Origin of the sequence: Saccharopolyspora karakumensis (assembly GCF_004349225.1) — a bacterium.
GTDB classification, from domain to species: Bacteria; Actinomycetota; Actinomycetes; order Mycobacteriales; family Pseudonocardiaceae; genus Saccharopolyspora; species Saccharopolyspora endophytica.
The window spans coordinates 114,720-168,382 of the sequence record NZ_SMLA01000007.1 but is presented as its reverse complement, the minus strand read 5'-3'; the positions used below and the strand labels follow the sequence as shown (position 1 = coordinate 168,382).

General features: G+C 71.0%; 62 protein-coding genes and 1 pseudogene (2 of these 63 cut by a window edge). 31 read left to right on the top strand and 32 right to left on the bottom strand.

All coding sequences use genetic code 11. The features are described 5' to 3' along the window. A protein-coding gene (locus E1202_RS07630; protein WP_132681850.1) for a DUF4185 domain-containing protein crosses the window boundary here: on the bottom strand, nt 1-883 show its 5' portion. 194 nt of this gene lie to the left of the window's left edge; only the first 883 of its 1,077 coding nucleotides appear in the window; the start codon lies at nt 881-883; its stop codon lies beyond the left edge, outside the window. A gap of 28 nt (nt 884-911) precedes the next feature. After that, entirely contained in the window at nt 912-1,838 is a 927-nt protein-coding gene (locus tag E1202_RS07625; RefSeq protein WP_132681849.1) for a LysR family transcriptional regulator, read from the bottom strand. Nucleotides 1,839-1,911: 73 nt separating this feature from the next. On the opposite strand from E1202_RS07625, the gene E1202_RS07620 reads away from it, so the two are divergent. Beyond that, nucleotides 1,912-2,265, top strand: coding sequence for a hypothetical protein (locus tag E1202_RS07620; protein ID WP_132681848.1), 354 nt, complete (start codon nt 1,912-1,914; stop codon nt 2,263-2,265). A gap of 59 nt (nt 2,266-2,324) precedes the next feature. Here E1202_RS07620 and E1202_RS07615 read toward each other — a convergent pair whose 3' ends face one another. Continuing rightward, the gene (locus tag E1202_RS07615; protein WP_132681847.1) at nt 2,325-3,125 is read right to left on the bottom strand and encodes a carbon-nitrogen hydrolase family protein; all 801 of its coding nucleotides are present in this window, start codon (nt 3,123-3,125) and stop codon (nt 2,325-2,327) included. Continuing rightward, complete coding sequence (locus E1202_RS07610) at nt 3,125-4,495, bottom strand: amino acid permease (RefSeq protein WP_132681881.1); 1,371 nt, start codon at nt 4,493-4,495, stop codon at nt 3,125-3,127. The genes E1202_RS07615 and E1202_RS07610 overlap by 1 nt, the downstream gene beginning before the upstream one ends. 311 nt (nt 4,496-4,806) lie before the next feature. Here E1202_RS07610 and E1202_RS07605 point away from each other — a divergent pair, with 311 nt between their 5' ends. Together E1202_RS07605 and argS are read left to right on the top strand one after the other, a co-directional pair. Further along, nucleotides 4,807-5,514, top strand: a complete 708-nt coding sequence (locus E1202_RS07605) for a polyamine aminopropyltransferase (RefSeq protein ID WP_132681846.1) — start codon at nt 4,807-4,809, stop codon at nt 5,512-5,514. A 145-nt stretch (nt 5,515-5,659) separates the two neighbouring features. Continuing rightward, entirely contained in the window at nt 5,660-7,483 is a 1,824-nt protein-coding gene (gene argS / locus E1202_RS07600; protein WP_132681845.1) for an arginine--tRNA ligase, read from the top strand. 282 nt (nt 7,484-7,765) lie between these two features. Here argS and E1202_RS07595 read toward each other — a convergent pair whose 3' ends face one another. The 8 genes from E1202_RS07595 to E1202_RS07560 all read right to left on the bottom strand — a co-directional run bounded on the left by E1202_RS07595 (nt 7,766) and on the right by E1202_RS07560 (nt 13,641). Then, a complete protein-coding gene (locus tag E1202_RS07595) occupies nt 7,766-8,230 on the bottom strand; it encodes an SRPBCC family protein (protein WP_132681844.1) in 465 nt (154 codons plus the stop codon). Nucleotides 8,231-8,305: 75 nt separating this feature from the next. Further along, a complete protein-coding gene (locus E1202_RS07590) occupies nt 8,306-8,887 on the bottom strand; it encodes a class F sortase (protein WP_132681843.1) in 582 nt (193 codons plus the stop codon). Continuing rightward, nucleotides 8,884-9,459 carry a hypothetical protein gene (locus E1202_RS07585; RefSeq protein WP_132681842.1) on the bottom strand — a complete coding sequence of 192 codons (576 nt, stop codon included), beginning with the start codon at nt 9,457-9,459 and terminating at the stop codon, nt 8,884-8,886. The genes E1202_RS07590 and E1202_RS07585 overlap by 4 nt, the downstream gene beginning before the upstream one ends. 117 nt (nt 9,460-9,576) lie before the next feature. Beyond that, nucleotides 9,577-10,311, bottom strand: coding sequence for an SDR family NAD(P)-dependent oxidoreductase (locus E1202_RS07580; RefSeq protein ID WP_132681841.1), 735 nt, complete (start codon nt 10,309-10,311; stop codon nt 9,577-9,579). Continuing rightward, nucleotides 10,308-10,817, bottom strand: a complete 510-nt coding sequence (locus E1202_RS07575; RefSeq protein WP_132681840.1) for an aromatic-ring-hydroxylating dioxygenase subunit beta — start codon at nt 10,815-10,817, stop codon at nt 10,308-10,310. The genes E1202_RS07580 and E1202_RS07575 overlap by 4 nt, the downstream gene beginning before the upstream one ends. Then, entirely contained in the window at nt 10,810-12,108 is a 1,299-nt protein-coding gene (locus E1202_RS07570) for an aromatic ring-hydroxylating oxygenase subunit alpha (protein ID WP_132681839.1), read from the bottom strand. The genes E1202_RS07575 and E1202_RS07570 overlap by 8 nt, the downstream gene beginning before the upstream one ends. Before the next feature lie 9 nt (nt 12,109-12,117). Beyond that, nucleotides 12,118-12,483, bottom strand: a complete 366-nt coding sequence (locus E1202_RS07565; protein ID WP_132672846.1) for a hypothetical protein — start codon at nt 12,481-12,483, stop codon at nt 12,118-12,120. Between the two features lie 24 nt (nt 12,484-12,507). After that, nucleotides 12,508-13,641, bottom strand: coding sequence for an acyl-CoA dehydrogenase family protein (locus E1202_RS07560; protein WP_132681838.1), 1,134 nt, complete (start codon nt 13,639-13,641; stop codon nt 12,508-12,510). A 155-nt stretch (nt 13,642-13,796) separates the two neighbouring features. On the opposite strand from E1202_RS07560, the gene E1202_RS07555 reads away from it, so the two are divergent. From E1202_RS07555 to E1202_RS07540, 4 genes are all read left to right on the top strand, one after another. Next, entirely contained in the window at nt 13,797-15,308 is a 1,512-nt protein-coding gene (locus tag E1202_RS07555) for a PAS domain-containing sensor histidine kinase (protein WP_132681837.1), read from the top strand. Nucleotides 15,309-15,435: 127 nt separating this feature from the next. Further along, nucleotides 15,436-15,939, top strand: a complete 504-nt coding sequence (locus tag E1202_RS07550) for a flavin reductase (RefSeq protein ID WP_132681836.1) — start codon at nt 15,436-15,438, stop codon at nt 15,937-15,939. After that, a complete protein-coding gene (locus E1202_RS07545) occupies nt 15,932-16,195 on the top strand; it encodes a hypothetical protein (protein ID WP_235877833.1) in 264 nt (87 codons plus the stop codon). The genes E1202_RS07550 and E1202_RS07545 overlap by 8 nt, the downstream gene beginning before the upstream one ends. Then, nucleotides 16,192-17,424 (top strand): amidase, encoded by a 1,233-nt coding sequence (locus tag E1202_RS07540; RefSeq protein ID WP_207918498.1) that lies wholly within the window; start codon nt 16,192-16,194, stop codon nt 17,422-17,424. Before E1202_RS07545 ends, E1202_RS07540 begins: the two co-directional genes overlap by 4 nt. Here the strand turns inward: E1202_RS07540 and E1202_RS07535 are convergent. The 4 genes from E1202_RS07535 to E1202_RS07520 all read right to left on the bottom strand — a co-directional run bounded on the left by E1202_RS07535 (nt 17,421) and on the right by E1202_RS07520 (nt 21,430). After that, nucleotides 17,421-18,041 carry a response regulator transcription factor gene (locus tag E1202_RS07535; protein WP_132681834.1) on the bottom strand — a complete coding sequence of 207 codons (621 nt, stop codon included), beginning with the start codon at nt 18,039-18,041 and terminating at the stop codon, nt 17,421-17,423. The two genes, E1202_RS07540 and E1202_RS07535, sit on opposite strands and share 4 nt — an antisense overlap. A 266-nt stretch (nt 18,042-18,307) precedes the next feature. Further along, entirely contained in the window at nt 18,308-18,862 is a 555-nt protein-coding gene (locus E1202_RS07530) for a nuclear transport factor 2 family protein (RefSeq protein WP_132681833.1), read from the bottom strand. After that, complete coding sequence (locus E1202_RS07525; RefSeq protein ID WP_132681832.1) at nt 18,859-20,163, bottom strand: MFS transporter; 1,305 nt, start codon at nt 20,161-20,163, stop codon at nt 18,859-18,861. The genes E1202_RS07530 and E1202_RS07525 overlap by 4 nt, the downstream gene beginning before the upstream one ends. Before the next feature lie 112 nt (nt 20,164-20,275). Further along, nucleotides 20,276-21,430 (bottom strand): hypothetical protein, encoded by a 1,155-nt coding sequence (locus E1202_RS07520; RefSeq protein ID WP_132681831.1) that lies wholly within the window; start codon nt 21,428-21,430, stop codon nt 20,276-20,278. A gap of 209 nt (nt 21,431-21,639) precedes the next feature. On the opposite strand from E1202_RS07520, the gene E1202_RS07515 reads away from it, so the two are divergent. Both E1202_RS07515 and E1202_RS07510 read left to right on the top strand, forming a co-directional pair. Then, nucleotides 21,640-22,437, top strand: a complete 798-nt coding sequence (locus tag E1202_RS07515; protein WP_132681830.1) for a helix-turn-helix domain-containing protein — start codon at nt 21,640-21,642, stop codon at nt 22,435-22,437. Between the two features lie 37 nt (nt 22,438-22,474). Further along, nucleotides 22,475-23,590 carry a WD40/YVTN/BNR-like repeat-containing protein gene (locus tag E1202_RS07510; RefSeq protein WP_132681829.1) on the top strand — a complete coding sequence of 372 codons (1,116 nt, stop codon included), beginning with the start codon at nt 22,475-22,477 and terminating at the stop codon, nt 23,588-23,590. On the opposite strand, the gene E1202_RS07505 is transcribed toward E1202_RS07510, so the two are convergent. Further along, complete coding sequence (locus E1202_RS07505) at nt 23,500-23,979, bottom strand: RNA-guided endonuclease InsQ/TnpB family protein (protein ID WP_235877839.1); 480 nt, start codon at nt 23,977-23,979, stop codon at nt 23,500-23,502. The two genes, E1202_RS07510 and E1202_RS07505, sit on opposite strands and share 91 nt — an antisense overlap. A gap of 44 nt (nt 23,980-24,023) precedes the next feature. Then, a complete protein-coding gene (locus E1202_RS32920; RefSeq protein WP_207918497.1) occupies nt 24,024-24,224 on the bottom strand; it encodes a helix-turn-helix domain-containing protein in 201 nt (66 codons plus the stop codon). A gap of 123 nt (nt 24,225-24,347) precedes the next feature. Here E1202_RS32920 and E1202_RS07495 point away from each other — a divergent pair, with 123 nt between their 5' ends. Further along, nucleotides 24,348-24,647, top strand: a complete 300-nt coding sequence (locus E1202_RS07495; RefSeq protein WP_132681827.1) for a MoaD/ThiS family protein — start codon at nt 24,348-24,350, stop codon at nt 24,645-24,647. 16 nt (nt 24,648-24,663) lie between these two features. After that, nucleotides 24,664-25,467 (top strand): MBL fold metallo-hydrolase, encoded by an 804-nt coding sequence (locus tag E1202_RS07490; protein WP_132681826.1) that lies wholly within the window; start codon nt 24,664-24,666, stop codon nt 25,465-25,467. Nucleotides 25,468-25,503: 36 nt separating this feature from the next. Here the strand turns inward: E1202_RS07490 and E1202_RS07485 are convergent, their stop codons facing one another. Continuing rightward, nucleotides 25,504-26,658, bottom strand: a complete 1,155-nt coding sequence (locus E1202_RS07485; RefSeq protein WP_132681825.1) for an epoxide hydrolase family protein — start codon at nt 26,656-26,658, stop codon at nt 25,504-25,506. Between the two features lie 130 nt (nt 26,659-26,788). Here E1202_RS07485 and E1202_RS07480 point away from each other — a divergent pair, with 130 nt between their 5' ends. Further along, entirely contained in the window at nt 26,789-27,373 is a 585-nt protein-coding gene (locus tag E1202_RS07480) for a CGNR zinc finger domain-containing protein (RefSeq protein WP_132681824.1), read from the top strand. 115 nt (nt 27,374-27,488) lie between these two features. Then, a complete protein-coding gene (locus tag E1202_RS07475; protein ID WP_235877831.1) occupies nt 27,489-28,682 on the top strand; it encodes an MFS transporter in 1,194 nt (397 codons plus the stop codon). On the opposite strand, the gene gndA is transcribed toward E1202_RS07475, so the two are convergent. The 3 genes from gndA to E1202_RS07460 are packed head-to-tail and all read right to left on the bottom strand — an operon-like array spanning nt 28,679 to nt 32,302. Further along, the gene (gene gndA / locus E1202_RS07470; RefSeq protein WP_132681823.1) at nt 28,679-30,118 is read right to left on the bottom strand and encodes an NADP-dependent phosphogluconate dehydrogenase; all 1,440 of its coding nucleotides are present in this window, start codon (nt 30,116-30,118) and stop codon (nt 28,679-28,681) included. The two genes, E1202_RS07475 and gndA, sit on opposite strands and share 4 nt — an antisense overlap. 40 nt (nt 30,119-30,158) lie before the next feature. After that, nucleotides 30,159-31,163, bottom strand: coding sequence for an iron-containing redox enzyme family protein (locus tag E1202_RS07465; protein ID WP_132681822.1), 1,005 nt, complete (start codon nt 31,161-31,163; stop codon nt 30,159-30,161). After that, complete coding sequence (locus E1202_RS07460) at nt 31,160-32,302, bottom strand: carboxylate-amine ligase (protein ID WP_132681821.1); 1,143 nt, start codon at nt 32,300-32,302, stop codon at nt 31,160-31,162. Before E1202_RS07460 ends, E1202_RS07465 begins: the two co-directional genes overlap by 4 nt. 120 nt (nt 32,303-32,422) lie before the next feature. Here E1202_RS07460 and E1202_RS07455 point away from each other — a divergent pair, with 120 nt between their 5' ends. From E1202_RS07455 to E1202_RS07440, 4 genes are all read left to right on the top strand, one after another. Further along, nucleotides 32,423-33,076 (top strand): HemK2/MTQ2 family protein methyltransferase, encoded by a 654-nt coding sequence (locus tag E1202_RS07455; RefSeq protein WP_132681820.1) that lies wholly within the window; start codon nt 32,423-32,425, stop codon nt 33,074-33,076. Beyond that, nucleotides 33,057-33,266 (top strand): CDGSH iron-sulfur domain-containing protein, encoded by a 210-nt coding sequence (locus E1202_RS07450; protein WP_132681819.1) that lies wholly within the window; start codon nt 33,057-33,059, stop codon nt 33,264-33,266. Before E1202_RS07455 ends, E1202_RS07450 begins: the two co-directional genes overlap by 20 nt. A gap of 82 nt (nt 33,267-33,348) precedes the next feature. Next, entirely contained in the window at nt 33,349-33,528 is a 180-nt protein-coding gene (locus E1202_RS07445) for a CsbD family protein (RefSeq protein WP_132681818.1), read from the top strand. Nucleotides 33,529-33,636: 108 nt separating this feature from the next. After that, nucleotides 33,637-33,963, top strand: a complete 327-nt coding sequence (locus tag E1202_RS07440) for a hypothetical protein (RefSeq protein ID WP_132681817.1) — start codon at nt 33,637-33,639, stop codon at nt 33,961-33,963. A 160-nt stretch (nt 33,964-34,123) separates the two neighbouring features. On the opposite strand, the gene E1202_RS07435 is transcribed toward E1202_RS07440, so the two are convergent. Next, nucleotides 34,124-34,570 (bottom strand): Lrp/AsnC family transcriptional regulator, encoded by a 447-nt coding sequence (locus E1202_RS07435; RefSeq protein WP_132681816.1) that lies wholly within the window; start codon nt 34,568-34,570, stop codon nt 34,124-34,126. A 75-nt stretch (nt 34,571-34,645) separates the two neighbouring features. Between E1202_RS07435 and E1202_RS07430 the strand changes: the two genes are divergently transcribed. Continuing rightward, nucleotides 34,646-35,365 (top strand): AzlC family ABC transporter permease, encoded by a 720-nt coding sequence (locus E1202_RS07430; protein WP_132681815.1) that lies wholly within the window; start codon nt 34,646-34,648, stop codon nt 35,363-35,365. Next, nucleotides 35,358-35,684, top strand: coding sequence for a branched-chain amino acid transporter permease (locus tag E1202_RS07425; RefSeq protein WP_132681814.1), 327 nt, complete (start codon nt 35,358-35,360; stop codon nt 35,682-35,684). The genes E1202_RS07430 and E1202_RS07425 overlap by 8 nt, the downstream gene beginning before the upstream one ends. On the opposite strand, the gene E1202_RS07420 is transcribed toward E1202_RS07425, so the two are convergent. Beyond that, nucleotides 35,675-36,367 (bottom strand): GntR family transcriptional regulator, encoded by a 693-nt coding sequence (locus tag E1202_RS07420; RefSeq protein WP_132681813.1) that lies wholly within the window; start codon nt 36,365-36,367, stop codon nt 35,675-35,677. The genes E1202_RS07425 and E1202_RS07420 overlap by 10 nt on opposite strands. A 129-nt stretch (nt 36,368-36,496) precedes the next feature. Here E1202_RS07420 and E1202_RS07415 point away from each other — a divergent pair, with 129 nt between their 5' ends. The 6 genes from E1202_RS07415 to E1202_RS07390 all read left to right on the top strand — a co-directional run bounded on the left by E1202_RS07415 (nt 36,497) and on the right by E1202_RS07390 (nt 41,240). Then, nucleotides 36,497-37,717 carry an NRAMP family divalent metal transporter gene (locus E1202_RS07415; RefSeq protein WP_132681812.1) on the top strand — a complete coding sequence of 407 codons (1,221 nt, stop codon included), beginning with the start codon at nt 36,497-36,499 and terminating at the stop codon, nt 37,715-37,717. An 8-nt stretch (nt 37,718-37,725) separates the two neighbouring features. Then, nucleotides 37,726-38,487 (top strand): LamB/YcsF family protein, encoded by a 762-nt coding sequence (locus tag E1202_RS07410; protein ID WP_132681811.1) that lies wholly within the window; start codon nt 37,726-37,728, stop codon nt 38,485-38,487. After that, on the top strand, nt 38,487-39,098 hold the full coding sequence (pxpB, locus tag E1202_RS07405; RefSeq protein WP_132681810.1) for a 5-oxoprolinase subunit PxpB: 612 nt from the start codon (nt 38,487-38,489) through the stop codon (nt 39,096-39,098). The genes E1202_RS07410 and pxpB overlap by 1 nt, the downstream gene beginning before the upstream one ends. Continuing rightward, the gene (locus E1202_RS07400; protein WP_132681809.1) at nt 39,095-39,946 is read left to right on the top strand and encodes a 5-oxoprolinase subunit C family protein; all 852 of its coding nucleotides are present in this window, start codon (nt 39,095-39,097) and stop codon (nt 39,944-39,946) included. The genes pxpB and E1202_RS07400 overlap by 4 nt, the downstream gene beginning before the upstream one ends. Before the next feature lie 10 nt (nt 39,947-39,956). Continuing rightward, complete coding sequence (locus tag E1202_RS07395; RefSeq protein WP_132681808.1) at nt 39,957-40,733, top strand: putative hydro-lyase; 777 nt, start codon at nt 39,957-39,959, stop codon at nt 40,731-40,733. Nucleotides 40,734-40,817: 84 nt separating this feature from the next. Continuing rightward, nucleotides 40,818-41,240: an acyl-CoA thioesterase gene (locus tag E1202_RS07390; protein ID WP_132681807.1), complete on the top strand. Its 423-nt coding sequence runs from the start codon at nt 40,818-40,820 to the stop codon at nt 41,238-41,240. A gap of 5 nt (nt 41,241-41,245) precedes the next feature. Here E1202_RS07390 and E1202_RS31310 read toward each other — a convergent pair whose 3' ends face one another. Beyond that, the gene (locus E1202_RS31310; protein WP_165943767.1) at nt 41,246-41,419 is read right to left on the bottom strand and encodes a hypothetical protein; all 174 of its coding nucleotides are present in this window, start codon (nt 41,417-41,419) and stop codon (nt 41,246-41,248) included. A gap of 96 nt (nt 41,420-41,515) precedes the next feature. Next, the gene (locus E1202_RS07385) at nt 41,516-42,940 is read right to left on the bottom strand and encodes a cytochrome P450 (RefSeq protein WP_132681806.1); all 1,425 of its coding nucleotides are present in this window, start codon (nt 42,938-42,940) and stop codon (nt 41,516-41,518) included. Between the two features lie 121 nt (nt 42,941-43,061). Between E1202_RS07385 and E1202_RS07380 the strand changes: the two genes are divergently transcribed. Continuing rightward, a complete protein-coding gene (locus E1202_RS07380) occupies nt 43,062-44,249 on the top strand; it encodes a sensor histidine kinase (RefSeq protein ID WP_165943766.1) in 1,188 nt (395 codons plus the stop codon). Further along, complete coding sequence (locus E1202_RS07375; RefSeq protein WP_132681804.1) at nt 44,246-44,890, top strand: response regulator; 645 nt, start codon at nt 44,246-44,248, stop codon at nt 44,888-44,890. Before E1202_RS07380 ends, E1202_RS07375 begins: the two co-directional genes overlap by 4 nt. Before the next feature lie 112 nt (nt 44,891-45,002). On the opposite strand, the gene bioD is transcribed toward E1202_RS07375, so the two are convergent. From bioD to bioB, 4 genes are read right to left on the bottom strand one after another with little or no spacing between them, the layout of a single operon-like run. Then, nucleotides 45,003-45,659, bottom strand: a complete 657-nt coding sequence (bioD, locus tag E1202_RS07370; protein ID WP_132681803.1) for a dethiobiotin synthase — start codon at nt 45,657-45,659, stop codon at nt 45,003-45,005. Continuing rightward, entirely contained in the window at nt 45,656-46,786 is a 1,131-nt protein-coding gene (locus E1202_RS07365; protein WP_132681802.1) for an 8-amino-7-oxononanoate synthase, read from the bottom strand. The genes bioD and E1202_RS07365 overlap by 4 nt, the downstream gene beginning before the upstream one ends. Further along, nucleotides 46,783-48,042: an adenosylmethionine--8-amino-7-oxononanoate transaminase gene (locus tag E1202_RS07360; protein ID WP_132681801.1), complete on the bottom strand. Its 1,260-nt coding sequence runs from the start codon at nt 48,040-48,042 to the stop codon at nt 46,783-46,785. Before E1202_RS07360 ends, E1202_RS07365 begins: the two co-directional genes overlap by 4 nt. Then, complete coding sequence (gene bioB / locus E1202_RS07355) at nt 48,042-49,100, bottom strand: biotin synthase BioB (protein WP_132681800.1); 1,059 nt, start codon at nt 49,098-49,100, stop codon at nt 48,042-48,044. The genes E1202_RS07360 and bioB overlap by 1 nt, the downstream gene beginning before the upstream one ends. Before the next feature lie 93 nt (nt 49,101-49,193). Between bioB and E1202_RS07350 the strand changes: the two genes are divergently transcribed. Continuing rightward, nucleotides 49,194-49,751 (top strand): TetR family transcriptional regulator, encoded by a 558-nt coding sequence (locus tag E1202_RS07350; protein ID WP_132681799.1) that lies wholly within the window; start codon nt 49,194-49,196, stop codon nt 49,749-49,751. A gap of 32 nt (nt 49,752-49,783) precedes the next feature. Next, nucleotides 49,784-50,119: pseudogene (locus E1202_RS07345) on the top strand (maleylpyruvate isomerase N-terminal domain-containing protein); the annotation flags it as partial. Nucleotides 50,120-50,146: 27 nt separating this feature from the next. On the opposite strand, the gene E1202_RS07340 reads toward E1202_RS07345, so the two are convergent. Both E1202_RS07340 and E1202_RS07335 read right to left on the bottom strand, forming a co-directional pair. Further along, nucleotides 50,147-50,758: a dihydrofolate reductase family protein gene (locus tag E1202_RS07340; RefSeq protein WP_132681798.1), complete on the bottom strand. Its 612-nt coding sequence runs from the start codon at nt 50,756-50,758 to the stop codon at nt 50,147-50,149. A 67-nt stretch (nt 50,759-50,825) separates the two neighbouring features. Further along, nucleotides 50,826-51,701, bottom strand: coding sequence for a MurR/RpiR family transcriptional regulator (locus tag E1202_RS07335; protein WP_132681797.1), 876 nt, complete (start codon nt 51,699-51,701; stop codon nt 50,826-50,828). A 142-nt stretch (nt 51,702-51,843) separates the two neighbouring features. Between E1202_RS07335 and E1202_RS07330 the strand changes: the two genes are divergently transcribed. After that, on the top strand, nt 51,844-53,223 hold the full coding sequence (locus E1202_RS07330) for an MFS transporter (protein WP_132681796.1): 1,380 nt from the start codon (nt 51,844-51,846) through the stop codon (nt 53,221-53,223). Next, nucleotides 53,220-53,663, top strand: the 5' portion of a protein-coding gene (locus tag E1202_RS07325) for a GAF domain-containing protein (protein WP_235877829.1). The gene runs 15 nt beyond the window's last position; 444 of the gene's 459 nt are visible here — the first part of the coding sequence; it begins with the start codon at nt 53,220-53,222; its stop codon lies off the right edge, out of view. Before E1202_RS07330 ends, E1202_RS07325 begins: the two co-directional genes overlap by 4 nt.

Below are 53,663 nucleotides of genomic sequence, written 5' to 3'. Positions count from 1 at the left end.
CGGGGACGATGTAGCCGCCGTAGAGCTGGGCGACGTGACCGGCTCCGTGGTCCTCGCAACCCCACGCGCAACCGTGCAGGACCGTGCCGCGGACCGCCTCGTAGAGGTTCGACGTCGGCTCGTCGATGTTGAGCACGTCCACCCGGTAGTCACCGGCGTTGAAAAGCGCCAGGAGCCAGCGGTTCTCGACCTTGCGCAGGCACAGCTCGCCGTAGGAGCCGGTGAGCGCCACCGTCGGCGGGTTGTGCCACGCCCACTGGCCGTCCCGGAAACCCCAGCCCTGCCACGCGCCGGGATCGGTGATCCGCTCGGCGGGCACGCGCTGCAGGATCAGGCCCTTGTCGCGCTGGAAACCGGTGGAGAAGGCGTAGACGAAACCGTCGTCGCCGAGCTCCCAGGTCAGCATCTGGAACAGGCCGCCGTGCGCGTCGCCGGGCCAGGTGGCCCCGGTGTGCTCCCAGGTCTCGCCGTTGTCGGTCGAGCGGTGGATCTCCGTCCAGTGCACGTTGCCGAGCCCCTGGCACACCATCACGTGCAGGAACATCTCGCGGCCGATGGTGATGAGGTCGGTGGGCAGCACGGTGCTGACCGGGCGTCCGTGGATCATCGAGTCGTGCTCGTAGGGCAGGGCCTGGTCGGCGTAGTCGCTGCGCGGTCCGTACGAGCCCGTCCAGCGGATGCCGCTCAGCGCGCTGGCGGCGTCGCCGAAGACCACGACCGGCGAGCGCCAGCCCGGCCCGCCGACGCCGGCGCGGTCGAAGGTGTCGCCGAACACCGCCACCAGCCGGCCGTCCGGTGCGACCGCGGTGACCCCCAGATCGGTGCCGCCGATGCCCAGGTGGTCGGTGATTCCCGGTCCGGTGAGGTCCTTGACCTTGCGCAAGCCGTTGCCCTTCGTCCGCTTTCGTCCTTCATCCCGACGGTACGTGCTGCAGCTCGGTGGCGGCGTGGTGGCGGAGCTCGTTGATCAAGTGGTGCACGATCGCGGGCGCGTTCTCCCGGTGCAGGCAGGTGAGCACGCGGGAACCGGGATCGGCGATGGCGCTGCTGATCCGCACCTTCGGCGACGGGTTCTGGCGCAGCGTCAGCGACGGGATGATCGTCGCGCCCAACCCGTGCGCCACCAGCCCGAGCAGCGTGGGCGCCGTGCCGGTGCCGATGTCGTAGGAGTCCAGTTCGAGCCCGTGCTCGCGGCACATCCGCTCCAGGTGGCGGCGGGTCGCGGGGCCGAACGACGTGGTGATCCACCGCCGCGCCAGCAGCGTCGCCGGTTCGGCGTCCGACGGCCACGTGGCGGGCACGACGACGCGGAACGGATCGCGCATCAGGTCCACCTCGACCACGCCGGGAGGGCGTTCCGGCCCGTCGGCGCCGGGGCGCTCGCTGAGGATCAGGTCCAGCTCACCGGTGGCGAGGGCGTGCAGCCGCTCGGACTCGGAGATCTCGTAGACGTGCGGGTCCAGCGCCGGGTTCGCCGCCGCCATCCGCATGGCCACCGGCGCCCCCAGCTCGCTGATCGCCACCGAGAAACCCCCGATCCGCAACGGGCCCGCCGGTCCCTCGCGGAACTGCTCCATGTCCCGCTCCGCCTCGGCCAGCGCTTCGGCGACCCGGCCGGCGTGATCGGCGAGCGCGTTGCCCGCCGGGGTGAACCGGATGGTCCTGCCGCCGCCGCGCTGCTCCCGGTCCACCAGGTCGATGCCCAGCTCGTTCTCCAGCTTGGTGAGGTGCTGGGACACCCCGGAGGGCGTCAGGTGCAGCAGCCGGGCGGCCGCCAGCACGCTCCCGGTCCGGCGAACGGTGCGCAGGAGCAGGAGGCGTCGCGGGTCCACGGGCATTCAGCGAGGCTAACCCAGTGCTCCAGAACAAGTAACTTTCGCTGATGTCGAATCCGGTGAACACTGGGTCCTCGTGAAGCCACAACAGCCCGACCAGGCCTACCGAGCGGCTCGGGACACCGTGCTCATCGCGGCGCGGCAGACCGGCGCCGACGCCCTGGGCGACGACGTCTACTGGACGCTCGGGTCGCTGCGCCAGCTCCTGACCTCGCTCGACGCCGCGCTCGGCAGCTTCGGGGACGGACTCGTGGACCGCGCGTGCGCGGGTGAGCTCAACAACGTCGAAGGCCCCTTCACCGGCGATCCCGTCGAATCCGCCCTCACCGCGAACCACTGGCTGGACCGCGCCCGGACCCACCTCGCCGAAGCCCGCGACGCCGCCGACAACGCCCACATCGCCATCGCGGGCATGGCCCGGTCGCGCTGACGCGGAGCGGGCGAGGCCCGATTCCAGTGGAAATCCGGGTCCCGATTTCCACTGAGATGTCAGGGTGCCTCGGTCAGACCCGCGTAGAGGTCGGGACGGCGTTCGGCGAGCTGGGTGTTGACCCGCCTGGCAGCGCGGGTGGCCGCGGGGTCGACGCGGGCGAAGAGCAGCTCCTCGCCGCTGCCCGCGCGGGCGAGCTCGGTGCCGTCGGGAGCGATCAGGCACGTCTTGCCGATGTAGCTGAGCTCGTCCTCGCGCCCGCAGCGGTCGACGTAGGCGACGTGCATCTGGTTCTCGTAAGCCCGTGCCGGGACCAGGGTTTCGGCCACGATGTCCTCCGGCGGCAGCAGCGCGGTCGGCACGACCAGGAACTCGGTGCCCGCCAGTGCGTGGGCGCGCGCCGGTTCGGGGAACTCGATGTCGTAGCAGATCAGCAGGCCGATGCGGACGCCGTCGAAGTCGGCCTGCACGACCGGCACGTCACCGGGCTGGAAGTGCTTCTGCTCCATCGGGCCGTACAGGTGGGTCTTGCGGTAGGCCGCGAGGAGTTCACCGGTGGTCGAGATCAGGAACGACGTGTTGTGGACGGCACCGCCGACGCGCTCGGGATTGCCGTAGACGATCCCGATCCCGTGCTCGTCGGCGATGCGGCGGACGCGCCTGCCAACGGGTCCGTCGGCGGGCTCGGCGAGCCGTTCGATGTCGGCGCCGATGTTGTAGCCGGTCACCGACATCTCCGGGCACACCAGCAGCCGGGCGCCTCCGGCTGCGGCGCGGCGCGCGACCTCGTCGAGGCGCGACAGCGCCGCCTGCGGAGTGTGGCGTTCGAGCGGACCCTGGTCCAGTGCGACGGTGAGCATCAATCCGACAGACTAGAGCGCCGCCGCCCGTAAGCGAAGTAGATGAGCAGTCCGGCCAGCATCCAGGCGCCGAAGGCCACCCACGTCGCCGCGCCCAGGCTCAGCATCAGGTAGCAGCAGGACAGCACGCCCAGCAGCGGGACCAGCGGGACCAGCGGTGCCCGGAACGAGCGCGGCAGCTCCGGGTTGCGCCGTCGCAGGACCACGACCGCCAGGTTGACCAGCGCGAACGCGAACAGGGTGCCGATGCTGGTGGCATCGGCGAGCTCACCGAGCGGCACCACCGCCGAGAGGACCGCGATGAAGCCAGACACCAGCAGGGTGTTCGCGCGCGGGACCCCGGTCCGCTCGTCGACCCGGGAGAACAGGGGAGGGGCCAGCCCGTCCCGCGACATCGAGAACAGGATCCTGGTCTGCCCGTACAGGACGGTGAGGACCACGCTGGCCACCGCCACGATCGCGCCCGCCGACAGCAGGATCGACCCGGTCGTGCCGCCGAGCACCTTGCTCAGCGCAGCCTCGGTGCCCTCGAAGAGCGTCCAGTGCATCGCGCCCACCGCGGCCAGCGCGACCAGGCAGTACAGCACCGTGACCAGCACCAGCGACAGCATGATCGCGCGCGGCAGGTCGCGCTGCGGGTCGCGGGCCTCCGAACCGGCGGTGGAGGCGGCGTCGAAACCGATGTAGGAGAAGAACAGCTTGCCGGCCGCCGCGCTCACCCCGCCCATGCCCAGCGGCAGCAGCGGCGAGTAGTTGCCGTCCTGCACGGCGGTGAACGCCAGCGCGCAGAACAGCACCAGCGTCGCCGTCTTGATCAGCACCATCGCGGTGTTGATCCGCGCGCTCTCCCGGGCCCCGCCCAGCAGCGCCACCATCGCCAGGACCACCACGACGGCGGCCGGCACGTTGAGGATTCCGCCGTCGCCCGGCGGCGAGCTCAGCGATTCGGGCAGCGACACGCCCGCGACCAGGTGCAGGAGCTCGTTGACGTACTGCCCCCAGCCGACCGCGACCGCGGCCACCGAGACGCCGTACTCCAGCATCAGGCACCAGCCGCACACCCAGGCGGCCAGCTCGCCCATGGTCGCGTAGGCGTAGGAGTAGGACGATCCGGCGACCGGGATCATGCCCGCGAGCTCGGCGTAGGACAGCGCCGAGAGCAGTGCGGTGACACCGGCGATGACGAACGCCAGCGCCACACCCGGTCCGGCCAGCGGCACGGCTTCGCCCAGGACCACGAAGATCCCGGTGCCCAGCGTGGCGCCGACGCTGAGCATGGTCAGCTGCCACAGCCCCAGCGAACGCCGCAGCGAGCCGCCCTGGCCCTGCCCGCTGTCGGCGACGAGGTCCGCGATGGGTTTGCGACGCATGAGCTGCGCCCCCACGCCGTTCCTCGGTCCGCGCGACGGCGCGAGAGCGTCCTCCACCACGAATTCCTCCACTGTGGACGCCACGATGCGCCCGGTTCGATGTGAACTGCCACACCACGCTGGCGGGCAACGTTAGCGAGGCAACCGTGTACAGAGAAGCCGCAATCGTTGCGGAGGGAGCCGCCTGGCGTTCGAACGTTGCGGCATCCGGAAACACCGGTGAGAACGCCGCCTCGGGTCCCGAGGGGACGGGTTGCGGGGCGTTGGGCCAGGTGGCGGGTAGGGTCGGCGTTTTCGGGAGAGGTGGCGCTGTGGGAGTGCGGTTCGAGGAGCTCGATTGGCGGGAGACGCCGATCGGTGCGATCAGCCTGCGGAGGCGCCGGGACCCGGTGCTCGACGTGGACGTCTTCGAGGTCAAGCTCGACGACGAGTACCTGATGTCGAGCCTGTTCACCGTCGCCGAGGTCGAACTCGCGCGGCTCGGCCTGGCCGAGTCGTCCGGTTCGGAGCTCGACGTCGTGGTCGGCGGACTCGGACTGGGCTACACCGCGCGGGCCGCGCTGGAGGACCGGCGCGTGCGGTCGATGCTGGTCGTGGAAGGGCTCGGCGAGGTCATCGAGTGGCACGAGCGCGGACTGCTCCCGCTCGCACCCGAGCTCACCGGTGATCCGCGAAACCGGTTCGTGCACGGGGACTTCTTCGCGCTCGCCGAATCACCCGAGGGCTTCGACGGCGGTCGGCGGTTCGACGCGATCCTGCTCGACATCGACCACTCCCCGCAGAACGTCCTCGACAGCGGTCACGCCGGTTTCTACGCCCCCGACGGCCTGCGGAAGATGGCCGCGCACCTGCGCCCGGGCGGCGTCTTCGCGCTGTGGTCCGACGATCCGCCCGAGGACGGCTTCACCCGCGACCTCGCCGAGGTCTTCGACGACGTCACCGCCCACGTGGTCAGCTTCGACAACCACTACACCGGAGGCACGTCGGCCAACACCGTCTACGTCGGCGTGTCCACTTAGACCCATCGCTTCGTGCGGCGGTGCGAGTGGTGGAACTTGAGCGGATTCGTGCACTCCGTGCGCCATCAGCACCGAGGGCGTCCGCGGAGTCGTCAGGTGGGTTGCCGGAGGCCCTGAACTGCTGGTGCAGGGGGTTCGGCACACTATGAGCAGGGCTGACGAACGTCCTCAAGATTGCGCGAACGGTTGCGACGTGGGAGAGCAAGTGCGCTCATTGGCATCTGAGGTGGAGCAGGCGGTGTCTGAGGCCATGGCCGCCGCGTTGCCGACAGAACTCGCCGATCAGGACCCCCTGGTGCGCCGATCGGGCCATGCCGACTTTCAGTCGAACATCGCGCTTTCCATCGCCAGAAAAGCAGGTCAGAAGCCGCATGATCTCGCTGGGCAGTTGCGGTCAAGACTAGCCGAAGTGCCCTGGATGAAAAGCGTGGAGCTGTCGGGGCCTGGCTTTCTCAACATCACCTTGGCCGATACGGCGATCGTGAATCAGCTCGTGCAGCGCTCTGAGCAAGCGAAGCTGGGCGTCCAAGAAGGTCAACGCGACCAGGTCGTCACGGTCGATTACTCGGCGCCCAATATCGCCAAGGAGATGCACGTCGGGCATCTCCGGTCGACGCTGATCGGGGATGCTCTCGTTCGTGTCCTCGGCTTTCTCGGGGCAGAGGTCATCCGGCAGAACCATGTCGGCGACTGGGGCACGCAGTTCGGAATGCTGATCCAGTACATCTTCGAGCACCCCGAGGAGGGCTGGCGCAACACCGAGGTCGACCAGGACGGTCATGAAGACGCGACGTCGGCGCCGGATGCGCTCTACCGAGCCGCGCGGGCGGAGTTCGATGCTGACGAGGCGTTCAAGGAGCGCGCGCAGCGTCGGGTGGTAGCGCTGCAGAGCGGTGATGAGGAGACCGTCACTGCGTGGCACGACATCGTCGAGGAGTCGGCGGCTGCGTTCCAGAAGATCTACGACCGACTCGGAGTGCTCCTCGACGAAAACGATCTGGCGGGAGAATCCCGGTACAACCCGCTGCTCGATGATGTCGTTGAGGAGTTGCAGAGGAAGGGCATCGTCGAGGAGAGCGATGGTGCTCTGGTGGTCTTCTTCGACGACATCCTCGGGCCGAGTGGCGACCGGGTTCCGCTGCTGGTCCGCAAGCGAGACGGTGGCTACGGCTACGGCGCGACGGACTTGGCGACGATCCGGTACCGCCTGCAGGACCTGAAGGCGACCCGAGCGTTGTACGTCGTGGATGCCCGCCAGGCGCAGCACTTCGACATGATCTTCCGAGTCGCGCGGCGAGCCGGTTGGCTGACCGGTCAGGACGTGGAGCACGTGCAGTTCGGCACGGTGCTGGGCAGCGACGGCAAGCCGTTCAAGACCCGTTCAGGTGGCACGGTCAAGCTCGCCGACCTCCTCGACGATGCCCTGCGCAGGGCACGGGAGATCGTCACGGAGAAAGAGCCTGACATCAGCGCTGCGGATCTCGAAGACATCGCCGAGACGGCGAGCGTGGGCGCGGTGAAGTACGCGGAGCTGTCGACCGTGCGGACCAAGGACTACGCCTTCGATGTCGACCGCATGGTCTCGTTCAACGGGGCGACCGGCGTCTACCTGCAGTACATGCACACCCGCATCAAGTCGATCCAGCGCAAGGCCGTCGAGACCGGCGTTGGTGAAGCCAGGTTCGATGCGGGCCTTGCCTTGGAACCGCAGGAGCGGGCGCTGTCACTGCTGATCGATGAGTTCGCCGACACCCTCGAGGTCGTCGCGAAGACGCTCGAACCACACCGACTCGCGGGGTACCTGTACGGGCTCGCCCGGGCGTTCTCCGAATTCTACGAAGCATGCCCGGTCCTGAAGGCCGACAGCGACGAGGTTCGCGCCAGTCGGCTCGCGTTGTGCGAACTGACCGCGCGAACGCTCGCGCAGGGGCTTGACCTACTGGGGACCACAGCACCAGAGCGGATGTGAACGACGCTCCGTTACCTGTCGTCTCGCACTTCAGGAGATACCCGCCATGACAAGCAGTCCGCGACTTGCTTCGGGTTGCACGGATCACCTGCCCATCAGCGGGCGGATGATGAAGAGAGGCCCAGCGCAGTTCTCGTGATCTTCACCAAGCGCTGTGCCTGATCCGGACTCAACTCCCGCACGAACACCCCAGGTTGGCGCGCCGCACCACCTCCAGCAGCAAACCTGCGCAGCCACCATCAGCCGACACGCTTACGACATCAACATTCCCTGGCGAGGCGCCTAGGCCTCGGCTGCCGCCTTGATGCGGCGGAGCGTTTCCCGCATTCCGGCTTCGAGCTCGTCCGCGTGCTCGGGTACGCCGCCGAGCACGAGGGTGGCGAACGCGGTGCTGGTCTTCGGCAGCTCACGGGTGAGGACGCGGTGCTGGACCAGCCGGGTTCCCGAGTCGGTGGGTTCCAGCTCGAAGGTCCAGCGGGCACCGCTGGTCGTGGTGTCCCACGCCAGCCGCCGCTGAGGCTCGAAGACCGTCACGACGTTGCGGGTCGGCCACACCGCCGCCTTGCGCCGGTTCACGCCGAGGAACCACTGCCCGCGCCGGAACCCGCCGGGCTTGAGCGGCAGCATCGCCACGAGCTCCGGACTGGCGTCCGCGTGGGTCCTGGTCCGCGTCAGCAGTTGCCAGACGTGCTCCGGGCGAGCGTCGATGAGCACTTCCGCCCGCATGTCCCGATCCGCTGCACCCACGTGGCTCCTCCCTCGCGCCCGGTTCGGCCGGTGGAACGCTAAGCGACGCCGGGCGCGGGGGACAAGAGCCCGCGATCACGCACCCGCGTTCAGCGTGGCGTAGGCGATGACGTTGTCGCGGTAGCTGTCGCGCTCCGGGTCGAACGATCCGCCGCAGGTGATCAAACGCAGCTCCGCGGCATCGCTGTTGCCGTAGACCTCCTGGGCCGGGAACTCGGTCTTGGGCACCTGCGCGACGCGGGTGACGGTGAACGTCGCGGTGCGGCCATCGCGGCGGGTCACGATCACCTCGTCCTCCGGTCCGATCTCGTGGAGCCGGGCGAAGATCCCGTCGTGACCGCCGCCGTCGACGTGCCCGAGGATCACCGCGGGGCCGAGCTGACCGGGCGTCGGCCCGAACCGGTACCACCCCGCCTGCATCGGCGTCTCCACCGGTGGCACCTCGACCGTCTCGTCGGCGTTGAGCCCGAGCGGGATCAGCGTCGACGTGGCCTCGATGGCGGGGATGCGCAGTTCCACCGGGTCGGAGGCGGGAAGCGCGAGGCTCGCCCGCGTGATCGGTTCCGGAGGTGCGGTGGGGCCCTCCACGGCGGCCCCACCGCAGCCGGCGAGCGACCCGATCAGCGCTGCGAGCAGCACCGCGCGGAGTCGGCTCACCAGCTCACCGCAGCGTGGAACCACGCTGGATCGACGCTCTCCGGACCACCACCGGTCTCGGGAGCGCCCTTCGGGATCCGGGTCACCTGCCGCGGCTCCGCGCCGCTGCTCCCGGACGGTGCGGTCGCCTCGTCGCCGTCGTCCGCGGCGTCGGGCGGGTAGACGGTGAACGTCCACTTCAGGTGCTGTCCTCGACCGCACCACGCGGTGACCGGGTAGTCACCCGGCACGGTCTTGGGACGGATGGTCGCGGGCGCCACGTAGGTGTTGATGCCGGAAGGCGTCTCCACCTGCTCGTAGGCGCCGATGTCGAGCACCGGCGAATGGGCCTCGCGCGGCTCGAACGGGCACCCGACCACGACCCCGATGTCGTCACCGGGCTGCGGCCGGCCGTCGCCGGTGATGTGGATGAACGGCGACGGCGGCGGGTAGCCCGGCTCGGAGGGCTCCGTGGTGGTCGGTTCGCCGGGGACCGGTTCGGTCGTGGACGTTTCGGCCAGCGCCACCGGCGCAGCCGCCAGGGCCGCGGTCAGGCCCAGCAGCGCGAGCGTGCTGAAAGTGGGTGTGCGCATGATGTTTCTCCTTCACCAAGCCCCGATCAGGCGGATCGCCTCGGGGTGATGTGTGAGAAAACGCCGGTGGCCGGAAAAGGTTGGCCGCGTTACCCAACCGAGACGTTCGGCCCCCGCTCACCGCATGAACAGGCCCCCGTTGACGTCCCAACACGCACCGGTGACCGAGTGGGCGCCCGGCGAGGCGAGCAGTGCGACGACGTCGGCGACGAACGCCGGGTCGCCGAGGCGGCCCACCGGGATCGTGCGCTGGAACGCCTCCAGGTTCTGCTCGCCGACGATGTCGCGGACCATCCGGGAGTCCTGCGGGCCGGGGGAGACGGCGTTGACCGTCACGCCCCGGGCGGCGAGCTCGCGGGCGAAGACCTTCGTGGCCGACATGACCGCGCCCTTCGACGACGCGTAGTGGCCGCCCGTGGCCGTGCCGCCGTTCTGCCCGGCGAGCGAGGCCATGTTCACGATCCGCCCGTAGCCCTGCTCGGCCATGTGGGCGCCGAAGACCTGGCAGGCGTTGAAGGTTCCGGTGAAGTTGACGGCCATCACCGCCTCCAGCTCCTCCGGGGTGATCTCGAACAGCGGCGTCGCCCGGGTGCGGGCGGCGTTGTTCACCAGCACCCGCACCGGCCCGAAGTCGGTGAGCACCGAGTCCAGGAGGCCGGTGAGCGCGGCGCGGTCGGCCACGTCGGCGGAGTACCCGCGCGCGGTCTCGCCGCTGGGGTCCAGCGCGGTGGCCAGCTCCACCGCCCCCGTGCCGTCGACGTCGGCGACCGCCACGGCCTGCCCCTCCGCGTGCAGGCGCCGGGCGATGGCCTGGCCCAGACCGTTGGCGCCTCCGGTGACCACGGCGGTCACAGCAGGAACCCCGCCGCCGGCACCGCGTCCCCGCTGTTGACCAGCCGGATCACCTTGCGCGCGATGGTGTCCTCGGCGGGCGCGGTGCCCAGCCGGACGGTGTAGTCGACGTCGGCGGCCCACAGGTCGTGGGTGCCGCGCTTGTGGGCCACCAGCACCTGCGCGGCGCGCAACGACACCTCCGAGTCCGAGACCCCGGTGGTCACGAAGCGGGAGACCGTGCGGACGGTGATCGCCGAGTCGACGGCGGCGATCGCGTAGCCCTCGGTCATCCGGTTCACCCGCAGCCGCCGCATCCGCCGGTCGTCGTAGACCATGTTGAGGACGTCGTCGAACTCCTCGGCGTCGCGGTCGATCGGGATGACGTAGACGCCGTCGTCGGCGTAGAGCCCCTGCCAGGTGACGTAGTCCTTGCGGTCGAGCAGGTCCGCCTCCCGCCACACCAGTTCGATCGCGCGCGACACGCGCACGTCGCCGAGCGTCGTCGGGGTCCGCAGATCAGTCATCGCTCATCACCTGCTTCCACTTCTCGTAGGCGGCGCGCATGCCTGTCTCGTCGGTGACGTGGGAGGTCGGCCAGCCCTCCGGCGAGGGCTTCTCGCGGCCCAGCCCGCGGTTGACCATGATCGGCATCTCCGGGGCGCCCGCGGTGCCGCGCTGCACGCGGTCCCAGCCCTCGGCGTCGTCGGGCGTGCCGAAGCCGAACGGGCCCTGGAAGTGCTCGTGGGCGCGCAGCCGCTCGCGGTTGACCGGTCCGGTGATCTCCGCGGGACCGTCCGGGCCGATCGCGATGTGCTCGATCTCGGTCTCGCCGACGCCGATCGGGCGCAGCGCCCGGAAGAACGAGATCGACATCGACACGTTCGGGAACAGGTTGAGGTTGAACCCGGTTCCGTGCATCGCCCGCACGAGCCGCCGGATCTCGGCCTGCTCGACACCCGCCGACTCCAGCTGGGAGATGAGGCCGCCGAAGCGGTCCTGGAGCTTCTCGGTGCCGTCGTCGGCGTCGAGGTCGGAGTGCTCGGGCACCATCTGCATGACCGAGTGCCCGTTGCCGAGGTCGTGCGTGATGGCCGCGGGATCGGTCATGAAGCTCATCATGTTCGCCGTCTCGGCGTCCACCGAGGCCATCCAGGACCGGTGCACGATCGGGAAGTGGTAACCGTCGGTGGTGTTCTCCAGCTGGATCTTCCAGTTCCCGCTGAACCGGAACCGGTGCGTTCCCAGCACTTTCACCGGGTAGCCGCCGCCTTGCTTCATGAACCGGTCGATCCACGTCCGCGCGTCGCCCAGGAACTCGGCGAGCGGCTCGGCGTCGTCGGCGAAGGTAGCGAAGATCATCCCGCCGTAGGACTCGGTGCGCAGCCGCTTGAGCCCCATCCCGCTGCGGTCCATCACCCCGTTGTAGCCGTCCGGGTAGGGCAGTCCGCGCAGCGAGCCGTCCAGGCCGTAGGACCACGCGTGGTAGGGGCAGGTGAAACCGTTGGCGCGACCGGTCTTGCGCTCGCACACGCTCGCGCCCCGGTGTCGGCACCGGTTGAGCATCGTGCGGACGACGCCGTGCCGGTCGCGGGTGACGATGACCGGCTGCCTGCCGACGTGGGTCGACTTGAAGGTGCCCGGCTCGGGAAGTTCGCTGTCGTGGGCGACCCACACCCAGGTCCGCTCGAAGATCCGGGTCATCTCCAGCTCGAAGATCTCCGGGTCGGTGTAGATCCGGCCCGCGACCCGGTCGGGTGCGACGAGGTCGGCGGGCGCGAGGTCGTGGACGTTGCTCGCGGTGATCTCGGAGTGCATCGGGTCACCTCAGTACTCGCGCGGCGTGAGCGCCCGGCCGATCCGGGCCTCGATCTTGGCGTACTTCCACAGCTTCCAATCCGACCGTCCTACCTGGACCGTCCGGAAGAGGTTGCAGGCGGCCTTGACGGTCTCCTGGGTGTCGACGTCGGCCAGCAGGTAGCAGGTCCACGGCCAGGAGTCGGACGGACCGACCAGGTGGCTGTCGTCGTCGATGTCGCCGATGAAGTCGACCCCGGGCAGCGCCTTGATGCCGTCCATCATCTCGACGAAGGCCGTCCACACGTCGCCGGCGGTGACCCCGTCGCGCGGGAGGTCGAAGAAGTTCTGGTTGATGCCGATGCAGAACAGCACGCGCAGTGGCGGATTGGCCATGGCAACTCCTGTGTCGTCGCGGGATCAGCGGAATCCGGGAACGGTCGGCGGCCTGCCCAGCAGCACGGCGCCCGCGGCGTCGTACATCGAGGGCATCAGGAACGCGTGCAGCGCGGGCACCTGCGAGTCCTGGCGCATGCGTTGCAGCGGGTGGGAGTTGTCGATGGTGGAGGTCCCGGAGAAACCGCACACCTCGTGCACGACCTGCGCCGCCGTCGCGGCCAGGTGGGTGGCCGAGAGCCGGATCATCGCGTTGTGCTCGTCGCCGACCTCGCCGCCCGAGGCCACCGCGTCCCAGACCTCCTCGGTGACCTCGTAGTAGAACGCCCTCGCCGAGCGCATCGCGGCCACGGCCTGCGCGTACCCGGTGCGGTAGTAGGCGCGGTCGGCCAGCGGGGGAGCTCCGGTCACACCGGTGCGGGAACCCGCCCGGGAGGCGAAGTCCAGCGCGGCCTGCGCCACCCCGAGCCCCACCGCGGCGTGCACCTGCGCCTGGTAGCCGATGGTGGGGTAGCGGTAGAGCGGTTCGTCCACGCAGGCCCCGCCGCCCCGGATGAACGTCCACTCGCGCGGCACCTCGACGTCGTCGACGACCACGTCGAACGAGCCCGACGCCCGCATCCCCGAGACGTCCCAGTCCTGCACGATCTCGACCTGCTCTGGCCGCAGCATCGCCGCGCGCGGCCGGTTGTCGCCGTCGGCGTCACCTGGGATGCCGACGCTGAGGATGTCGGCGGCCATGCAGCCGCTGGCGAACCGCCACCGCCCCGTGACCAGGTAGCCGCGGTCGGTCGGGGTCACGGGGTTGACCGGGAACATCGCGCCCCCGTAGACCACGTCGGGCCCGTCGGCGTAGAGCTTCGCCTGGGTGTCGAGCGGCAGGCACGTCAGGTACGTCCCGGCCGAGCCGAAACCGGCCACCCACCCGGTCGACCCGTCCACCGACGCGATGCGCTCGACAGCGCGCAGGAACTCCGGCGGCGGCATCGGCTCACCGCCGAACATCGCCGGCGTGGAGGCGCGGAACAGGCCGAGCTCCTTGAGCCGGGCGACGAAGTCGGGAGGTACGTAGGACTGCGCGTGGAACTCCTCGCGGCGCTCGGTGAGCTCGGCCAGCACGGCCTCCCACGCCGCGTCGCCGGCGAATGCCTGGGGCATGGCACGCTCCTGTCGTCCGGGTTGCGATCCGACGCTATGCAGCGGCCACGAGGTGCGACATCGGGATTGCCCAAGCACCAGGTAGGGGAATCCTTCAGCCGCGGTGGCGGGAAGACCTATCCGCGCACCGGGCCACCGGGATCTAGCCTGGCCCAATGGTGGTCGACTCGCAGGCGCCCGAACTGGTGGATTCCGACTTCGTCGCGATGATGCGCGCCTCCCATCTGTGCGTGCTCATCCACGACGCGACGACCAAGAACATCCTGTGGGCCAACCCGGCGGCCTGCGCGCTGCTGGAGTGGAGCGTCACCGAGCTGCGCCCGCTGAAGGCCAACCACATGAGCAGCTCCGCCCAGCAGTACGACCGGGTGATCGGCCGGGCGTGGCTGCACGAGGCGGTCGAGAACGGCATGAGCCGCATCGAGTGGCACTACCGGTCCAGGTCGGGCCGGGTCATCCCCACCGAGGCGATCGCGGTGCGCGTCGAACTGGCCCAGGGACCTGCGGTGATGGTGCAGTTCCGGGACGTCGAGCGGGAGCAGCGCGTGGAGCGCGAGCTGCGCCAGACCACCTCCTACGTCGACGCGCTGGCGCGGCACACCTCGACGGTCGCGTTCATGCTCGACTCGGCCGGCGCGATCCGCTTCGCCACCGACACCGCCCTGGCGCACCTCGGCCTGTCGGGTGACGCGGACCCACCCGTCGGGCTGCTGCTGGAGTCCCACGCCCGGCTGCGCCGCGACGGCACCGAGGTCAGCTGGCAGCAGGCGGCGGCCGCGGCCGACCCGGTCGAGCCGGTGCGGCTGGAGATCCCGGGCGCCGAACCGGTGACGCTGGAAGGCAGCCTGGAGCGGCTGCGCGACGTCGACGCGTTCCTGATGATCCTGCACGACGTCTCCACCCGGGTCCGCGGCGAGGAGCGGCGCGAGCTGGAACTGCGCCACGAGAACTACCTGGCCCGCTACAACGCGATGGGCGACATGGCGATGGCCATCGCCCACGAGCTCGGCCAGCCGCTGGCCGCGGCGGCGAACTTCATCGCCGGGGTGCACGCCCGCGCGCAGGTGCTGGAGACCTCCGGACAGGTTCCGGAGGGCACGACCGGGCAGCTCGCGTACGGGCTGGACAGCGCGAACCGGCAGATCGACCGGGTCTCGGCGATCGTGAGCGCGCTGCGGTCGTTCGTCGGCCACCTCGAGCACGTCGAGCAGGTCGCCGACCTCAACGCGGTGATCGACGAGTGCCTGTACTTCGTGCGGTTGCGCGCCGCGGCCGTCGGCGTGGAGGTCGAGGTGCGGTTGAGCGAGCTACCGGTGCTGGTGCGCTGCGAACGGGTGCTGACCGGTCAGGTGGTGCTCAACCTGTGCTTCAACGCCATCGACGAGATCGTCGAGGGCGATGCCGAGCACCGGCGGATCGAGCTGGTCACCGAAACCCGGGACGAAGGCGGCACCGTCACCGTCGCCGACCGGGGCCGGGGTGTGCGCAAGGACGTGTTCGCCGAGTCGTTCACCAGCAAGGAGCACGGCAGCGGCATCGGGCTCGCGCTGAGCTACCGCATCATCAACCGCCAGCACGGCTCCATCTGGTGCCGCCCGAGAGACGGTGGCGGCTCGGTGTTCGGCTTCTCGCTGCCCTCGGCCGCGCCCTCAGAAGACGGGCTCTAGTCGCATGCCCAAGGAGCGGCCGCACGGAGTCCTAGGGGAAAGCTTCAGGCCGCGCCGAGGAATCCTCGATACCCGCAAGCCCTCCGGCGGCCGTAGTTTCGAGAGGAACCATCGGGGAGGAGGCACCGTGGCGGATCTGACGCCCGCCCAGCGGGAGTTCCGCGCGGCGATGGCGAACCTCTCGGCCGGGGTCAACATCGTCACCACCGACGGCCCGAGCGGACGCGCCGGCATCACGGTCAGCGCGGCCTGCTCGGTCACCGACGACCCGCCGACGATGCTGGTGTGCGTGCACCGCGCGAGCCGCGCCCACGACGTGCTGGCGGGCAACGAGCGGATCTGCGTCAACGTCCTCGGCTCGGGCCAGCAGGACCTGGCGCTGCGGTTCGCGGGCGCGACCGGGCTGCCGATGCACGAGCGGTTCGCCGGGGTGGTCTGCGACTTCGCGGAAGTGCCCGTGCTGCGCGACGCCGCCGCGTCGGTCATCGGGCGCCTCGGGCAGGTGCGCGCGCAGGGGTCGCACTCGGTGATGTTCGTCGAGGTCGAGCGGGTGATCACGCGCTCCGGCAGCGGCGCTCTGGTGTACTTCCAGCGGGAGTTCCACAGCCTCGCGGGAGCACATCGTGGATGACCGCAACATGACGCTGACCTGCTACAACGACACCCACGGCTACGGCTGGCGGCACGTCGACCTGTTCGTGCACGACGCCTCCGGCCGCGAGGTCGAGTGGGTGCACTGGCTGGTCCACGCCGACGGACCGGAGGCCGCCGACGCGGCCACCGCCGAGGTGGAGCCGCTGCTGCGCCGCACCTCGCCGTGGCGGCACGGCGTCAGCGCCTCCGGCATGGACCACTGGGTCGCCGACGCCGAGTGGGAGCGACCGTGACGACGTGGAACCCGTGGTCGCTGCGCGAGCTGGTCACCGACCTGGCCGCCGGGCGCACCACCTCCGCCGAGGCGCTGGAGCGCAGCCGCAGCAGGATCGCCGAGACCGACCCCGTGCTGCGCGCGTGGGTCGAGCACCTGCCCGAACCCGCGCTCGCCGACGGCCCGCTGCGCGGAGTTCCGCTGGCGGTCAAGGACATCATCGACGTCGCAGGTGCGCCCACCCGATGCGGCTCGGCGCTGCGCGCCGACGCCCCGCCCGCGATCGCCGACGCCGCGATCGTGCGGGAGTGGCGGAACGCCGGGGCCACGCCGATCGGCAAGACCGTGACCACCGAGTTCGCGTTCTTCTCCCCGGGGCCCACCCGCAACCCGGCCGCGCCCGAGCGCACCCCGGGCGGGTCGTCCAGCGGATCGGCCGCAGCCGTGGCGTCCGGGCAGGTCCCGCTCGCGCTCGGCTCGCAGACCGCGGGCTCGGTCACCCGGCCCGCCGCGTTCTGCGGCGTCGCCTCGCTGGTGCTCGGCCACGGCAGGTTCCCGACCGACGGCGTCGTGGGACTGGCCCCGAGCCTGGACTCGCACGGCGTGTTCACCGCCTCGACCGGCGACCTCGCCCTGGCCTGGTCGGCGCTCACCGGCACCCCGGAACCGCCCTCGAACCGCGCACCTCGCCTGCTGCGCTGGAACGCCTCCGCGCTGGGCTTCGTCGACGACGCGATGAACGCGGCGCTGGAGAAGACCTGCACGTCCCTGACCGGCCGGGGCGCTGTGGTCACCGCCTTCCCGGAGGAGCAGCTCGTCGCCGAACTCACCGAAGCGCACCCGGTGGTCATGGCCTACGAGGCGGCGCGGGAACGCGCCGACGAACTCGCCGCGGCCGACGAGCTCAGCGACCACCTCGCGACCCTGCTGCGCACCGGAGCGGCCATCACCGACACCGAGTACGACGCGGCTCGGCGAGTCGTCGGCGAGGCGGGCCGGCACCTGGCGCGGCTCACCGAGTCCTGCGACGCCATCATCGGTCCCGCCGCCCCGGGGCCCGCTCCGCGCGGGCTCGACGCGACCGGCGACCCGGTGATGAGCCGCGCCTGGCAGGCTCTCGGCCTCCCGACGGCCACCGTCCCCGGCCTGCGCGATGACAGCGCAGTGCCGTTGGGAACCCAGCTCATCGGCCACCACCACGGCGAAACCGCCCTGCTGGCAACGGCTCGGGGAGTCGAAGGGGCCTAGACCTCCACCCCGTGCTGGAGGAGGTCCCGGACGAGCGTGCCCAGGCTCTCGGATTCGGTCTTGGCCTTGATGCGGGCACGGTGCACGTCAACGGTCTTCACGCTCGTGCCCAGGTCGCGGGCGATGAGCTGGCTCGACCGCCCGTCCACGACCAACCGCAGCACCTCCCGCTCGCGCGGCGTCAGCAGGGCGACCCGCTCGCGCACGCGCAGCCGCTCGGCGTGGGCGGTGAAGCACTGCTCGGCCTCGCGCAGCTGGTCCTGGACGACGTCGAGCATGCGCTGCGGCTCGTAGGGCTTCTCCAGGAAGTCCACCGCGCCCAGGCGCATCGCCCGCACCGACATCGGGATGTCGCCGTGCGCGGAGCAGAAGATCACCGGCGCCGGGTACTCCCGCTCGGACAGCTCCTCCTGCAGCTGGAACCCGCTCAGCCCCGGCATCCGGACGTCCACGATCACCACGCCGGGCTCGCCGGGATCGAACTCGTCGAGGAACCCGGCGGCGTCCGGGTAGGTCAGCGCCTGAACGCCGACGGTCTGCAGCAGGAACACCAGCGACCGCCGGTGCGCCTCGTCGTCGTCGACGATGTGCACCACCGGCGCGGAAAGCGTCGTCATCGTCCCTCCAGGCGAACCAGGGGAAGACCAAAGCTGTCGAGGGGTTGCTTTGCTCAGCGGCGCGGGTAGCGGAACCTGGGCGGCGCTGTGGACTCCGCGCGCCACTCCTGATGTATGCCAATACACGGCGTCGCGGCGTGCTCGCCACAGCACCGCCCAGAACCCGCGGCGGTGCGAGCTGAGTCCCACACCTGAAACAGCGGCTCCGCCGCACGCCTGAGCAGATCCTAGGCACGTGGTACGAGATCTGGATAGGTCCGTTGGCGTTAGTCCCGGAGGAGCACCGAGGTCGTCGGGTGGTCGGAGGCGAAGCGGTCCGGGAGGGGTGCGATGAACACGTTCTCCGTGCGCGTGCGGGTGATCTTCCAGCCCTCGGGCTGCCGGCGGAAGGCGTTGTTGAGCCGGCTCGAGCGCAAGAGGCCGCTGCCATCGGCGAACAGCCAGGGCTGCACGTGGATCCACAGCCCGGTGGCCTCATCACCGCTCACGTGGATCTGCTCGGAGGTCAGGTAGTGCGCGTTGAGCAGCAGCGCCGGGTCCCGCTCCCGGCTCCAGAACCGCTCGAAGTGCGCCCGGATCGCCGCGTGCCCCTCGGCGCGGCCGAACTGCCCGTCGTAGTGCTCGCCGACGCCCTCCCAGACCGCGTCGGAGGCGTAGAGCTCCATGATCGCGTCGATGCGCTCGGCGTCGTCGCGCACCGCGAACTCCGGGCACGGCGAGTCGCACAGGAACATGTAGCGGGCCTGAACGCGGCGGATGTCGGCCTCGGCCTCCAGGACCTCGATTCGCCTGGTCAGCGCGGCGATGGTCGACTCGGTCATCGGACTCCTCTCGTGCGGGCGGGCGCGGTCTCGGGCAGGCGGAGCAGGCACAGCAGGGACACCAGCAGACCCGCGGCGACGTACCAGCCGACCGACGTCGAGCTGCCGGTCATGGCGATCAGCCGGTTGGCGATCATCGGCGCGAACCCGCCGCCGAGCACGCTGCCGATCTGGAACGCCAGACCCACGCCGGACTGCCGCTGCTCGACGGTGAACAGCTCCGAGTAGTAGGTCAGCAGCGGTCCCCACAGGAATCCACCGATGGTGAACCCGATGATGACCGCCAGGCCCACCGCGAGCGGCGTGCCGATGTCGGCGATCCGGAACATCACCAGCGCGTACACCAGCGCACCCACCGCGCCGGAGATCATCACCGGTTTGCGGCCCACCCGGTCCGACAACCAGCAGGCGAGCACGATCGTGATCGCGTGGCACAGCAGTCCGATCATGCTGCCGATCACGATCGGCTGACGGGGCAGCGCGAGCCCCTGCGGTTCGGCGGCCGTGGCGTAGGACAGCATGAACGTCGCGAGGATGAACATGTTGGCGTTGAGGCCCAGGTTCACCCCGGCGGCCAGCAGCAGCCGCCTCCAGCCGTCCCGGAACACCGCCAGCAACGGCACCTCGCGCCCGCGGGCGAGGGCGACGAACTCCGGTGTCTCGTCGATGCCGCGCCGCGCCCACACTCCGAGCACCAGCACGAAACCGCCGATCAGGAACGGCACCCGCCAGCCCCAGTCGATCACGGCCTGCATCGGCATCAGCAGCACCAGCGCGAACGCCAGGTTGGCGAGCAGCTGACCGAGCGGCGAGCCCATCGTCGCGAACGACCCGTACAGCCCTCGCCGGTGCGGCGGAGCGTGCTCGACGGCCAGCACCGCGGCCCCGCCGATCTCCCCGCCGCGCGCCAGCCCGTGCAACATGCGCAGCGCGATCAGCAGCATCGGTGCGGTGATGCCGATCGCCAGGTAGGACGGCAGCACGCCCATCAGCAGCGTCGAAGAACCCATCACCACGAACGTCAGCTGCAGCGAGAACCGGCGCCCGTAGCGGTCACCGATCCACCCGAACAGCAGCGCCCCCAGCGGGGTGAGCAGGAAGCCGACCGCGAAGGTCGCCAGCCCCAGGAACGAGCCGAACCACTCGTCGCCGCTGATGAAGAAGATCTGCCCGAACACCAGGGCCGCGGCCGTGCCGTAGATGGCGAAGTCGTAGAACTCCAGCGTGGAACCGACCCCGCTGGCCAGGCCGATCCGTCTGACACCGGCGCGCGTGGCGCCCTTCTCACTGAGCACGGGCATGGCGAGTCCTGTCGGTCGAGGAGACGGACGCGTCCGCGTTGTCGCTCAACGCTAGGGACGGCCCCGAGGCGCCGCCATTGGAGATTTCCCGACCGGGGACTAGGGGAATCCCTTACCGCAGCGCCGCCGCGCGGATCGCCAGAAGCAGTGGCAGCGAGCCGGATTCCCGCAGCGGCTGCGGAAGGCTGGGCGCCTCCAGGACGTTGGTGCCCGCGCGCAGCTCACGGCTCATCGTCGCCAGGTCGATGTCGAAGAAGTCGAGCTTCGAGCCGGGGATGTTGTTGCTGGCCACCGAGAGCAGGGTGATGCCGAAGAACTCCGGCTTGGCGCCGCGGTCCATCCAGCGCGCGAAACCCGTGAGCTCGGTCCCGGCGACGGAACCCCCGGTCAGCCCGGTCTCCTCGCGCAGCTCGCGCTCCATGCCGGTGACCAGCACCTCGGCCAGGTCGCGGCGGGACGAGCCGTCGGCGGTGATCAGATCGCGCGGCTCCAGCGAGCCGCTGCCCGAGGGATCGCCGTCGCCGACGATCAGCAGCAGCCCGTCGGTGGTGAACGCCAGCGTCGACACCCCCACGACGTCGGCGAGCTCACCGGCGTCGAGGCCGCGCAACCGGCCCGCGGTGTCGGTCAGCAACCTCCGCCGCAGGTCGAACTCCGCGCCGGATTCCCGGTCGGTGATCCGCATCCCGCACAGCTCGTTGGAGCACTGGAAGTCGAAGTAGCGAGTCCGGTGCAGCCGCACCTCGGCGTCACCGCTGCCGGGCAGCGGGTCCGAGCGCAGACCCACCACGGGACCGTTGAACAGCGGCCGGTCCGCGGAGTGCAGGGTCGGCAGGTGGGGGGCGGTCGCGCGCAGCTCCGGCGCCGGCCGGTAGGGCTGCTCGGCGATCCGCACCGCGAAGCGGCGTTCCCGCACGGCGCGGTCGATCTCGTCGCTGAGCAGCGCCGTCCCGACTCCGGGCAGGTGGCTGTAGACGGCGGCGGGGTAGGAGACAGGGGCACCGATCTCGGCGTGCGGGAACGGCTCCGAAGCGGGGGTGAACTCATGCTCCGACCAGCGGCGGTGCAGTCCGCGCAGGTCGCCGGTGAGCGTGATCAGGCCCAGCGCCAGCGAGATCAGCGCCAGGACCACACCCACCGCGACCGGCAGCACCACGACCGCGCCGAGCAGCGCTCCCAGCGCCACGACCAGCAGCGGCCACTCGCGCGCCGCCAGGTACCACGCGTAATCGGACCGGGACCGGACCCGCCGCACCAGCTTCCGCACGTCCACTCCCCGAACTCAAGATCAAACCCGATCACCCTAACCCAACCGAATCTCAACCCGATGTCGAATCCAGCTCGCCAGGACCGCGGGGTGGCGACGCACGAACGTGTCAGCAACGGGTGCACCCCCGGTTTCGGGTCCGGATTGTCGGGTGTGGTCGGTAGCGTCACGCTCGTAGCTGGGATGGGGCCGATCGGGGGTAGTCGGAGATGCCGGACGTCGCAGTCGAGGCCGCGCGCTTCATCGCGGGTCATGCCGGGGAGCCGATCACCCTGGCCGACGTCGCCGACCACGTCGGCTACAGCCCGTTCCACCTCGCCCGCGCGTTCGAGCGCGCCCACGGCCAGCCGCCCGGGAGATTCCTGGCCGCGCACCGCTTCCAGCGGGCCAAACGGCTGCTGCTGGAGACCGACGAACGCGTCATCGACATCTGCTGCGCGGTCGGCTTCAGCTCCGTGGGAACGTTCACCCGCCGCTTCACCGCCGAGATCGGCCTGTCCCCGGTGAGCTTCCGCAGGCTGCCCGACCTGCTCAGCGACGCGCCGCCGCGCCCGGTGCTGGTACCCGGTGACGACGACGCGGGCGGTGTCGTCACCGGCCAGGTCCACCTCGACACCGCGGCGCGCATCGCGCTCGGCGGTGCCGCCGCCATCTACGTGGGGCTGTTCGCGCAGCGCGCCCCGCGCGGTGTTCCGATCGTCGGGGCGCTGCTGGACGAGCAGGGGCGCTTCGCGCTCACCGGGATCCCGCGGGGGACCTACTGGGTGCTGGCGACCGCCTTCGCCGCCCGGGCCGACCACGCGCAGCAGCTGGTCCCCGGCTGGAACGTCGTCGGTGGCTCACCCGTACCGCTGGTCATCGCCCCCACCCGGCCTCCGGAGCACCGCGAGATCACCTTGCAGGTCGTCCCGCCGTGGTCGGCCCCGGTGCTGGTGGCGCTGCCGCCGCTGGCCGCTCCGATTGCGCAAGATCGGAGAAGACAACCCCTCGCAGCGGGCCTACCTTGAGCGTGACACCAGCCTTGACCAGCGCAGGGAGCCACTCATGAGTCGTGTCCGAGTCCTCGTCGGCACCCGCAAGGGAGCGTTCATCCTCACCGCCGACGGCAAGCGCGAGTCGTGGGAAGTCGACGGCCCGCACTTCGGCGGCTGGGAGCTCTACCACCTCAAAGCCTCCAAGGTCGACCCCGACCGCCTGTTCGCCTCCCAGTCCATGGGCTGGTTCGGGCAGCAGATCCAGCGCTCCGACGACGGCGGGCGGAGCTGGGAGCCGGTCGACAACCACTTCTCCTACGACGGAACGCCCGGCACGCACCTCTGGTACGACGGGACGCCGAGGCCGTGGGAGTTCACCCGCGTCTGGCACCTGGAACCCTCGGCCACCGACCCGGACACCTTCTACGCCGGAGTCGAGGACGCGGCGCTGTTCCGCACCACCGACGCCGGCCGCAGCTGGCACGAGCTTCCCGCGCTGCGCGAGCACGAATCGGCGCCGAACTGGCAGCCGGGTGCGGGCGGCATGTGCCTGCACACGATCATCCAGGCGCCGAACAACCCCGACCGCTTCTACATCGCGATCTCGGCGGCGGGCGCGTTCCGCACCGACGACGGCGGCAAGTCCTGGCTGCCGATCAACAAGGGCCTGCAGTCCGGCCAGATCCCGGACCCGGACGCCGACGTCGGCCACTGCGTGCACCGCCTCGCGCTGCACCGCGACCGGCCGGACGTGCTGTTCATGCAGAAGCACTGGGACGTGATGCGCAGCGATGACGCGGGCGAGTCCTGGTACGAGATCAGCGGCGACCTGCCCAGCGACTTCGGGTTCCCGATCGACGTGCACGCCCACGAGCCCGACACCGTCTACGTCGTGCCGATCCTCAGCGACGAGCAGCACTTCCCGCCGGAGGGCAAGCTGCGCGTGTACCGCAGCCGGGTCGGCGGCAACGAGTGGGAACCGCTGACCAACGGCCTCCCGCAGGAGAACTGCTACGTCAACGTCCTGCGCGACGCCATGGCCGTCGACGAGCTGGACGACTGCGGGATCTACTTCGGCACCACCGGCGGCGACGTCTACGTCTCGCCTGACTCCGGCGACACCTGGCGGCCCATCGTCAACAACCTGCCCTCGGTCCTGTCGGTGGAGGTGCAAACGCTGCCTTGACCACTCCCCGCCCCAACGGACGTGGAGTCCTCCTGGCTCGCGCCGGGAAGTTCCTGATTCACCGCCGGTCGCCCCATCCGGGAGGTTTCCCGTTGAGGTCGTACACCCGCTCCACAGGCCGACACCGCCAGCCCGGCGGCCACAATGTTTCGTGCGGCGTTGATGTCCCGGTCGTGCCGTGCCTCGCAGACGCCACAACTCCATTCCCGCACGCGCAGCGGCAACGAATCAGTGAGTGCACCGCAGTTCGAGCACGTCTTGGACGAGGGGAACCAGCGGTTGATCAGGACCAGCTCTCGCCCGTACCAGGCGCACTTGTACTCCAGCACCGACCGCAGCTCGGCCCACGACGCATCACCGATGACACGGGACAAGCGGCGGTTCTTCATCATGTTGCAAACGGAGAGGTCGTCGATCACGAACCGTTGGGTTGTCACGGACGAGCGGAGTGGTGACCTTGTGCAGGTTGTCGCGACGCCGGTCGGAGATCCGAGCACGGATTCGGGAGAGACCATGCGCGGGTCCTGGCGTCCAGAGCGAGGTTGTAGACCTTCCGGACACCCCCGAATGTGCGCAGCAGTTCCTTCTTCTGCGCTTCGGTTGGGTAGAAGCGGTATTTGAAAGGCCGCTTCACCTCCGTTTCGCTCCTGATCACAAGTTAGCAACTGTCAGTACCGGGGTTGATCTCGGGTTTGGAAGAGCCGGGGTTCCCCGCCCCGAGTCTTTCAGGCCGAAGTGCCTGCCGATTGGAGACGCCATGATCCGCATCTTGCTTCCCGCGCACCTGCGCACGCTGGCGAAGATCCCCGAGCACGAGGTGACCGTCGAGGTCGACGGCATCCCGACGCAGCGGCTCGTGCTCGACGCCCTGGAGGCCCGCTACCCGGCGCTGCGCGGCACGGTCCGCGATCACGACACCAAGAAGCGGCGCGCGTTCATCAGGTTCTTCGCCTGCGAGCAGGACCTGTCCAACGAGCCGCTCGACGACCCGCTGCCCGAGGAGGTCGCGGTCGGCAAGGAGCCCTACATGATCATCGGAGCGATGGCCGGCGGCTGATCGCTAGGGTGGCGGGATGAGGGTTCACCACCTGGATTGCGGTCCGATGCGGCCCTTCGGCGGCCGGTTGATCGACGGCGGGGGTTCGGTGCTGCGCCGGGCGCGGATGGTGTGCCACTGCCTGCTGATCGAGACCGAGAGCGGATTGGTGCTGGTCGACAGCGGTTTCGGCAGCGCGGACTCCGACCCGGCGCGGACCTCGCTGCCGAAGGCGTTCCGGATGCTGATGAACCCGCAGCTGGATCCGGCGACCACCGCTGTCGCGCAGGTCAGGCGGCTCGGGTTCGACCCGGCCGACGTGCGGCACGTCGTGCTCACCCACCTCGACCTCGACCACGCGGGCGGACTGCGGGACTTCCCGCGGGCCAAGGTGCACGTCCACGGCCTCGAACTGCGCGCTGCCACCGGAAGTCCGGACATGCGCTACCGCAAGGCGCAGTGGGCGCACGGACCCGACTGGGCCGTCCACGAGGACCGTTCCGGGCAGGACTGGTTCGGGTTCGAGGCGGTGCGCGAACTCGACGGTCTGCCCGAGGAGATCCTGCTCGTCCCGCTCGGCGGCCACACCACCGGTCACGTCGGCGTCGCCGTGAACGCGGGCGCGCGGTGGTTGCTGCACGCGGGTGACGCGTACTTCTGGCAGGGGGAGATGTCGCAGCCCCCGCACTGCCCGCCCGCGCTGCGCGCCTTCCAGCGGGCGATGGCGGTGGACAACCGCGCGCGGCTGAACAACCAGAGCCGGCTCCGCGACCTCGCGGGCGAGGTCGACGTCATCTCCGCGCACGACCCCACCGGCTTCGACAGCCACGTGCGAGCCTGAGCCGACGCTTCTCGACGGAACCGGCGCCCAGCGCGTTCACCGGTCGGCGGCCAGCACTGCGGCGAGTCCTTCTCGCAGGTCCTCGACGAAGAGCTCGGGAACCTCGAGCGATGGGAAGTGCCCGCCGACCTCGGGTGACCTCCAGCGGACGAGCCGCCGGTACCGCTCCTGCGCCCACGGGCGCGGGCACTTCTCGACGTCGCGCGGGTACGTGGTGATCGCTGACGGGACGTCGACCCGCAGTTCGGGGTCGAGGGAGTTGTGGCTCTCGTAGTAGATGCGGGCCGCCGATGCGCCGGTCCGCGTCAGCCAGTACAGGGTGACGTCGTCGAGAACCCGGTCCACGGAAATCGTTTCGAAAGGGCTGCATTCGGTGTCCGACCACTCGGCGAACTTGTCGAGGATCCAGGCGAGGAGTCCGACCGGGGAGTCGACGAGCGAGTAGCCGATGGTCTGCGGCCGGGTCGCCTGCTGCTTCGCGTACGCCGCGCGGTGGCGCCAGAAGTGGCGGGTTTCCTCGGCCCACCTGCGCTCGGTCGCCGACAGCCCGTCCGTCGTCAACCCGGGCGGTCCTTCCGCGAAGGTCGTGTGGATGCCGAGGACGTGCGCCGGGAACCTTCCGCCGAGAACCGTGGTGATGTTGCCGCCCCAGTCGCCGCCGTGGGCTGCGAACCGGTCGTAACCGAGCCTTCCCATCAGTTCCGCCCACGCGGCCGCGATCTTCTCGGTCCCCCACCCGGTGGTGGCCGGCTTGTCGCTGTAACCGAAGCCCGGGAGCGATGGGACGACGACGTGGAACGCGGGCGCGTCACCATCTTCCGGATCTGCCAGTTCGTCGACCACGTCGACGAACTCGGCGACGCTGCCCGGCCAGCCGTGCGTCATGATCAGCGGAGTGGCGTCCGCGCGCGCGGATCGGCGGTGCAGGAAGTGGATTCCCAAGCCCTCGATGGTGGTGCGGAACTGGCCGATGCGGTTCAGGCGCTCCTCGAACGACCGCCACTCGTACCCGGTGCGCCAGTGGTGCACGACGTCGACGAGATCGGCGAGCGGAACGCCCTGCTCCCAGCGGCGAGGTGTCGTCTCCTCCTCCGGTAACCGAGCCGCTGCCAAGCGCGCGCGCAGATCGTCGAGATCGGCGTCGGTCGCGCGGGCTTCGAACGCCTGCACGTCGCTGGTGGGACTGGGCATGAGGACCTCCTGGCCATCGCAGAACCGGCCGTGACCTGTGGTGAACCGGCTAAGGTGGTTCTAGCAGTCCGCGCATCGACGTGCAACCAGCCACCTCGGTCGACCGGGCCGCCGGAGCTAAGGTGGTTCCATGCGTGCTGGTTTCCCCGACTTCCGCCTCGGTACCGAGCTGGCGACCGGCTTCACGGCGACCCTGACGGAGCGGTGCGGTGACGCCGTTGAGCGGATCCCCACACCGCAGCGACTCGCCGACTGGCTGGCGGTGAGCGGCCTGGCCGTGGACTCCTGCACCGACGACCAGCTCGAACTCGCGCGGGAACTGCGGGAATCGATCCACGCCGCCGCGACAGCCGCCGCGCTCCACGAGGCCCTTCCGGCCTCAGCCGTCCACGTCATCAACGAGCGCAGCCTTCGAGGTCAGGCCGCGGCCGTCCTGACGCCCGAGGGGCATCGTCGGTGGCGGCTGAGCTCGGCTTCCAGCGTGGAAGACGCCCTGAGCGTGATCGCCGCCGACGCGATCAGCATCATCGCGGGTGAACGAGACGGGAAGTTGGCGTTGTGCGCCTCGCCGACCTGTCGGGCCGCGTTCTTCGACACCAGCCAGAGCCGCACCCGCAAGTGGTGCGACATGAACACGTGCGGGAACCGCCAGAAGAAGGTGCGCTTCAACGCCCAGCGAAAGAACGCGACCGGCGCGCGGACGGGTACCGGCTGAGCCGATCCGGGGACTTCGACGCGGACGCGAGGGCTGCCGGGTTTCCGGAATTGGTTTGACCGCTCAGCGGCGGCGCCCGCAGACTGGTGCGCGGTCTGGATCGATGCTGGGGGTTGTGGTGGCGGTCGAAACGCGCGCCGATTCCGGTGTGCTGCGTGCTCGCAACGCCGTTGCCGTGGTGTTCGCGCTCAACGGGTTCGCGATGGCCAGCTGGATGTCGCGCATACCGGAGGCGCGCGACGCGCTGTCGGTTTCGCCGGGGGAGCTGGGCAGGTTGCTGCTGGCGATCTCCGTCGGATCGATCCTCGCGCTGCCGCTGGCGGGAGCCCTGGTGCACCGCTTCGGCGCCCGCGCGGTCATCACCGGCGCCGCCGTGCTCGACGCCGCCGGAGTGGCGCTGGCCGGCACCGGTGCGGGGGTGTTCGGCGACGTCTGGGTCACCGCTGCGGGCCTGTTCGCGTTCGGGCTGGGCACGGGCGTGTGGGACGTGGCGATGAACATCGACGGCGCCGCGGTGGAGCGCCGGATCGGCCGCACCATCATGCCGCGCTTCCACGCGGGTTTCAGCCTCGGCACCGTCGTCGGAGCCGGGGTGGGGGCGGCCTGCGCCGGGTTGGGCGTGCCGATCGTGGTGCACCTGGTCGGTGCGGCGGCGCTGGTCGCGGTGGTCCCGGCGTTCGCGGCACCGTCCCTGCTGCCCGCGCACGACGACGAGGGGGAGGAGTCGCCCGGCGGCGGGATCGTCCGCGCCTGGGCCGAACCGCGAACCCTGCTGGTGGGGTTGATGGTTCTGGCGATGGCGCTGACCGAGGGCACCGCCAACGACTGGCTGGGCGTGGCGCTGGTCGACGGCTACGGCATCCCGCCGTGGCTCGGTGCGGTCGGTTTCGCGGTGTTCCTCAGCGCCATGACCGCCGGTCGCGTGGTCGGCACGATCCTGCTCGACCGCTTCGGCCGCACGAAGGTCCTCTGGGCCACCATGGCCACCGCCGGGATCGGCGTGCTGCTGGTGGTCTTCGGAACCTGGCTCCCGCTGGTGTTCCTGGGCGCCGCGATCTGGGGAATCGGTGCGTCCCTGGGATTTCCGGTGGGGATGAGCGCGGCGGCCGACGACCCGGCCCGCGCGGCGGCCCGCGTCAGCGTCGTCTCCACCATCGGCTACACGGCGTTCCTCGCGGGCCCGCCGCTGCTGGGCTACCTCGCCGACCACGTCGGCACGCTGCACGCCCTGCTGCTGGTCGCGGCCCTGCTGGTCCCGTCCGCCCTGGCCGTTCCGGCCGCGAGACCACCCGCGCACGAGCCCGGCTAGGCCTCGACCTCGGACCGGTCGCCGCCCCACAGGGTGTGGAAGGTGCCTTCCCGGTCGGTGCGGCGGTAGGTGTGGGCGCCGAAGAAGTCCCGCTGCCCCTGCGTGAGCGCCGCCGGGAGGCGTTCGGCGCGCAGCGCGTCGTAGTAGGCGAGGGCGGCGGCGGAACCCGGTGCGGGGACGCCTTGTTCGGTGGCCGCGACGAGCACCGCGCGCCAGTCGTCCTGGGCTTCGGCGATCTCCGCCGCGAACTCCTCGTCGGAGAGCAGGCTCGGCAGGTCGGGTCGGTTGTCGTGGGCCGCGCGGATGCGGTCCAGGAACGCCGCGCGGATGATGCACCCACCGCGCCAGATCGCCGCTATGGCACCGAGGTCCAGCCGCCAGTCGTACTCGGCGCTGCCCGCGGCGATCTCGTGGAAGCCCTGCGTGTAGGACACGATCTTCGACGCGTACAGCGCCTGCTCGACCTTGTCGGCGAACCTCGCCGCCTCGGCGTCGCCGAGCGCTCGCGGGGTGGGGCCCGTCAGGCCGCGGGACGCCTCGCGCAGCGCGGTGTGCCCGGACAGCGAGCGGGCGAACACCGCTTCGGCGATGCCCGAGACCGGCACGCCCAGTTCCAGCGCCAGCTGCACCGTCCAGCGCCCGGTTCCCTTCTGCTCGGCCTGATCGGCGACCACGTCGACGAACGGTTTTCCCGTCGCGGCGTCCACGTGGGACAGGACTTCGGCGGTGATCTCGATCAGGTAGGAGTCGAGCCTGCCGGTGTTCCAGGCGCGGAAGATCCCGGCGATCTCCTTCGGCGGATACCCGGCGACGTCGCGCAGCAGCTGGTACGCCTCGCCGATGAGTTGCATGTCGGCGTACTCGATGCCGTTGTGCACCATCTTCACGAAGTGCCCGGCCCCGTCCGCGCCCACGTGCGTCACGCAGGGTGCGCCGTCGGCGGCCTTGGCGGCGATCGTCTCCAGCATCGGGCCGAGCGAGGCGTAGGACTCCGCTGAACCACCGGGCATGATGCTCGGGCCGTGCAGCGCGCCTTCCTCCCCACCGGAGATGCCGGTGCCGACGAAGTGGATGCCCTGCTCGCGCAGCTCCTGCTCGCGGCGGCGGGTGTCGCCGAAGTGCGCGTTGCCGCCGTCGATGATCACGTCCCCGGAGTCCAGCAGCGGTGCGAACTCGCGGATCACCGCGTCGGTGGGGTCACCGGCCTTGACCATGACGACCAGTCGTCGCGGCCGTTCGAGCGCCGCCACGAAGTCCTCGGCGGATTCGGCCGGGACGAACGTGCCCTCGTGGCCGAACTCGTCGACGAGCTCGCGGGTTCTGGCGGGGGTGCGGTTGTGCAGCGCGACGGCGTAGCCGTTGCGCGCGAAGTTGCGGGCCAGGTTGCGGCCCATGACCGCCAGTCCGCTGACCCCGATCTGCGCTGTGGTGCTCATTCGCGTGACTCCCGTGGTGACGTCGGTTCTCGGCGGGGGCTCAGCTGCTCGCGGCCGGTTCCGGGACGTCGAGCGGGTGCAGCAGCGAGGTCTCGTCGCGGCCCCAGGAACCCAGCAGGTGGTCGGCGAGCCTGCCTTCGAGGAGTTCGGTGGCCCGGACGCCGAAGACGACGTCCTCGGCCAGCTGCGGTTCCCGGTCGAGCAGGTCGCCGATGACGTCCCGGCGCACGACCTGCTCGTGCACCGCGTCGGCCTCGACGTGCTCGGTGAAGAAGTGGACGCACTCCTGCGCCGCCCCGAGCCTGTCCAGGGCCTTGGCGAGGCGCTGCGCGCTGGGCGCCGTGGTGATCTCGGCGGCGGCGAAGTGCCCGACCAGCGCACCGCGCAACCCCTGGTGCAGGCCCAGCAGCGACATGAGGTTGACGATGGCGATCTGCGGCGCGGGCACCACGTCCAGGTAGTGCAGGTAGTCGGCGGACAGCCCGGCGCCGCTCAGCAGGTCGGCGAAGAGCTGGGCGTGGACCCGCTCGCCGCGCCCGCCGCCGAACTCGTCGAACTCCACCGCCACCAGCGACGCCTTCGCCTGGCCCTGCAGGCGCGGGATGACCCACGCGTGCGGGTCGGCCTCCTTGAGGTGGTAGATCGAGCGGTGCGCGAAGTACTCCCGCACCTGCCACCACTGCCCGCGGTCGCGCAGGTGGTGCGAAACTCCGTTGCCGGGAACGGGTTCCACGAGCAGCTCGTCGAGCACGGCCGTGACGTCGTCGGAGGCGTCGGTGCCGGCGCGCAGCGCGTCCAGGAAGACGCGTTCGAGCTCGCCGCGCAGGGCCAGCAGGCCCGGGTCCCACTCCCATTCCGGCGAGACGCCGTCGAACCCGCGGTAGTGCAGCTCGTAGCAGGTGTGCAGGGCGATCGAGAGGTCCTGGCCCCAGGGGTCGCAGTCGTGCGCCAGCTCCGGGGGTGGCGCGGGGGCCGGAGGTTCCCGGAGGAGCGTGGCGGTGACGGCGGCGGACAGCGGTCCGCGCGGTTCCGGCAGGCTGGTCATCGCACCTCTCTCTCGACTCGGATTGCTGCGAGCAGCGCCCGATCACCTCGGGCCGCCGCCGCGCGTTGTCGGCGCGCGCCGGTACCGCAGTGCAGCAGTCCGGCGACGAGCTTGCGGACCGTCGCCAGCTCGCGGTTCTCCTCGAGTTCGGTTGCGGCCCAACGGATCATCCGGTGCACCAGTTCGGCGGACCGCACCCGGCGCCGCGCCACCAGGTCGATGCCCGGCCCGTCGAGGCCGTGGCGGGCCGCGGTCCACACGGCCGCCTGTTCGAGGCGCGGATCGATCTCCGGCGCCTCCCGTCCGGCGTCCAGCTCGCGCTGCGCGGTCCGCACCAGGGCCCGGGTCACCACCGCTTGCAGCAGGGACTCGCCCACGGTGGTGGCCGCGTCCGCGACGCGCAGCTCGACCGTCGGCAGGTGCGCTGACGGCCGCGCCAGCCAGAACGACATGGCCTCGTCGACGAGGACTCCGCACTCGACCAGCCGCGCGACGTGCTCGTCGTGCTCGGCCGCCGAGCGGAACCGCGGCGGGATTCCCGAGCCGGGGAACCGGGTCTGCTGCACCAGGCGCCAGCTCGCGTAGCCGGTGTCGGCCCCGAGGTGGAACGGCGAGTTCGCCGACATCGCCAGCAGCGACGGCAGCCACGGGTGCAGGTGGTTGATCACGGCCACGGCCTGCTCCCGGTCGGGAACGCCGACGTGCACGTGGCAGCCGCAGGCCTGGTAGTCGGTGACCACCGCGCGGTAGGTCTCGGCGATCCGGTGGAAGCGCGCGCCGGGTGAGATCGCACCCGGTTCGCCCGGGAACGGCGGTGTCCCGGACGAGATCAGCGCCAGCCCTTCGGCGTGCGCCGCGCGGCTCATCCGCTCGCGCGCGGAGCGCAGCTGTCCGCCCAGCTGCGCCGAGGAGGTGCACACGCCGGTGGCGGCCTCGGCCTGGCTGGTCAGCAGTTCGGGGTGGAAGCCGTGCTGCGGATCGAGGTCGGCCGCTCCGGCCAGCACCGCCGGAGCTCGTCCGGACGGCGCGCCGCTCTCCGGCCCCACCACGAGGAACTCCTCTTCGACGCCGAAGGTGCGCGAGGGTTCGGTGGCCCGTTCGACCGCCGGCTCGGCGTTCTCGACCGCGGGAGTGTTCACCGACGAGCTCCTCCCCGTGGCTGCGATCCGGCCTGCATGGCGTTGCTTTCCCTGGTGAGGCCGTGGTCAAACCTCGGAGCTCGTGGTTTGCGAGTCGGCGGTGGCGGAAACCTCTCGGCCATGAGATTGCTGAGGACCTCGGCCGTGTACCGGCCGCAGGGTGACACCTGGCTGCTGGCGCGGGCTTTGAGCGATGCCGGGATCGAGCCGGGCGGCCGGGTGCTCGACGTGGGAACCGGGACCGGTGCGCTGGCGCTGGCGGCGGCGCGCATCGGCGCCGCGGAGGTGACGGCCGTGGACGTCTCGCTCGCGGCCGTCGCGGTGGCGGGTGTGAACGCCTGGCTGCGCGGCTTGCCGGTGCGCGCGGAGCGGGGCGATGCGCTGGCGCGCGACTACCCGGATCCGTTCGACGTGGTGCTGGCCAACCCGCCCTACGTCCCTGCGCAGGGATCCGACCCACCGCGAGGTGCGGCGCGTGCGTGGGACGCCGGGTACGACGGCCGCGCGGTGATCGACCGGCTGTGCGTTCGCGCGCCCGAACTCCTGGGCGGTGGCGGGACGCTGATGCTGGTGCAGTCCGATCTGGCCGACGTGGAAGCGACGTTGGTGCGGCTGCGCGCCGGGGGTTTGAAAGCCGCTGTGGTGGACCGCCAGGCGCAGGCGTTCGGCCCGGTTCTCGACGAGCGGGCGGCCATGATGGAGGAACGCGGGCTGATCCGGCGCGGGCAGCGCAGCGAGGAACTGGTGGTGATCCGTGCGGACCGGCCGCGCTGACCCCGACCTCCGGCGGGTCACGGTCGTCCCCGGCGGGCCGATCCTCGTCGAAGGTCCCGTGCGGCTGGTGCTGGCGGACGGGACCACAGTGGATTCCGACCGGTTCGTGGTCGCCGTCTGCGCGTGCCGCCGCAGTCAGAACTACCCCTTCTGCGACACCAGCCACCGCCGCAAGGTGCGCGACGCGTGACCGCCGCGCCGAACCGCTCGACGTTTCGCGAGCAGGGTTCCCGGGTAAGCAGTGGTCTCCCGAGGATGAGGAGGGTGTTCAGATGTCTGCGATGGACAAGGCCCGCCACAAGGTGGAAGAGGCCGTGGGCAAGGCCAAGGAGAAGCTCGGCAGTGCCGCGGGCGATCGCCGGACCGAGGCCGAGGGCAAGACCGAGCAGACCAAGGGCAACCTCAAGCAGGCCGGTGAGAACACGAAGGACGCCTTCCGCCAGGACGGGTGACTCCCAGCACCGGTCCGGGGAGTCCGCGACTCAACCGGTTTCCCCTCGGCGGGGGCTGATGGCGAGCCCCCGCCGAGTCACGCCCGCAACCTCCCGAGGAGGCTCCCGATGCAGGAGCAGGACTTCCCGCTCCCGGACTACGACCAGTTGTCGACGGGGTCGCTGCAGCACATGATCCGGTCGCTCGGCCAGGACGAGCTGAAGCGCGTGCTGGACTACGAGCAGGAGCACAACGCTCGCCCGCAGGTCGTCGAGATGATGGGCCAGCGGCTCGAGGAGCTCCGCCGCGGCGCGCAACCCGGATCGGGGGAGCACCGGGCGGAACCGGCGGAGGCGCAGGGCTCCGCGAAGGGTTCGCCGGTGACGCCGGCCGGGGCACCCGAAGCGATGCATCCGCTGCGGCACGGAAACCACAACCGTCCCGGCAGCACGTAGCCCGGGCGAGCCCGCTGACCGGGAAGGACGCGCGCGAGGTAGCGCGGAGACCTTCACCGGCGCAGCCCCGCGTCCTCGGGCAGGACGTCGGGGCCTGGCGCGGCTGCGATCATCGCCGACCAGCCGCGCGACCGCGCCTGATGCCGCGCGTTCGCCCAGGTCAGTCGCTCGTCTTGAGCTTCTTCATGATCAGGTGTGAGTCGACCCTGGCCACCGCGCGCAACGCCATGAGCTTGGTCGTGAGGAAGGTTTCGAAGGTCGGCGAGTCCTCCACGGCCACGCGGATGAGGTAGTCGGGGCGGCCGAACAGGCGGTGCACCTCGATCACCTCGTCGTAGGCGGTGATCGCGCCTTCCAGCTCCTCGACGGTCTGCAGGTCGTTGATGCTGATCTCGACCGAGACCATGACCTCGAAGCCGCGACCGGTGGCGGCCGGATCGATGCGGGCGCGGTAGCCGGTGATGATCCCCTCGGACTCGAGGCGCTTGACCCTGCGCAGGCACGGGGCGGGTGTGAGGCCGACCCGTTGGGCGAGCTCGACGTTGGTCAACCTGCCGTCCTGGCTCAGATGAAACAATATTGCGCGATCCAGGGCATCTATCGACATCGCGTTGCTCCCAGGCTCGGAAACCGGGCACGTACGGCAACCACATTACTGCGTTCGCCACCTAAAATTGCAGCCATGCCTGCTGTCCTGGTCGCTGAGACCGCTTCCTCGCCGCGCGCCGACCTGCGGGGTGCTCTGCGCGATTCGAGCTCCGTGGGGCTCGCGATGATCCCGCTGGGCATCGCGTTCGGACTGCTCGTGGTGCACGCCGGTCTGGACTGGTGGTGGGCGACGGCGTTCGCGGCCCTGATCTACGCGGGCTCGCTGGAGTTCCTGCTGATCGGCCTCGTCGTGGCCGCCGCGCCGCTGGCGAACGTCGCGGTGACCGCGCTGCTGGTCAACTTCCGGCACGTGTTCTACGCGCTGTCCTTCCCGCTGCACCGAGTGCGCAGCCGAATCGGCAAGGTGTACAGCACTTTCGCGCTCACCGACGAGGCGTACGCGCTGTCGACCGGGCCGGCGGCGCAGGAGTGGAGCGGCAGGCGGATCGTGTGGTTGCAGGTGCTGCTGCACGTCTACTGGGTCGCGGGCGCGACGCTGGGCGCGCTGTTCGGGGCGCTGGTGCCGTTCCGGCTCGACGGTCTCGACTTCGCGCTCACCGCGCTGTTCGTCGTGCTGGCCATCGACGCCTACCGGGCGCGTCGCAGCGTTCCCGTTCCGGCGCTGGCGATGGTCTGCGCGCTGGTGAGCGCGCTGCTGTTCCCCGAGCAGATGCTGCTGGTCTCCCTCGGGCTGTTCACCGCCTGCCTGCTGGCGAGCCGGATCCTGCTGCGGAAGAAGGGCGTCGATGCCTGACCCGATCCACATCGCCGGCGCGGTGGCCGTGTCCGTCGCCGTCACCTGGGCGTTGCGGGCCTTGCCGTTCGCCGCGCTGGCACCGCTGCGCAGCAGCGCGACCGTGCACTTCCTCGGCTCGCGGATGCCGGTCGGCGTCATGGTGATCCTCGCCGTCTACACGCTGCACGACACCCGGGCCTTCGCCTACGCGCCGACCGCGCTGTCGCTGGCGGCGACGATCGGGTTGCACCTGTGGAAGCGCAACCCGGTGCTGAGCATCCTCGGCGGAACCGCGGTCCACGTGCTGCTGACCAGCGTGGTCTTCGCTCAGTCCTGATAGGTGCGGTAGGCGGCGACGAGCTGGGTCTCGGCGGCGTCGAAGTACGCGTCGAGCTTCTCCGCCGCGGCCTCCCGGTGCCCGGCCGTGAGCAGGTCGGCGATCTCCCGGTTGAACCCGAGGTAGGGCTTGTGGAACTCCTCCGGGCGCGACATGACGTGGAACGCCAGGCGCAGCTCCGCCAGCAGCTGGCGCATCGTGTCGTTGACCCGGGGGCTGCCCGCCAGCGCCGCCAGCGCCTCGTGGAAGCGCATGTTCGCCGTGCCCACGTCCCACCAGCGCTCCTCGGTCGCCGCGCGCTCGCCGTCGCTGACGGCGCGGTCGACCGCTGAGACCAGGTCGGGGTTCTCGCCGCGGCGCACCGCGCTGGTCTCCAGCAAGCGGCGGATCCGGTAGAGGTCGATGACGTCCTCGGCGGAGAGCACCCGGACGAACACGCCGCGGTGGAACTCGTGCACCAGCAGCCGTTCGTGCACCAGCAGCCGGAAGGCTTCGCGCAGCGTGTTGCGGGAGACCGCGAGGGCCTTGCCCGCGCTCTCCTCCGACAGCCGGGTGCCGGGGGACAGGGCGCCGTCGATGATCCGCTGCCGCAGCACGTCGGCGACCCGCTCGGCGGTGCTGGTGCGGTCGAGCAGCGCCCGGTCGGCCGCCAGCAGGTCAGCCCACGGATCGGTCGCGGTCAAGCCGGCTCCCTGTGCAGTAGGTGCAGGTGATCAACAGTTTAACGGGAAAGTTCCAAACGGGGTATTGCGGGATTGTTCAACAATTCTCTATGTTGTTCCGAACCACAGCCACCGCGGGATCGGAGTGCCATGACCGAGACGAGCACACCCCGGCAGAACGGATCGAAGGGGAAGCGCAGCACGCTGCTCGGTGCGGTGTTCCTGATGGCCACCAGCGCCATCGGGCCCGGCTTCATCACCCAGACGACCCAGTTCACCACCCAGCTCGGGGCCGCCTTCGCCTTCGCGATCCTGGTGTCGATCCTGGTCGACATCGCCGTCCAGCTGAACGTCTGGCGGGTCATCGGCGTCTCCGGCATGCGCGCCCAGGACCTGGGCAACAAGGTGCTGCCCGGCCTCGGCTACGTGATGGCCGCGCTGGTGGTCTTCGGCGGGCTGGTGTTCAACATCGGCAACATCGCGGGGACCTCGCTGGGCCTGGACGCGCTGTTCGGGCTCGACGCCAAGATCGGTGGCACGCTGTCCGCGGTGATCGCGATCGGCATCTTCCTCAGCAGGCGCGCGGGTGTGGCGATGGACCGCATCGTCGTGGTGCTGGGGATCGTGATGATCGCGCTGACCGCCTTCGTCGCGTTCTCCTCCGCGCCTCCCGTCGGTCAGGCGCTCGTGCAGGCCGTGTGGCCGAGCGAGGTCGACTTCCTGGCCATCACCACGCTCATCGGCGGCACCGTCGGCGGCTACATCACCTACGCCGGGGCGCACCGGCTGGTCGACGCCGGCGTGACCGGCCCGGACCAGATCACCGACGTCAGCCGCAGCTCCGTGGTGTCGCTGCTGGTCACCGGTGTGATGCGGCTGGTGCTGTTCCTCGCGGTGTTCGGCGTGGTCGCCGGCGGCGTCGCGCTCAGCTCGGCCAACCCGACCGCCGAGGCGTTCCAGCACGCGGCCGGTGAGATCGGGGTGCGGCTGTTCGGCATGATCCTCTGGGCTGCCAGCATCACCTCGGTCGTCGGCGCCGCCTACACCTCGGTGTCGTTCCTGGTGACCTTCTCCCGCTCGCTGGAGAAGGCCCGCAACTGGCTGGTCGTGGCGTTCGTGGCGATCTCCGCGCTGGTGTTCGTGCTGCTGGACCAGGCACCCACCACACTGCTGGTGCTGGCCGGTGCGCTCAACGGACTGATCCTTCCGGTGGGCTTCGGCGTGCTGATGTTCGTGGCAGCCCGGCGCGGCGACCTGCTCGGCGGCTACCGCTACCCGCGCTGGCTGCTGGTGATCGGAGCGGTCGCTTGGCTGCTGACGGTCTACCTGGGCGTGAACTCGGTCGGCGGCATCGCAGCGCTGTGGAAGTGAGGACGACGATGGATCTCAACGCGGACCTGGCCGAAGGTTTCGGCCGCTGGGAACTCGGCGACGACGAAGCGCTGCTGGGCGTGGTCACCAGCGCCAACGTGGCCTGCGGCTTCCACGCGGGCGACTCCGTGGTGATCCGCGCGGCGGTGACCCGGGCCGCCGAGCGCGGCGTGGCCGTCGGTGCGCAGGTCGGCTACCGGGACCTGGCCGGGTTCGGCCGCCGGTTCATCGACGTGCCGCCGCGCGAGCTGACCGACGACGTGATCTACCAGATCGGCGCGCTGGCCGGCTTCGCCCGCGTGGCGGGCACCGAGGTCGGCTACGTCAAGCCGCACGGCGCGCTCTACAACGCGATCGTGCACCACGCCGAGCAGGCCGCCGCCGTGGTCGAAGCGGTCCGCGCCTACGACCCGGGGCTGGCCGTGCTCGGCCTGCCCGGCTCGGAGTGGCTCTCGCAGGCCGAGCAGGCCGGGCTGCGGACCTTCCGCGAAGCCTTCGCCGACCGCGCCTACACGCCCGAGGGCACCCTCGTGTCGCGGCGCGAACCCGGAGCGGTGCTGCACGACCCCGAGGAGATCGCCCAGCGCTGCCTGAAACTCGCCGCGGGCGAACCGATCCGGGCCGTCGACGGCAGCGAGATCGAGGTGCGCGCCGACTCGATCTGCGTGCACGGCGACAGCCCGGGAGCGGTCGCCATCGCCCAGGCCGTGCGCGACCGGCTCAGCGGGGCCGGCGTGGTGCTGCGGCCGTTCGTGGCGGGAGGGAGCTGATGCGCTTCCTGCCCTGCGCCGACTCGGGGCTGCTGATCGAACTGGCCGATCTGCAGGAGGTGCACGCGCTGTACGCGGCGCTCGCCGACTCACCGCCCGAAGGCGTCATCGACCTCGTCCCGGCGGCGAGGACGCTGCTGCTGCAACTGGATCCGCAGCGCTCCGACGTCAAGGCGATCGAGGCCGCGGTGCGCGCCGTCGAACCGCGCGGCGGACTGCGCGAGGAGGGCGAGCAGCTGGAGGTGCCGGTGGTCTACGACGGCGCCGACCTCGCCGAGGTGGCCCGGCTGACCGGACTCACCGAGCGCGAGGTCGTCGACAAGCACACCGCAGCGGAGTGGAAGGTCGCCTTCGGCGGATTCGCACCGGGTTTCGGCTACCTCAGCGGCGGTCCGCAAGACCTGGTGGTGCCTCGGCGGTCCGAGTCGCGCACCGCCGTTCCCGCCGGAGCCGTGGGGCTGGCAGGCGCCTTCAGCGGCATCTACCCGCGCGAGTCGCCCGGCGGCTGGCAGCTCATCGGACACACCGACCTGCAGATTTTCAGCATCGACCGCGATCCGCCCGCGCTGCTGCGCCCGGGTGTGCGAGTGCGGTTCCGGGAGATCGGATGACACTGGAAGTCCTGGCCACCGGCCCGCTCGCCACCGTTCAAGACCTCGGCAGGCCGGGCCTGGCGGGGATCGGCGTGGGCACCTCCGGTGCCGCCGACGCCGTTTCGCTGCGACTCGCGAACCGCCTGGTGGGCAACGAGGAGAACACCGCCGCCATCGAGGTCACCTTCGGCGGGCTCGTCGTGCGCCCCACCCGCGACGTGACCGTGGCGCTCACCGGAGCACCGTGCCCGATCGCGGTCGACGGTCGAGGCGCGGCGGCGAACGCGGTGCTGCGCGTGCCCGCCGGGGCCGAGCTGCGGCTCGGCGTCCCGGCGATCGGGTTGCGCAGCTACCTCGCGGTGCGCGGCGGCATCGACGTCGAACCGGTGCTCGGCTCGCGCTCCACCGACGTGCTCTCCGGCCTCGGCCCCGACCAGCTCCGACCCGGCGCCGTGCTGCCGATCGGGCCGCCGCCCGCGCGGTTCCCGGTCGTGGACGTCGCGCCCGTCGCCGGTCCCGCCGAGGAGGTCGTGCTGCGGGTCCGGCCGGGTCCGCGCGCCGACTGGTTCACCGACGAGGCGCTGGAATCGCTGGTCAGCGCGCCGTACGAGGTCACCTCCGAGAGCAACCGGGTCGGCATGCGCCTCGACGGGCCGGTGCTGGAGCGCAGCCGGACCGAGGAACTGCCCAGCGAAGGCATGGTCGCCGGCGCGCTCCAGGTGCCGCCGCTGGGAACACCCACGCTGTTCCTGGCCGACCACCCCGTCACCGGCGGGTACCCGGTGATCGGCGTCGTGCCGGCCGCCGACGTGGCCAAGGCCGCGCAGGCGCGACCCGGCCAGCACGTCCACTTCCGCTGCATCTGAGGAGGCCACGATGGCGAAGGACATGTCACCCGAGCAGGCTCGGGAAGCGTTCCGCGGTGGGCTGCGCGTGCCGACCTCGGGCTTCAGCGCCGGGTGGACGCAGGCGAACCTGATCTCGCTGCCGCGCGAGCACGCCTACGACTTCCTGCTGTTCGCCCAGCGCAACCCCAAGTCCTGCCCGGTGCTGGACGTGACCGAACCGGGCGAGACCAGCGCATCGATCTTCCGGGGCGATCTGCGCACCGACCTGCCCGCCTACACCGTCTACCGGGACGGCGAGCTGGTGGAGGAGCGCGCCGAGGTCGTCGACCTGTGGCGGGACGACCTGGTCAGCTTCCTCGTGGGGTGCAGCTTCACGTTCGAGGCCGCGCTGCTGGAGGCCGACGTCCCGGTCCGGCACATCGAGGCGGGCAGCAACGTGCCGATGTACCGGACCGCCCGGCAGTGCCGGCCGGCCGGAGAGCTGTCGGGGCCGATGGTGGTGTCGATGCGTCCCGTCCCCGCGGAACTGGTCGCCACCGCCGTGCGGGTGACCTCCCGCTACCCGGCGGTGCACGGCGCCCCGGTGCACGTCGGTTCTCCGGAAGCCCTGGGGATCACCGACCTCGGCCAACCCGACTTCGGCGAGGCCGTCGAGGTCCGCCCCGGTGAGGTCCCGGTCTTCTGGGCCTGCGGGGTCACGCCGCAGGCCGCGGTGATGCAGTCCAAGCCGCCGTTCGCCATCGGTCACGCCCCTGGCCACATGGCCATCACCGACGCCCGCGACAGCGACTACCAGGTCCCGTAGCGCGGCGGGACGAGGACCAGGACGGCCTGCGATCCTCGTCATGATTGCGACACCGGCGCGGTGACCTCTGCTTACCGTGGGCTCGTGACTTTTCGCATTCCGCTCCAGGTCCGCAGCTACGAGCTCGATGCGCTCGGCCACGTCAACCACGCCGTGTACCACCAGTACGGCGAGGTGGCGCGGGTCGCCGGGTTCCAGGCGGCCGGGTGCGACTGGGACGGGCTGGTCGCCCGGAAGCTGTCGCCCGTGCTGCTGAGCACGACGGTGAACTTCCGGCGCGAGCTGCGCGCCAACGAGCACATCGAGGTGTCCTGCGAGGCGAAGTTCGGCTCCGGGAAGTCCTTCCACCTCGACACGGTGATCACCAAGGCAGACGGCACGATCTCCGCCGACATCACCTGCGTGCTGGGCCTGATGGACCTCGAAGCGCGCAAGCTCGTCGCCGACCCCCGGAGCGCGCTCGAAGCGGTCGGCTTCGACGCCGACGCGCTGGCCCCCGGTGTCTGAGCGGTTCAGCGCTCGGCGTTCACCGACGTGCGCCGACCGGGCAGTTCGAAGGCCAGGATCCGGCGGGCGGCCGCCGCGGCATCGCGGTCGAGCCGCCGCCAGTCGTCGTAGGGTTCGGCCTGCTCCCGCAGCGGGGCGAGGTTCTTCAGCAGGATTCGGGTGTTCGTCTCAGCGCTCATCGTTCGGCTTCCCGTCAACGGGGTGTCTCCCCACTGAGGTTGATCGCCGAGCGGCGGTCCGGGATTAGCCGGAAGTAGCGCAGACCACGTCGGAGATCACGGCATCACCGAGCCGATCTCCACCGCGCCGCCCCGACCGGGGATCATCGTGACGTTGCGGTGCACCGGGCGCTCCGGTGCCGAATCGATCGCGCTCAGATCGGCGCGGCGGGCGATCTCCCCGGTGAGGAGGCGCATCTCCTCCATCGCCAGAGTCGCGCCGAGGCAGCGGCGATCACCGCCGCCGAACGGGATCCACGTGGTGGAGCCGGGTTTCACGCCGACGAACCGGTCCGGGTCGAACCGGAACGGGTCGGCGTAGAGGTCTTCGCGGTGGTGCAGCGAGAGGATTCCGATCAGCACCCGCGACCGCTCCGGCACGACCCGGTCGCCGAACCGCCAGTGGGACATGACCCGCCTGCCCAGCATCGGGATCACCGGGCGCACCCGCATCGCTTCGTGGATCGTCGCGTCGACGTAGCCGCCGTCGTCCTCGGAGCGGGCCGCGTCGCGGAGCCTGCCGTAGAACTCGGGGTGCCGCACCAGCCGCTCGAACGCCCAGCCGATGGAGTTGGCGGTCGTCTCGTGCCCCGCCAGCACCAGCGTCAGCAGCTCGTTGCGCAGCTCGCCGTCGGTGAGCCCGGCGCCCTCGTCGTCGCGGGCGTCGAGCAGCAGCGACAGGATGTCGTGCCGCTCGCCGGGCACGTGCGCGGCGCGGCGCTCGGCGATCACCGCCAGCATCGCGCGGTCGAGGTGCGCCAGCCCCCACTTCTGCACTCCCACCGGCTCCGCGCTGCGCATCGACACCAGCTCGCTGACCCGCGCCAGCGGGCTCACCGACAGCGCCAGCATCTGCCGCAGCCGCTTGCGCAGCAGCTGCTCGGACTCCCCGGAGCGGTAGTCGATGCCGAACACCCCGGACATGATCACGTCGAGGGTGACCTGCTGCGCGGAGTCGGCGAGCCGGATCCGGGAACCGGGCTGCCAGCCGTTGATCTCGCGGGTGGTGGCGTCGAGGATCTGCTCCCGGTAGCGGGCGATGGCCTTGCCGTGGAACGGCGGCATCAGCAGCTTGCGCTGCCTGCGGTGCCGCTCACCGGTCGCGGTCAGCACCGACTCGCCGACGATGGGCCGCAGCTGCGACTGCCCGGCGGTGGACGGAGCCAGGGCCGGGCCCGCGGTGAACAGCGACTTCACGTGGTCGGGGTGCGAGGTGATGGTCAGCGGCCGCTTCTCCAGCAGCGTGTTGACGCGGAAGACGTCCCCGTGGAGCCGGGTTCCCTCGAACAGCACGCGCCCCTGGTCGCGGCCCAACCGCAAGGTCTGCAGCAGCGGCCCGGAACCGTGCAGCGGTGGTGGCGTGCCGAGCTCGTCGACCGGTCCGGCGGGGGACGGTGCGAGCTCCCCGGACCCGGACGGCGTCGAAGTCTCCCACCAGCGGTGCCGGTGCTCGCTGGGGGATGTGGTGGTCGAGGTCGTCATGACCGCAACGCTATCGGCGAGTGACCGCGCCCACATCGTGCTGCGGGCCCGGTTCCGCCTCCTACCTGAGGAGGAGTCGCGACGATTCCGGTGGGCCGGGCGGGGTTCTAGGCTGGCCCGGATGAGGGGTCTGATCCGCTACGTGCACGGCCGAGCCGCGGCGCTGCCGTTCGGCTACCCGCCTGCGGTGGTGCTGCCCGGCCACGCGTGCCTGGTGGTGGTGTCGGCGGTCGCGGTGGTGCAGCGGCTGGCGGCCGAGGACGCGGACTGGACGCTCGTCGGCGGCCTGCTCGCGATCTTGCCGGTGGTGTACCTGCTGGTCGGAACGCCGATCCCGGCCTCGGGGCGGCCCGTCGGCGTCGCCGGGTGCGCGCTGCTGGGCACCTCGATCCTGCTGGTGCACCCGGTGCCCAACGACCTCGCGCCGCTGATCCTGGTCGTGATGCTCGCCGAGTGCGCGGCCGTCACCTCGGTTCGGGTGAGCCTGACGGTCGCCGCCCTGGCCGCGCTGGTCCCGACCGCGGCGGCAGCCGTCGGGCACCTCGGCTACGGCCTGCCGTTCTCCCTGGTCGCGGTCGCGCTCGGCTGGGCCACCGGGTTCATCATCAGGACCCAGCTGCGGTCGTTCGAGCGGGAACGCCAGGTGCAGGCCGAGCGGGCGGTGCAGGCCGCCGACGACGAGCGCCGCCGCATCGCGCGCGAGGTGCACGACGTCGTCGCGCACTCGCTGAGCATCACGCTGCTGCACCTCACCGGTGCCAGGCGGGCGCTGCAGGAGGACCGCGACGTCGACGACGCGGTCGAGGCGCTCACCGACGCCGAACGACTCGGAAGGCAGGCGATCGCCGACATCCGCCGCACGGTCGGGCTCCTGGACTCCGAACCGTCGAAGGTCCGCCCGGAACCGGGCATCGACGACATCGCCGATCTCGTCTCCGACGTCGTCAGAGCCGGTGTCCCGGTGACCTACAGGCTGGACGGTGACGCCCGATCCGTCTCCGCGGCAACGGGTCTCGCGCTCTACCGGATCGCCCGCGAATCGCTGGCCAACGTCGTCAAGCACTCCCCGGGAACCGCCGCGCTGGTGCGGCTGGTCATCGACGACGGCGTGGCGCTGACCGTCGCCAACGCGCTGCAGGGCGCGGTCGGAGCGCCCGAGCCCGGGAACGGCATCGCGGGCATGCGGCAGCGCGCCGAACTGCTGGGCGGGCGCCTGCGAGCCGGTCCCGCCGGCGATGAATGGGTGGTGCGCGCGGAGTTCTCACCGGAACCGAACGACCTGCTGCCGACACCGGAGGAGGCCCGATGATCAAGGTTCTGCTCGTCGACGACCAGGAGCTGGTGCGCTCCGGGTTGCGGCGGATCCTGCGCCGCAAGGACGGTTTCGCCGTCATCGGGGAGTGCGCGGACGGCGCGGAGGTCGCCTCGGCCGTCGCCGCCGACCGGCCCGACGTGGTCGTGATGGACCTGCGGATGAAGCACGTCGACGGCATCGAGGCCACCCGCGGGCTGCAGGCGACCGACGACGCTCCGCCGGTGCTGGTGCTGACGACCTTCGACGACGACCAGCTGCTCTCCGGCGCGTTGCGCGCGGGCGCGAGCGGCTTCCTGCTCAAGGACTCCCCGGCCGAGGACGTCATCCGCGCGGTCCGGTCGCTGGCCGCGGGCGAGGCGTGCCTGGACCCGGCCGTCACCGGGCGCGTGCTCACCGCCTACCGCTCCTCGTCCCCGGCCCCGGAGGTCGCCGTCGACGAGCTCACCTCCCGCGAGCACGACGTCCTCGTGCTCATCGGACGTGGCCTGTCCAACTCCGAGATCGCCTCGGAACTGGGCATTTCCGAGGTGACGGTGAAGAGCCACGTGGGCCGCATCTTCGTCAAGCTCGACCTGCGGGATCGCGCGGCCGCCATCGTCTACGCCTTCGACCACCGCATCGTCACGCCGAGGTAGCGCCGCACCGGGCTTCGGGAGGAATACCCCCGAGGTGCCTCGGGTGCGGCTCGCCGCGCTGCGGCGACGACCGGTCGTGGGCAGTGGGTTCTCGGTGGGAGGAGAACGCCCGTCAGCGCGTGCGGAACCAGGACGGCGCACGGCGGCGGAACTCCTGCGGCCGCAGCGCACCCGCCCCTTCGGGCAGCGCGGCGAGCACGGGCACGCCGGTGGTGCGGGGGAGCTCGGTGAGGTTGCAGCGCTCGGCCAGGCCCGGCTCCTCGGGCACGGCGCCGAGCACCAGGCCGGCCGGTTCCAGGCCGCGCGAGCGCAGCGCCTCGACGGTGAGCTCGGTGTGGTTGAGCGTGCCCAGACCGACCCGGGTCACGACGTGGACCTGGACCTCGTGGTCGCGGGCGAGGTCGGCGGCGAGGTCGGGCAGGGTGCCCCCGGTGGTGTCTAGGCGGACCAGGGCACCGCCCGCGCCCTCCACGATCACCGTGCCGTGCGCTCCGGCGAGCTCGCGGACGCGGGCCGCGTGGTCGCCGATCGTCGGGATGCCGACCGTGCGCAGGCGGGCGGCGGTGTCCGGGGCGAGCGGGTCCGGGAGATGGGTGAACTGCGCGACCTCGCAGCCCGCCAGGCGGCGGACCACCTCGACGTCGGGCTCGTCGTCGCCGGTCTGGGTCGGCTTGGCCACCACCACGTCGGGTCCGAAGTGGAGGGCCCAAGCCGCTGTGGCCACGGTCTTCCCGACCCCGGTGTCGGTTCCGGTGACGAAGACGATCACGGTTGTCCTCCGTGCTGTTCGACGACGCGCGTCAGCGCCCGCACCGCGTGGTCCCAGGCGTCAGCGCCGATCCCGGCCTGGGTGGTGATCCGCAGCCGCGACACGCCGTCGGGCACCGACGGCGGTCGGAAGCAGCCGACCCGCACCCCGGCGTCGAGCGCGGCGGCCTGCGCCGCGAGCGCCACCTGCGGGGACGGCATAGGCACCGAGAGCACCGCACCCGCCGACCTGCTCACCGCGAGGCGGTCGGCGAGCTCGCGGGCTCGCCGGTGGACGCGCCGGGGGAGTGCGGGCCGCTCGCGCAGCAGGCGCAGCGCGGCCAGCGCCCCCGCGACGGGCGCCGGGGCCAGCGCGGTGTCGAAGATGAACGGCCGCGCGCGGTTGACGAGGTGGTCGATCAACGCGTCCGACCCCAGCACCGCGCCACCCATCGCACCCAGCGACTTCGACAACGTCGCCGTCATGACCACCTGCGGCGCCTCGCCCAGACCGGCCACCAGGCCCCGGCCGCCATCGCCCACGACACCCAGTCCGTGCGCCTCGTCGACCAGCAGCAGCGCGCCTCGCTCGGCGCAGACACCGGCCAGTTCGGGCAGCGGTGCGGCGTCGCCGAGCACCGAGTAGACCGACTCGGTCAGCACCAGCGCCCGCCGACCACCGGCCCGGTCCAGCGCCGACCGCACCGCGTCGACGTCGTTGTGCGGCACCACCTGGATCGTCGCCCGGGACAACCGGGCCGCGTCGATCAGCGACGCGTGCACGTGCGCGTCCGAGACGATGAGCGCGTCGCGGTCGGCCAGCGCGGTCACCGCGGACAGGTTCGCGTGGTAGCCGCTGGACATCACCAGCGCGGACCGCCGGCCCGTGAACCCGGCGAGCTCGGCCTCCAGCTCGCCGTGCGCCGTCGTGGTGCCGGTGACCAACCGGGACGCACCCGAGCCCGCACCCCACGCCAGCGCCGCGTCGGCGGTGGCCCGGCGCACCTCGGGATGCGTGCTCAAGCCCAGGTAGTCGTTGCTGGCGAGGTCGATGACCTGCTCGTCCACCGAGCGCGCCCGCAGCGCGCGCTGCAGACCCGCCCGCTCGCGGGCCTCCCGCTGCTCGGCCAGCCACCCGTCCCAGCTCATCCGGCCTTCACCCCCGCGGCGATGCCCGCGCACAGCGTCGCCACGTCCTCGTCGGTGCACACGTACGGCGGCATCGTGTAGATCAGGTCCCGGAACGGGCGCAGCCACGCGCCCTCGGAGAGCGCGGCCTCGGTCGCCGCGGCCACGTCGACGGGGTGATCGAGCCGCACCACGCCGACGGCGCCGAGCACCCGCACCTCGGCCGCGTCGATGTCGTGCAGCGCCAGCAAGCCGCGGTTGATCCGCCGCACGTCGTGCACCCACCGGCCGGTGGCGAGCACCTCGAGGCTGGCGGAGGCGACCGCGCAGGCCAGCGGATTGCCCATGAAGGTCGGTCCGTGCATGAGCACACCGGAATCGCTGCCGGAGATGCCGCGAGCCACCTCGCTGGTGCACAGCGTCGCGGCCAGCGTCAGGTATCCGCCGGTCAGCGCTTTGCCCAGGCACAGCACATCGGGGCTGACACCGCCCGCTTCGGAGGCGAAGAGCGTGCCGGTGCGCCCGAAACCGGTGGCGATCTCGTCGAAGACCAGCACCAGCCCGTGCTCGTCGGCGACCTCCCGGAACACCCGCAGGCATTCGGCTGGGTAGGGGTGCATGCCGCCCGCGCCCTGCAGCAGCGGCTCCACGATCAGCCCGGCCAGGGCGTCCGCGTGCTCGGCTGCGAGCGCGCGGAAACCCGACTCCCACTCGGCGACGTCACCGCCGATGTCCGGCGGTCGTTCGCCGAAGACCTGGTCGGGCAACACCGTCGACCACATCGAATGCATGCCGCCGTCGGGATCGCACACGCTCATGCAGTCGAACGTGTCGCCGTGGTAACCGCCGCGCACGGTGAGGAACCGCGTCCGCTCGGGCCGCCCGACGCCGCGCTGGTGCTGCAGCGCCATCTTCATCGCGACCTCGACGCTCACCGATCCGGAGTCGGCGAGGAAGACCCGGTCGAGCCCGTCGGGGGTGATCTCGACCAGCCGCCTGGCCAGTTCGATGGCCGGCTCGTGGGTGAGTCCCCCGAACATCACGTGCGAGAACCGTTCCGCCTGCTCGCGCAGCGCCTCGTCGAGCACCGGGTGCCGGTAGCCGTGGATCGCCGACCACCACGACGCCATCCCGTCGACCGCCTCGCCGACGCCGTCGATGGTGATCCGGCTGCCCGAAGCGCCGGTCACCAGCCGCGTCGGCGCGGGGTCGAGCATCGAGGTGTAGGGGTGCCACAGGTGCTCGCGGTCGAAGGCGAGCAGGTCCGCGGCGCCCATCACGCGTTCGGCAGGACGTCGGTGCCCGCGCCCCGGCGGCGGATCGCCGGATCGACGGGCCGCTGCGCGATCTCCTCGTCGGAGCCCAGCACGACGAAGCCGTTGTCGCGGATCATCGCGATGTCCGCCTCGGCCTCCTGGCCCTCCGAGGTGAGGTAGTCGCCGAGGAAGATCGAGTTGGCGACGTGCAGCGCGAGCGGCTGGAGCGAGCGCAGGTGCATCTCGCGGCCACCGGCGATGCGGACCTCCCGGTCCGGGCAGACGAACCGCGCCATCGCCAGGATCTTCACGCAGCGGGTGGGGGAGAGCTCCCAGGTGTTCTCGAACGGGGTGCCGTCGAAGGGCATGAGGAAGTTCACCGGGATCGAGTCGGATTCGAGCTCCTTGAGCGCGAACAGCGCCTCGACCAGCTGTTCATCGGTCTCGCCCAGCCCCGCGATCAGACCCGAGCACGGCGACAGGCCCGCGGTCTTCGCCTTGCCGACGGTGTCGACGCGGTCGGCGTAGGTGTGGGTCTGGACGATCGTGTCGTGGTGGCTCTCGGCCGTGTTGATGTTGTGGTTGTAGGCGTCCACCCCGGCGTCCTTGAGCCGCTCGGCCTGGCCGTCGGACAGCAGCCCGAGGCACGCGCACACCTCGACGTCCGGGTGCTCGGACTTGAGCGCACCGACCATCTCGGTGACCTTGTCGATGTCGCGGTTCGAGGGGCCGCGGCCGGAGGCGACCATGCACACCCGGCTGGCCCCGCCTTGGAGACCGGCTCCCGCCTGCCGCAGGGTTTCGTCCTTGGACAGCCACGAGTACTTCAGGATCGGCGCGTTCGAGCCGAGGGCCTGCGAGCAGTAGTTGCAGTTCTCCGGGCACAGACCTGACTTCAGGTTCACCAGGTAGTTGACCTTCACGGTGTTCCCGAAGTGCGCGCGCCGCAGCCTGCCTGCCGCCGCCACGACGGGCATCAGGTCGGCGTCGTCGCCGCGCAGGACGGCGAGCGCGTCGTCGGCGGTGGCCGGAGTCCCGGCCAGGACCGCGTCGGCGAGCTGATCGAAGGTGGTGCCCATGGGGTCCTCTCCCGAAGTCGACCTGAACAGTGTTCACCTGAACGGCGTTCAGGCTAGACTGGGGGCACCGACCGGTCAACTGGAGGTTTTCGAGTGCGCTACCACCGCAGCGATGTCGTGGCTCGGGCCATCGAGGTCCTCGACGAGTACGGGCTGGAATCGCTCACCATGCGCCGGCTCGCCTCCGAGCTCGGCGTGCAGCCCAGCGCGCTCTACCACCACGTCCCCAACAAGCAATCGCTGCTGGCGGCCGTCGCCGACGAGATCCTCCAGCGCGGCAGCAGGCGCCGCCGCGCCGAGCGCTGGGACCGGCGGGTGATCGAGGTCTGCGCCGAGCTGCGCGACGCGATGCTCGCCTACCGCGACGGCGCCGAGGTCGTCGTCACCGCGCACACCTTCGGGCTCGGCGCCCGCGAACCCGCGACCGCGCTGCGCTCGGCGCTCGGCGATGGGGGGTTGCCCGGCGACCTGGTGGACGTGGGCACCCGCGCGATCTTGCACCTGGTGTTCGGCCACACGGTCGAGGAGCAGACCGCGATGCAGGCGGCCAGCGCCGGAGCCATCGACCGGAACCCCGCTGGCGCAGCTGATTTCGAGCAGGGCCTGCAACTGCTGCTCGACGGGCTCCGCGCCCGGGTTTCGGCGAGCTGAGCCCGGTCGGGTCGCTGCGGTGGCGGGATGGAGTGTTCACCGCCTCGTGCGCGTCGTTGCGCTCGGCCGTGGCCGACCTCGCCGACGACGACCTGCTGCAGCCGTCCGGGTGCCGGGGCCGGCTGGTGCGAGACCTGGTGTGCCACCTGATCATCGACGCGCAGGACGTCCTGATCACGCTCGCGACACCGGCGGAGGCCGAGCCGACCCGCGACGCGATCACCTGCTGGGACGTCACCAGCGAGCCGCCGACCGGCGACGACCCGCTGGAGGCGCTCACGGTCCGGCTGGCCGCCGCCTGCGAGGAGCCGTGGCTGCTGAAGTTCCACCTCGACGACTCGGCTCGGCGGCAGGAAGCTCGACCAGCTCGGGCTCTCGGTGCCCCACGTGCTCGGTCAGTCCCCGACCGTCCCGTACCGGGGGCGGCCGGCGGTCCGGTAGGTCTGGATCGCCACGCCCTGCGGCGTGGTCCGGTTCGCGGCGAGTTCGAGCTCGGTGTCGGGCCCCTGCTCGGCGAACAGCCGCATCCCCTGGCCGACGATCACCGGGAAGGTGATCAGGTTGAGCTCGTCGACCAGGTCGTTCGCCAGCAGGAACCGCACCAGGGTGGCGCTGCCGTGGACCTGCAGCTCCTCGCCGGGCCGGTCCTTGAGCTCGCGCACCGCCGCCGCGACGTCGCCGGTGAGCACCGTCGTGTTGGCCCAGCTCGGGTCGGTCAGGGTCGTGGAGGCGACGTACTTGGGCAGAGCGTTGAGCTGGGTCGCGATCGGGTCGTCGGGGTCGTCGACCTTCGGCCAGTAGGCGGCGAAGATGTCGTAGGTCCGCCGCCCGAGCAGGAAGGCGCCGACCCGCCCGAACATCGCGTCCATGAACTGCCCGACCTCGTCGTCGAACAGCGGCGCGAGCCAACCGCCGCGCTCGAAACCGCCGCTGCGGTCCTCGTCAGGACCGCCGGGGCCCTGCATCACGCCGTCGACCGAGAGGAACGTGCTCACCGTCAGCTTCATCGTCCTGGTCCTTTCCGGTGGTCGTCACCAGGGTGGACCGCTCCCGGACGGGAAACTCATCGGTGGGTCAGTCGCGGCGCGGCCTGCGGTGCAGGAGCCTGAACCGCGACCACTGCGTCTCGGCGGCCTCGATGGAGCGCCGGGTGCGCTCCGGGTCCACTGCGGAGAGCTGGGCGGCGATCGCCTGCGCGACCGCGAGTCCCGGCGCCAGCGAGGGGAAGAAGGCGACGCCCTCGGCGGGGATCAGCACGATCCGCTCGGAGGCCGCGGCCAGGGCGGGGCTGGCCGCGTCGGTGAGGGCGAAGACCCGCGCACCTCGGTCGTGGGCTTCCTCGGCCGCGGTCACCGTGCTCTGGTAGAGCCGCCAGAAGCTGATCGCGATGAGCACGTCGCCCGGTTCGATCCGGGAGACCGCGTTGGCCAGCTCGGCGTCGTCGTGCACGACGGTAGCCTCGTAGCCGGCCAGCTGCACGTTGTGCCCGAGCGCGGAGCCCACCGAGAAGTAGCTCCCGTTGGCCACGATCACGGTCCGCCGGGACTGCGCGATCGCCTCGGCGATGGTGCGCAGCAGCTGCTCGTCCAGGCGGCGGTTGAGGACCGCCAGCGAGTCCAGGTCGCGGCGCAACGAGGCGCCGCCGAGCTCGCCCTCGGCCTGCTGCGCCGCGGCCACCTCCGGAGCGCTGAGCGAGGACAGGTAGCGGGCCCGCAGCTCCTGCTGCAGGTCGGACCAGCCGCTGAAGCCCAGGGCCTGGGCGGTCCTGCTGACCGTGGCGACGTTGACGCCGGCCAGTTCGGCGGCCTCCGCAGCGGTGCTGTAGGACACCCGCCGGGGCTGCGTGAGCAGCACCTGCAGAACCGAGGAGCCCTTGCTGCGCAGCCCGCGTTCGGGAACGCGCCCGCGCAACCAGCTCTCGAACCCGTCGGGCTCGGCATCGGTGGTCAATCGGGCTCCCCTCGTCGACGCACAGCTTAACGAGCTCAAAACGCAACAGGTATTGCAGTTTGCAATTACTGCACTATATGTTGCTGAGCACTTCGCTCGGTGCTGCGACTCACCTGGACGCACCCCTCACCTGGAGGCAACCGTGTCCCTGCTGGCCAGACTCGATCGGCTCCCGCTGAGCCGGCCGCACTACCTCCTGCTGCTGCTCGGCGGACTCGGCTACACCTTCGACGGCATGGACTCGGCCGTCGTCGCCTTCCTGCTGCCGAGCGTCCAGGACGAGTGGGGGCTGACCAACGCCCAGCTCGGCCTGATCGGCTCGGCCACGCCGTTCGGGTTCCTCTTCGGCGCCACCTGCGCCGGACTGCTCGGCGACCGCATCGGCCGCCGCAAGGTCATGATGTGGGCGCTGGCGGTCTACGCGCTGTTCTCCGTCATCGGAGCCCTGTCGCCCAACTACGAGATCTTCCTCGGCGCCCGCGTGCTCGCCGGGTTCGGCGCCGGGGCCGAGAGCGCGATCATCGCGCCGTTCCTGTCCGAGTTCGTGCCCGCCGCCCGGCGGGGGTGGTTCGTCGGCGCGCTCGCCGGGTTCTTCTCGTTCGGTTTCGTCGCCGCGGCACTGCTCGGCCGGTTCGTCGTGCAGCCGGTCCCCGAGGGCTGGCGCTGGGCCCAGATCATCACCGCGCTGCCGATCGTGATGCTGCTGTGGTGGCGCCGGTCGCTACCGGAATCACCCCGGTACCTGCTGGCCAACGGGCGGACGGCCGAGGCCGAGAAGGTCGTGGTCGACCTGGAGGAGAAGGTCCGGGCGGCCACCCGCGCCCCGCTGCCGCCGATCCCCGAAGCCGTGGTCGAGAAGCCCGCGGAGGCGCGCAAGGTCGGGCTGGTCTCCGCGCTGAAGTACCTCTGGAGCGGCTCGATGGCCCGGCGCACCGCGATCACCTGGCTGATCTGGTTCGTGATCACCTTCTCCTACTACGGCTTCTTCACCTGGATCCCGACCCTGCTGGTGCAGCAGGGGATCACGGTCACCAAGAGCTTCGAGTTCTCGATCATCATCTACCTCGCGCAGGTGCCCGGGTACTTCTCGGCGGCCTGGCTGGGCGAGCGCCTGGACCGCAAGAACACCATCGCGCTCTACCTCGCCGGAGCCGCGGTCAGCGCGTTCTGGATGAGCCAGATGACCGACCCGGTGCTGATCACGACCTCGGCGGCGGTGCTGTCGTTCTTCCTCAACGGCACCTACGCGGCGGTCTACTCCTACACCCCGGAGGTCTTCCCGACCTGGATCCGGGCCTCGGGAACCGGGCTGTCCAGCGCGTTCGGCCGCGTCGGCAGCATCCTCGCGCCCTCGGTGATCGGCCTCTCCGCCGCGTCCCTGGGATTCGCCGGGGTCTTCGGGCTCACCACCGCCGTGCTGGCGGTCGGCGTCGTGTGCACGCTGCTGTTCGGGCTGTCCACCGCGGGCCGGTCGCTGGAGGACCTCACCGAAACCGAAGAGACGAAGGCGGTATCGCGATGAACCTGTCCGAAGTGGAGGAACGCGTCCGCGGCGACGTCGGGGCCCGGCTGTTCACCGCGCTCGCGTGGCTGCCCGGCCGCCGCGTGCTGCACCGCGCGCACAGCAGCCACCCCGAGCAGTACCCGGTGGGCGGTGAGAAGTCCGTCGAGGTCGCCGCGGGATGGCTGGACCGGTGCATCACCGCTCAGCTGCCCTACTTCGGGCCCGACGAGGCCGCGGTGCGCGAGGTCTTCGCCGACCACCGGCTCATCGTCGAGCTCGGCTGCGGATCGGTGATCAACGTCCCGGTCGTGGGCGAGTCCGGCACGGTGGGCGTGCTCAACCTGCTCGACGCGCCCGGCGCCTACGCGCCGTCCCAGGTGGCGCGGGCCGGAGAACTGGCGGTGCTCGCGGCACCCGCGCTGAGCGAGCTCGTGCAGCGCATCGACGAACCCGAGGAG

What these genes read in the sequence shown, in the direction of transcription:
- E1202_RS07455 (WP_132681820.1), top strand. Translation starts at nt 32,423, where the DNA reads ATGAGATTGCTGAGGACCTCGGCCGTGTACCGGCCGCAGGGTGACACC.
- E1202_RS07365 (WP_132681802.1), bottom strand. Translation starts at nt 46,786, where the DNA reads ATGAGCTGGGACGGGTGGCTGGCCGAGCAGCGGGAGGCCCGCGAGCGG.
- E1202_RS07490 (WP_132681826.1), top strand. Translation starts at nt 24,664, where the DNA reads ATGAGGGTTCACCACCTGGATTGCGGTCCGATGCGGCCCTTCGGCGGC.
- E1202_RS07565 (WP_132672846.1), bottom strand. Translation starts at nt 12,483, where the DNA reads ATGGCCAATCCGCCACTGCGCGTGCTGTTCTGCATCGGCATCAACCAG.
- pxpB (WP_132681810.1), top strand. Translation starts at nt 38,487, where the DNA reads ATGCGCTTCCTGCCCTGCGCCGACTCGGGGCTGCTGATCGAACTGGCC.
- E1202_RS07615 (WP_132681847.1), bottom strand. Translation starts at nt 3,125, where the DNA reads ATGCTCACCGTCGCACTGGACCAGGGTCCGCTCGAACGCCACACTCCG.
- E1202_RS07360 (WP_132681801.1), bottom strand. Translation starts at nt 48,042, where the DNA reads ATGGGCGCCGCGGACCTGCTCGCCTTCGACCGCGAGCACCTGTGGCAC.
- E1202_RS07570 (WP_132681839.1), bottom strand. Translation starts at nt 12,108, where the DNA reads ATGCACTCCGAGATCACCGCGAGCAACGTCCACGACCTCGCGCCCGCC.
- E1202_RS07375 (WP_132681804.1), top strand. Translation starts at nt 44,246, where the DNA reads ATGATCAAGGTTCTGCTCGTCGACGACCAGGAGCTGGTGCGCTCCGGG.
- argS (WP_132681845.1), top strand. Translation starts at nt 5,660, where the DNA reads ATGAGCAGGGCTGACGAACGTCCTCAAGATTGCGCGAACGGTTGCGAC.
- E1202_RS07555 (WP_132681837.1), top strand. Translation starts at nt 13,797, where the DNA reads ATGGTGGTCGACTCGCAGGCGCCCGAACTGGTGGATTCCGACTTCGTC.
- E1202_RS07440 (WP_132681817.1), top strand. Translation starts at nt 33,637, where the DNA reads ATGCAGGAGCAGGACTTCCCGCTCCCGGACTACGACCAGTTGTCGACG.
- E1202_RS07395 (WP_132681808.1), top strand. Translation starts at nt 39,957, where the DNA reads ATGGCGAAGGACATGTCACCCGAGCAGGCTCGGGAAGCGTTCCGCGGT.
- E1202_RS07585 (WP_132681842.1), bottom strand. Translation starts at nt 9,459, where the DNA reads ATGCGCACACCCACTTTCAGCACGCTCGCGCTGCTGGGCCTGACCGCG.
- E1202_RS07515 (WP_132681830.1), top strand. Translation starts at nt 21,640, where the DNA reads ATGCCGGACGTCGCAGTCGAGGCCGCGCGCTTCATCGCGGGTCATGCC.
- E1202_RS07435 (WP_132681816.1), bottom strand. Translation starts at nt 34,570, where the DNA reads ATGTCGATAGATGCCCTGGATCGCGCAATATTGTTTCATCTGAGCCAG.
- E1202_RS07415 (WP_132681812.1), top strand. Translation starts at nt 36,497, where the DNA reads ATGACCGAGACGAGCACACCCCGGCAGAACGGATCGAAGGGGAAGCGC.
- E1202_RS07525 (WP_132681832.1), bottom strand. Translation starts at nt 20,163, where the DNA reads ATGCCCGTGCTCAGTGAGAAGGGCGCCACGCGCGCCGGTGTCAGACGG.
- bioB (WP_132681800.1), bottom strand. Translation starts at nt 49,100, where the DNA reads ATGGGCACCACCTTCGATCAGCTCGCCGACGCGGTCCTGGCCGGGACT.
- E1202_RS07430 (WP_132681815.1), top strand. Translation starts at nt 34,646, where the DNA reads ATGCCTGCTGTCCTGGTCGCTGAGACCGCTTCCTCGCCGCGCGCCGAC.
- E1202_RS07530 (WP_132681833.1), bottom strand. Translation starts at nt 18,862, where the DNA reads ATGACCGAGTCGACCATCGCCGCGCTGACCAGGCGAATCGAGGTCCTG.
- E1202_RS07625 (WP_132681849.1), bottom strand. Translation starts at nt 1,838, where the DNA reads ATGCCCGTGGACCCGCGACGCCTCCTGCTCCTGCGCACCGTTCGCCGG.
- E1202_RS07510 (WP_132681829.1), top strand. Translation starts at nt 22,475, where the DNA reads ATGAGTCGTGTCCGAGTCCTCGTCGGCACCCGCAAGGGAGCGTTCATC.
- E1202_RS07465 (WP_132681822.1), bottom strand. Translation starts at nt 31,163, where the DNA reads ATGACCAGCCTGCCGGAACCGCGCGGACCGCTGTCCGCCGCCGTCACC.
- E1202_RS07380 (WP_165943766.1), top strand. Translation starts at nt 43,062, where the DNA reads ATGAGGGGTCTGATCCGCTACGTGCACGGCCGAGCCGCGGCGCTGCCG.
- E1202_RS07445 (WP_132681818.1), top strand. Translation starts at nt 33,349, where the DNA reads ATGTCTGCGATGGACAAGGCCCGCCACAAGGTGGAAGAGGCCGTGGGC.
- E1202_RS07480 (WP_132681824.1), top strand. Translation starts at nt 26,789, where the DNA reads ATGCGTGCTGGTTTCCCCGACTTCCGCCTCGGTACCGAGCTGGCGACC.
- E1202_RS07385 (WP_132681806.1), bottom strand. Translation starts at nt 42,940, where the DNA reads ATGACGACCTCGACCACCACATCCCCCAGCGAGCACCGGCACCGCTGG.
- E1202_RS07575 (WP_132681840.1), bottom strand. Translation starts at nt 10,817, where the DNA reads ATGACTGATCTGCGGACCCCGACGACGCTCGGCGACGTGCGCGTGTCG.
- E1202_RS07495 (WP_132681827.1), top strand. Translation starts at nt 24,348, where the DNA reads ATGATCCGCATCTTGCTTCCCGCGCACCTGCGCACGCTGGCGAAGATC.
- E1202_RS07410 (WP_132681811.1), top strand. Translation starts at nt 37,726, where the DNA reads ATGGATCTCAACGCGGACCTGGCCGAAGGTTTCGGCCGCTGGGAACTC.
- E1202_RS31310 (WP_165943767.1), bottom strand. Translation starts at nt 41,419, where the DNA reads ATGAGCGCTGAGACGAACACCCGAATCCTGCTGAAGAACCTCGCCCCG.
- E1202_RS07425 (WP_132681814.1), top strand. Translation starts at nt 35,358, where the DNA reads ATGCCTGACCCGATCCACATCGCCGGCGCGGTGGCCGTGTCCGTCGCC.
- E1202_RS07340 (WP_132681798.1), bottom strand. Translation starts at nt 50,758, where the DNA reads ATGAAGCTGACGGTGAGCACGTTCCTCTCGGTCGACGGCGTGATGCAG.
- E1202_RS07610 (WP_132681881.1), bottom strand. Translation starts at nt 4,495, where the DNA reads ATGCGTCGCAAACCCATCGCGGACCTCGTCGCCGACAGCGGGCAGGGC.
- E1202_RS07485 (WP_132681825.1), bottom strand. Translation starts at nt 26,658, where the DNA reads ATGCCCAGTCCCACCAGCGACGTGCAGGCGTTCGAAGCCCGCGCGACC.
- E1202_RS07560 (WP_132681838.1), bottom strand. Translation starts at nt 13,641, where the DNA reads ATGCCCCAGGCATTCGCCGGCGACGCGGCGTGGGAGGCCGTGCTGGCC.
- E1202_RS07505 (WP_235877839.1), bottom strand. Translation starts at nt 23,979, where the DNA reads ATGAAGAACCGCCGCTTGTCCCGTGTCATCGGTGATGCGTCGTGGGCC.
- gndA (WP_132681823.1), bottom strand. Translation starts at nt 30,118, where the DNA reads ATGAGCACCACAGCGCAGATCGGGGTCAGCGGACTGGCGGTCATGGGC.
- E1202_RS07535 (WP_132681834.1), bottom strand. Translation starts at nt 18,041, where the DNA reads ATGACGACGCTTTCCGCGCCGGTGGTGCACATCGTCGACGACGACGAG.
- E1202_RS07400 (WP_132681809.1), top strand. Translation starts at nt 39,095, where the DNA reads ATGACACTGGAAGTCCTGGCCACCGGCCCGCTCGCCACCGTTCAAGAC.